The 56,165-nt window shown below is 70.8% G+C and carries 55 protein-coding genes (2 of these 55 only partly in view); 38 read left to right on the plus strand and 17 right to left on the minus strand.

The window, feature by feature from the left end; genetic code table 11:
• The 7 genes from ACZ39I_RS04575 to ACZ39I_RS04605 all read left to right on the plus strand — a co-directional run.
• Positions 1-494, plus strand: the 3' portion of a protein-coding gene (locus ACZ39I_RS04575) for a cell division protein FtsQ/DivIB (protein ID WP_467242799.1). 301 nt of this gene lie to the left of the window's left edge; 494 of the gene's 795 nt are visible here — the last part of the coding sequence; the start codon falls outside the window, past its left edge; it ends in the stop codon at positions 492-494.
• A gap of 287 nt (positions 495-781) precedes the next feature.
• The gene (ftsZ, locus tag ACZ39I_RS04580; RefSeq protein WP_467242800.1) at positions 782-1,978 is read left to right on the plus strand and encodes a cell division protein FtsZ; all 1,197 of its coding nucleotides are present in this window, start codon (positions 782-784) and stop codon (positions 1,976-1,978) included.
• Positions 1,975-2,703: a peptidoglycan editing factor PgeF gene (gene pgeF, locus ACZ39I_RS04585; protein WP_467242801.1), complete on the plus strand. Its 729-nt coding sequence runs from the start codon at positions 1,975-1,977 to the stop codon at positions 2,701-2,703. The genes ftsZ and pgeF overlap by 4 nt, the downstream gene beginning before the upstream one ends.
• 6 nt (positions 2,704-2,709) lie before the next feature.
• Positions 2,710-3,429 carry a YggS family pyridoxal phosphate-dependent enzyme gene (locus ACZ39I_RS04590; protein ID WP_467242802.1) on the plus strand — a complete coding sequence of 240 codons (720 nt, stop codon included), beginning with the start codon at positions 2,710-2,712 and terminating at the stop codon, positions 3,427-3,429.
• Positions 3,430-3,557: 128 nt separating this feature from the next.
• Complete coding sequence (locus ACZ39I_RS04595; RefSeq protein WP_280852025.1) at positions 3,558-4,199, plus strand: cell division protein SepF; 642 nt, start codon at positions 3,558-3,560, stop codon at positions 4,197-4,199.
• A gap of 50 nt (positions 4,200-4,249) precedes the next feature.
• Positions 4,250-4,540, plus strand: coding sequence for a YggT family protein (locus ACZ39I_RS04600; RefSeq protein ID WP_057618503.1), 291 nt, complete (start codon positions 4,250-4,252; stop codon positions 4,538-4,540).
• A 52-nt stretch (positions 4,541-4,592) separates the two neighbouring features.
• Positions 4,593-5,810, plus strand: a complete 1,218-nt coding sequence (locus ACZ39I_RS04605) for a DivIVA domain-containing protein (protein WP_467242803.1) — start codon at positions 4,593-4,595, stop codon at positions 5,808-5,810.
• A gap of 152 nt (positions 5,811-5,962) precedes the next feature.
• Here ACZ39I_RS04605 and ileS read toward each other — a convergent pair whose 3' ends face one another.
• Positions 5,963-9,100, minus strand: a complete 3,138-nt coding sequence (ileS, locus tag ACZ39I_RS04610) for an isoleucine--tRNA ligase (protein WP_467242804.1) — start codon at positions 9,098-9,100, stop codon at positions 5,963-5,965.
• 591 nt (positions 9,101-9,691) lie between these two features.
• On the opposite strand from ileS, the gene ACZ39I_RS04615 reads away from it, so the two are divergent.
• The 6 genes from ACZ39I_RS04615 to ACZ39I_RS04640 all read left to right on the plus strand — a co-directional run bounded on the left by ACZ39I_RS04615 (position 9,692) and on the right by ACZ39I_RS04640 (position 16,421).
• Positions 9,692-11,869 (plus strand): TraR/DksA family transcriptional regulator, encoded by a 2,178-nt coding sequence (locus ACZ39I_RS04615; protein ID WP_467242805.1) that lies wholly within the window; start codon positions 9,692-9,694, stop codon positions 11,867-11,869.
• Positions 11,870-11,930: 61 nt separating this feature from the next.
• Complete coding sequence (gene lspA / locus ACZ39I_RS04620; RefSeq protein WP_403657289.1) at positions 11,931-12,506, plus strand: signal peptidase II; 576 nt, start codon at positions 11,931-11,933, stop codon at positions 12,504-12,506.
• 43 nt (positions 12,507-12,549) lie between these two features.
• Positions 12,550-13,494 carry an RluA family pseudouridine synthase gene (locus tag ACZ39I_RS04625; protein ID WP_352382863.1) on the plus strand — a complete coding sequence of 315 codons (945 nt, stop codon included), beginning with the start codon at positions 12,550-12,552 and terminating at the stop codon, positions 13,492-13,494.
• A complete protein-coding gene (locus tag ACZ39I_RS04630; protein WP_467242806.1) occupies positions 13,491-13,961 on the plus strand; it encodes a GNAT family N-acetyltransferase in 471 nt (156 codons plus the stop codon). The genes ACZ39I_RS04625 and ACZ39I_RS04630 overlap by 4 nt, the downstream gene beginning before the upstream one ends.
• 92 nt (positions 13,962-14,053) lie before the next feature.
• Complete coding sequence (locus ACZ39I_RS04635) at positions 14,054-15,628, plus strand: Na+/H+ antiporter (protein WP_467242807.1); 1,575 nt, start codon at positions 14,054-14,056, stop codon at positions 15,626-15,628.
• 52 nt (positions 15,629-15,680) lie between these two features.
• On the plus strand, positions 15,681-16,421 hold the full coding sequence (locus ACZ39I_RS04640; RefSeq protein WP_467242808.1) for an SDR family NAD(P)-dependent oxidoreductase: 741 nt from the start codon (positions 15,681-15,683) through the stop codon (positions 16,419-16,421).
• 38 nt (positions 16,422-16,459) lie between these two features.
• Here ACZ39I_RS04640 and ACZ39I_RS04645 read toward each other — a convergent pair whose 3' ends face one another.
• Positions 16,460-17,581 carry a mechanosensitive ion channel family protein gene (locus ACZ39I_RS04645; RefSeq protein ID WP_467242809.1) on the minus strand — a complete coding sequence of 374 codons (1,122 nt, stop codon included), beginning with the start codon at positions 17,579-17,581 and terminating at the stop codon, positions 16,460-16,462.
• A gap of 117 nt (positions 17,582-17,698) precedes the next feature.
• On the opposite strand from ACZ39I_RS04645, the gene ACZ39I_RS04650 reads away from it, so the two are divergent.
• A complete protein-coding gene (locus ACZ39I_RS04650; RefSeq protein WP_467242810.1) occupies positions 17,699-18,268 on the plus strand; it encodes a dienelactone hydrolase family protein in 570 nt (189 codons plus the stop codon).
• 7 nt (positions 18,269-18,275) lie between these two features.
• Here ACZ39I_RS04650 and ACZ39I_RS04655 read toward each other — a convergent pair whose 3' ends face one another.
• The 4 genes from ACZ39I_RS04655 to ACZ39I_RS04670 form a co-directional block, all read right to left on the minus strand.
• Complete coding sequence (locus ACZ39I_RS04655; protein ID WP_467242811.1) at positions 18,276-19,937, minus strand: alkaline phosphatase D family protein; 1,662 nt, start codon at positions 19,935-19,937, stop codon at positions 18,276-18,278.
• A gap of 81 nt (positions 19,938-20,018) precedes the next feature.
• On the minus strand, positions 20,019-20,831 hold the full coding sequence (locus ACZ39I_RS04660; protein ID WP_467242812.1) for a thioredoxin domain-containing protein: 813 nt from the start codon (positions 20,829-20,831) through the stop codon (positions 20,019-20,021).
• A gap of 87 nt (positions 20,832-20,918) precedes the next feature.
• Positions 20,919-21,611 carry a hypothetical protein gene (locus ACZ39I_RS04665; RefSeq protein WP_467242813.1) on the minus strand — a complete coding sequence of 231 codons (693 nt, stop codon included), beginning with the start codon at positions 21,609-21,611 and terminating at the stop codon, positions 20,919-20,921.
• A gap of 90 nt (positions 21,612-21,701) precedes the next feature.
• Positions 21,702-23,027: a DUF2252 domain-containing protein gene (locus tag ACZ39I_RS04670; protein ID WP_352382846.1), complete on the minus strand. Its 1,326-nt coding sequence runs from the start codon at positions 23,025-23,027 to the stop codon at positions 21,702-21,704.
• 203 nt (positions 23,028-23,230) lie between these two features.
• Here ACZ39I_RS04670 and dnaE point away from each other — a divergent pair, with 203 nt between their 5' ends.
• A complete protein-coding gene (dnaE, locus tag ACZ39I_RS04675; protein ID WP_467242814.1) occupies positions 23,231-26,770 on the plus strand; it encodes a DNA polymerase III subunit alpha in 3,540 nt (1,179 codons plus the stop codon).
• 91 nt (positions 26,771-26,861) lie between these two features.
• Here dnaE and ACZ39I_RS04680 read toward each other — a convergent pair whose 3' ends face one another.
• Complete coding sequence (locus ACZ39I_RS04680; protein WP_352382843.1) at positions 26,862-27,026, minus strand: hypothetical protein; 165 nt, start codon at positions 27,024-27,026, stop codon at positions 26,862-26,864.
• A gap of 221 nt (positions 27,027-27,247) precedes the next feature.
• Here ACZ39I_RS04680 and ACZ39I_RS04685 point away from each other — a divergent pair, with 221 nt between their 5' ends.
• The 4 genes from ACZ39I_RS04685 (at position 27,248) to ACZ39I_RS04700 (ending at position 31,150) form a co-directional block, all read left to right on the plus strand.
• Positions 27,248-28,459, plus strand: a complete 1,212-nt coding sequence (locus ACZ39I_RS04685; RefSeq protein WP_467242815.1) for an NYN domain-containing protein — start codon at positions 27,248-27,250, stop codon at positions 28,457-28,459.
• 106 nt (positions 28,460-28,565) lie between these two features.
• Entirely contained in the window at positions 28,566-29,540 is a 975-nt protein-coding gene (locus ACZ39I_RS04690; protein ID WP_467242816.1) for an ABC transporter ATP-binding protein, read from the plus strand.
• A 73-nt stretch (positions 29,541-29,613) separates the two neighbouring features.
• Complete coding sequence (locus ACZ39I_RS04695) at positions 29,614-30,438, plus strand: ABC transporter permease (protein WP_451473758.1); 825 nt, start codon at positions 29,614-29,616, stop codon at positions 30,436-30,438.
• Positions 30,439-30,472: 34 nt separating this feature from the next.
• Positions 30,473-31,150 carry an AAA family ATPase gene (locus ACZ39I_RS04700; RefSeq protein ID WP_467242817.1) on the plus strand — a complete coding sequence of 226 codons (678 nt, stop codon included), beginning with the start codon at positions 30,473-30,475 and terminating at the stop codon, positions 31,148-31,150.
• 180 nt (positions 31,151-31,330) lie between these two features.
• Here the strand turns inward: ACZ39I_RS04700 and ybaK are convergent, their stop codons facing one another.
• The 4 genes from ybaK to ACZ39I_RS04720 form a co-directional block, all read right to left on the minus strand.
• A complete protein-coding gene (gene ybaK, locus ACZ39I_RS04705; protein ID WP_467242818.1) occupies positions 31,331-31,831 on the minus strand; it encodes a Cys-tRNA(Pro) deacylase in 501 nt (166 codons plus the stop codon).
• 17 nt (positions 31,832-31,848) lie between these two features.
• Complete coding sequence (locus tag ACZ39I_RS04710; protein ID WP_467242819.1) at positions 31,849-32,589, minus strand: LON peptidase substrate-binding domain-containing protein; 741 nt, start codon at positions 32,587-32,589, stop codon at positions 31,849-31,851.
• 11 nt (positions 32,590-32,600) lie between these two features.
• Positions 32,601-33,611, minus strand: a complete 1,011-nt coding sequence (locus ACZ39I_RS04715) for a hypothetical protein (RefSeq protein WP_467242820.1) — start codon at positions 33,609-33,611, stop codon at positions 32,601-32,603.
• 163 nt (positions 33,612-33,774) lie between these two features.
• Entirely contained in the window at positions 33,775-35,349 is a 1,575-nt protein-coding gene (locus ACZ39I_RS04720; protein WP_467242821.1) for an oxidoreductase, read from the minus strand.
• 160 nt (positions 35,350-35,509) lie between these two features.
• Here ACZ39I_RS04720 and hisD point away from each other — a divergent pair, with 160 nt between their 5' ends.
• The 8 genes from hisD to hisF are packed head-to-tail and all read left to right on the plus strand — an operon-like array spanning position 35,510 to position 41,226.
• Complete coding sequence (gene hisD, locus ACZ39I_RS04725) at positions 35,510-36,835, plus strand: histidinol dehydrogenase (RefSeq protein ID WP_467242822.1); 1,326 nt, start codon at positions 35,510-35,512, stop codon at positions 36,833-36,835.
• Complete coding sequence (locus tag ACZ39I_RS04730; RefSeq protein WP_467242823.1) at positions 36,832-37,950, plus strand: histidinol-phosphate transaminase; 1,119 nt, start codon at positions 36,832-36,834, stop codon at positions 37,948-37,950. Before hisD ends, ACZ39I_RS04730 begins: the two co-directional genes overlap by 4 nt.
• A complete protein-coding gene (hisB, locus tag ACZ39I_RS04735; protein ID WP_393599138.1) occupies positions 37,947-38,549 on the plus strand; it encodes an imidazoleglycerol-phosphate dehydratase HisB in 603 nt (200 codons plus the stop codon). The genes ACZ39I_RS04730 and hisB overlap by 4 nt, the downstream gene beginning before the upstream one ends.
• Positions 38,546-38,710 carry a hypothetical protein gene (locus ACZ39I_RS04740; RefSeq protein ID WP_007381382.1) on the plus strand — a complete coding sequence of 55 codons (165 nt, stop codon included), beginning with the start codon at positions 38,546-38,548 and terminating at the stop codon, positions 38,708-38,710. Before hisB ends, ACZ39I_RS04740 begins: the two co-directional genes overlap by 4 nt.
• On the plus strand, positions 38,707-39,354 hold the full coding sequence (hisH, locus tag ACZ39I_RS04745) for an imidazole glycerol phosphate synthase subunit HisH (RefSeq protein WP_467242824.1): 648 nt from the start codon (positions 38,707-38,709) through the stop codon (positions 39,352-39,354). The genes ACZ39I_RS04740 and hisH overlap by 4 nt, the downstream gene beginning before the upstream one ends.
• The gene (gene priA / locus ACZ39I_RS04750; RefSeq protein ID WP_467242825.1) at positions 39,354-40,079 is read left to right on the plus strand and encodes a bifunctional 1-(5-phosphoribosyl)-5-((5-phosphoribosylamino)methylideneamino)imidazole-4-carboxamide isomerase/phosphoribosylanthranilate isomerase PriA; all 726 of its coding nucleotides are present in this window, start codon (positions 39,354-39,356) and stop codon (positions 40,077-40,079) included. Before hisH ends, priA begins: the two co-directional genes overlap by 1 nt.
• A complete protein-coding gene (locus tag ACZ39I_RS04755; protein ID WP_007381379.1) occupies positions 40,076-40,474 on the plus strand; it encodes a RidA family protein in 399 nt (132 codons plus the stop codon). Before priA ends, ACZ39I_RS04755 begins: the two co-directional genes overlap by 4 nt.
• Entirely contained in the window at positions 40,471-41,226 is a 756-nt protein-coding gene (gene hisF / locus ACZ39I_RS04760) for an imidazole glycerol phosphate synthase subunit HisF (protein WP_467242826.1), read from the plus strand. The genes ACZ39I_RS04755 and hisF overlap by 4 nt, the downstream gene beginning before the upstream one ends.
• 572 nt (positions 41,227-41,798) lie before the next feature.
• Here the strand turns inward: hisF and ACZ39I_RS04765 are convergent.
• The gene (locus tag ACZ39I_RS04765; RefSeq protein ID WP_467242827.1) at positions 41,799-42,434 is read right to left on the minus strand and encodes a TIGR03085 family metal-binding protein; all 636 of its coding nucleotides are present in this window, start codon (positions 42,432-42,434) and stop codon (positions 41,799-41,801) included.
• 82 nt (positions 42,435-42,516) lie between these two features.
• Between ACZ39I_RS04765 and hisI the strand changes: the two genes are divergently transcribed.
• The 11 genes from hisI to lgt all read left to right on the plus strand — a co-directional run bounded on the left by hisI (position 42,517) and on the right by lgt (position 51,290).
• The gene (gene hisI / locus ACZ39I_RS04770) at positions 42,517-42,912 is read left to right on the plus strand and encodes a phosphoribosyl-AMP cyclohydrolase (RefSeq protein ID WP_451473770.1); all 396 of its coding nucleotides are present in this window, start codon (positions 42,517-42,519) and stop codon (positions 42,910-42,912) included.
• An 11-nt stretch (positions 42,913-42,923) separates the two neighbouring features.
• A complete protein-coding gene (locus ACZ39I_RS04775) occupies positions 42,924-44,402 on the plus strand; it encodes an anthranilate synthase component I (RefSeq protein WP_467242828.1) in 1,479 nt (492 codons plus the stop codon).
• Between the two features lie 71 nt (positions 44,403-44,473).
• Positions 44,474-45,115, plus strand: coding sequence for a TIGR02234 family membrane protein (locus ACZ39I_RS04780; protein WP_467242829.1), 642 nt, complete (start codon positions 44,474-44,476; stop codon positions 45,113-45,115).
• Between the two features lie 105 nt (positions 45,116-45,220).
• Positions 45,221-45,478 (plus strand): HGxxPAAW family protein, encoded by a 258-nt coding sequence (locus ACZ39I_RS04785; RefSeq protein WP_451473773.1) that lies wholly within the window; start codon positions 45,221-45,223, stop codon positions 45,476-45,478.
• A gap of 83 nt (positions 45,479-45,561) precedes the next feature.
• The gene (locus ACZ39I_RS04790) at positions 45,562-45,990 is read left to right on the plus strand and encodes a DUF2752 domain-containing protein (protein WP_467242830.1); all 429 of its coding nucleotides are present in this window, start codon (positions 45,562-45,564) and stop codon (positions 45,988-45,990) included.
• Positions 45,991-46,128: 138 nt separating this feature from the next.
• Complete coding sequence (trpC, locus tag ACZ39I_RS04795) at positions 46,129-46,938, plus strand: indole-3-glycerol phosphate synthase TrpC (RefSeq protein WP_403657373.1); 810 nt, start codon at positions 46,129-46,131, stop codon at positions 46,936-46,938.
• 43 nt (positions 46,939-46,981) lie between these two features.
• Positions 46,982-47,146, plus strand: coding sequence for a tryptophan biosynthesis modulator TrpM (gene trpM / locus ACZ39I_RS04800; protein ID WP_467243320.1), 165 nt, complete (start codon positions 46,982-46,984; stop codon positions 47,144-47,146).
• Between the two features lie 115 nt (positions 47,147-47,261).
• A complete protein-coding gene (gene trpB, locus ACZ39I_RS04805) occupies positions 47,262-48,548 on the plus strand; it encodes a tryptophan synthase subunit beta (RefSeq protein ID WP_451473776.1) in 1,287 nt (428 codons plus the stop codon).
• Positions 48,545-49,369 (plus strand): tryptophan synthase subunit alpha, encoded by an 825-nt coding sequence (trpA, locus tag ACZ39I_RS04810; RefSeq protein ID WP_467242831.1) that lies wholly within the window; start codon positions 48,545-48,547, stop codon positions 49,367-49,369. Before trpB ends, trpA begins: the two co-directional genes overlap by 4 nt.
• A gap of 105 nt (positions 49,370-49,474) precedes the next feature.
• Positions 49,475-50,251 (plus strand): DsbA family protein, encoded by a 777-nt coding sequence (locus ACZ39I_RS04815; RefSeq protein WP_467242832.1) that lies wholly within the window; start codon positions 49,475-49,477, stop codon positions 50,249-50,251.
• 82 nt (positions 50,252-50,333) lie between these two features.
• A complete protein-coding gene (lgt, locus tag ACZ39I_RS04820; RefSeq protein WP_467242833.1) occupies positions 50,334-51,290 on the plus strand; it encodes a prolipoprotein diacylglyceryl transferase in 957 nt (318 codons plus the stop codon).
• Between the two features lie 57 nt (positions 51,291-51,347).
• Here lgt and ACZ39I_RS04825 read toward each other — a convergent pair whose 3' ends face one another.
• The 5 genes in view from ACZ39I_RS04825 to ACZ39I_RS04845 are tightly spaced (at most 8 nt apart) and all read right to left on the minus strand, a layout consistent with a single transcriptional unit that may run on beyond the window.
• Entirely contained in the window at positions 51,348-52,178 is an 831-nt protein-coding gene (locus ACZ39I_RS04825) for an HpcH/HpaI aldolase/citrate lyase family protein (protein ID WP_467242834.1), read from the minus strand.
• Entirely contained in the window at positions 52,175-53,365 is a 1,191-nt protein-coding gene (locus tag ACZ39I_RS04830; RefSeq protein ID WP_467242835.1) for a CaiB/BaiF CoA transferase family protein, read from the minus strand. Before ACZ39I_RS04830 ends, ACZ39I_RS04825 begins: the two co-directional genes overlap by 4 nt.
• Before the next feature lie 8 nt (positions 53,366-53,373).
• The gene (locus ACZ39I_RS04835; protein ID WP_467242836.1) at positions 53,374-54,732 is read right to left on the minus strand and encodes an ADP-ribosylglycohydrolase family protein; all 1,359 of its coding nucleotides are present in this window, start codon (positions 54,730-54,732) and stop codon (positions 53,374-53,376) included.
• Entirely contained in the window at positions 54,720-55,886 is a 1,167-nt protein-coding gene (locus ACZ39I_RS04840; RefSeq protein WP_467242837.1) for an ADP-ribosylglycohydrolase family protein, read from the minus strand. Before ACZ39I_RS04840 ends, ACZ39I_RS04835 begins: the two co-directional genes overlap by 13 nt.
• Before the next feature lie 7 nt (positions 55,887-55,893).
• On the minus strand, positions 55,894-56,165 hold the end of the coding sequence (locus ACZ39I_RS04845; protein ID WP_467242838.1) for an ADP-ribosylglycohydrolase family protein. Its footprint extends 1,186 nt past the window's final position; the window shows 272 of its 1,458 coding nt (coding positions 1,187-1,458); its start codon lies beyond the right edge, outside the window; the stop codon is at positions 55,894-55,896.

Genomic DNA, 56,165 nt, shown 5'->3' on the forward strand with positions numbered 1-56,165 from the left:
GGAAATTGCCCCGAATTGACTCAGTTGATGTGGCTCGCTCCTGGCCCCATGGAATCGGGCTGAAAGTGACTGAGCGTACTCCGGTTCTGCTTGTCCAAAAGGGCGGAAACTTTGTCGAAGTGGACGATGAAGGTGTCCGATTCGCCACGGTTTCCGTAGCCCCGAAAGGCGTCCCCGCACTGGAATTGGCGCTCTCCCGGCCGGACTCCCGCGCCGCGAGCCTGCGTCGCTTCGGGGAGGGCCGACTGGTGCGGGAAGCGGTGCGCGTGGCGGGTGACATTCCGGTCGACGTCGCGCGCGTGACCCGTTCCGTCAAGGTGCGTTCGTATGACGACATCTCGCTGGAGTTGAGGGGCGGTCGTACCGTCGCCTGGGGAAGCGGCGAGAAGGGTGCCGCGAAGGCCCGTACGCTCAGCGCTCTCATGAAGGCCGCCCCGGATGCCCGGCACTTCGACGTCAGCGTTCCCACGGCCCCTGCGTCATCGGGGAGTTGACGCACATCAGCGCAGGCCAGCACCCTGGTTGGGCACTGCTACGGCTGATCACATAGGGTGAAAAGAAAAACGGGAGGTTCGGCGTGTTCGTTGAACGTGCGCCACTTGTCGACTTAGTGTCCTGTTCAGAAGACTCCAGGGAACAGACACACTGGTAACCCTAAACTTCAGCGTTAGGGTTCGGGTCGGCGCTACGGACCGTCCCATTCGGCATCAGTCGACGGATCGCGAGGCAGCAGTGCTTCGTCGGTTCGGCGACACGTAACTCGAGGCGAGAGGCCTTCGACGTGGCAGCACCGCAGAACTACCTCGCAGTCATCAAAGTCATCGGTGTCGGCGGCGGTGGTGTCAATGCCATCAACCGGATGATCGAGGTCGGTCTCAAGGGCGTCGAGTTCATCGCCATCAACACCGACGCGCAGGCGCTGTTGATGAGCGACGCCGACGTCAAACTCGACGTCGGCCGCGAACTCACCCGCGGACTCGGCGCCGGAGCCAACCCGGCCGTGGGCCGCAAGGCCGCCGAGGACCACCGCGAGGAGATCGAGGAGGTCCTCAAGGGGGCCGACATGGTCTTCGTGACCGCCGGTGAAGGCGGCGGCACCGGCACCGGCGGCGCGCCCGTCGTGGCCAACATCGCCCGCACTCTGGGCGCCCTCACCATCGGCGTGGTCACCCGCCCCTTCACCTTCGAGGGCCGACGCCGCGCCAACCAGGCCGAGGACGGCATCGCGGAACTCCGCGAAGAGGTCGACACCCTCATCGTCATCCCCAACGACCGGCTGCTGTCCATCTCGGACCGCCAGGTCTCGGTCCTCGACGCCTTCAAGTCGGCCGACCAGGTCCTGCTCTCCGGTGTCCAGGGCATCACCGACCTCATCACCACGCCCGGTCTGATCAACCTCGACTTCGCCGACGTCAAGTCGGTCATGTCCGAGGCCGGTTCGGCGCTCATGGGCATCGGCTCGGCCCGCGGCGACGACCGCGCGGTGGCCGCCGCCGAGATGGCGATCTCCTCGCCGCTGCTCGAAGCGTCCATCGACGGCGCCCGGGGCGTGCTGCTCTCCATCTCCGGCGGCAGCGACCTCGGCCTGTTCGAGATCAACGAAGCGGCTCAGCTGGTCAGCGAGGCCGCCCACCCCGAGGCCAACATCATCTTCGGTGCGGTCATCGACGACGCCCTCGGCGACGAGGTCCGTGTCACCGTGATCGCCGCCGGCTTCGACGGGGGCCAGCCGCCCGCCCGGCGCGAGACGGTCATGGGTTCCTCCTCGGCCCCGTCCCGCCGCGAGGAGCCCACTCCGGTACGGCAGACCGAGAGCCGTCCGTCCTTCGGCTCGCTCGGCAGCGTCACGCCGAAGGAGGACCCGGAGCCCGCGCCCGAGCCGGCCGCCGACCTCCCGGTCCCCCCGCCCGTCCCGCCGTCCCGGAGCTACTCGGACAGCGCGGCCGAGGAGCTGGACGTGCCGGACTTCCTGAAGTGATAGGACAGCGCGAGAGCGTGAGCGGCGCGCACTTCGCCTTCACCGACCGGTGGGGCGGGGTGAGCGCCGCTCCGTATGAGGAGCTCAACCTCGGCGGGGCGGTCGGCGACGACCCCGAAGCCGTGGGGACCAACCGCGAACTGGCCGCCAAGTCGCTCGGTCTCGACCCGGCCCGGGTGGTCTGGATGAACCAGGTGCACGGGGCGGACGTCGTGGTGGTCTCGGAGCCGTGGGGCGAGAAGCCGGTGCCACGGGTCGACGCGGTCGTCACCGCCGAACGCGGTCTCGCCCTCGCCGTCCTCACCGCCGACTGCACCCCGGTGCTGCTCGCCGACCCGGTCGCCGGGATCGCCGCGGCGGCCCACGCCGGCCGGCCCGGCATGATCGCCGGAGTCGTCCCGGCCGCGCTACGCGCGATGACCGAACTCGGCGCCGACCCCGCCCGGATCGTCGCCCGCACCGGACCCGCCGTCTGCGGCAGGTGCTACGAAGTGCCCGAGGAGATGCGCGCCGACGTCGCCGCCGTCGAACCCGCGGCGCACTCCGAAACGAGTTGGGGCACTCCCGCGGTCGACGTGACCGCCGGAGTGCACGCGCAGCTCGACCGGCTCGGGGTGCGCGACCGGCAGCAGTCGCCGGTGTGCACGCTGGAGTCGGGCGACCACTTCTCGTATCGTCGCGATCGCACCACGGGGCGACTCGCGGGATATGTCTGGCTGGACTGATGGGGCATGACGGACCGTAAGGACGAACTCGCCGCGAACCTGGCGAAGGTGGAGGCGCGCATCGCCGCCGCGTGTGCGGCTGCCGGGCGCAGGCGGGAAGAGGTGACCCTCATCGTGGTCACCAAGACCTACCCCGCGAGCGATGTGCGGATCCTCGCCGAGCTAGGTGTGCGCCACGTCGCCGAGAACAAGGACCAGGACGCGGCGCCCAAGGCCGCCGAATGCTCGGATCTGCCCCTTACTTGGCACTTTGTTGGTCAGTTGCAGACCAACAAAGTGCGATCTGTGGTGGGTTACGCGGATCTCGTGCAGTCCGTCGATCGTTCGAAGTTGGTGACGGCTCTCTCCCGGGAGGCCGTGAAGGCCGAGCGCGAGGTGGGCTGCCTGATCCAGGTCGCCCTCGACGCCGGTTCGAGCGAGCGAGGGGAGCGGGGTGGTGTGGCGCCGGGCGGAATCGAGGAGTTGTCCGGTCTCGTGGCCGGGGCTCCGGGGTTGCGGCTCGACGGGTTGATGACCGTCGCCCCGCTCACCGGGGAGTACGCGGGACGCGAACAGGCGGCGTTCGAGCGGTTGATGGATTTGTCGACCGACCTGCGCAGAGCCCATCCGGCTGCCAACATGGTCTCCGCAGGGATGAGTGCGGACCTCGAACAGGCCGTGGCAGCAGGAGCGACACATGTGCGCGTCGGCACCGCGGTACTCGGAGTCCGCCCCAGGCTCGGGTAACGTCGCCAGGAAGTCGGACCACAGCAGAAAATATGGTCATTACCGCCAAAGGCGGTCATAACGACCTCGTGGATCGCGGGCACTTGGCAGTCGTCAGCCGATCCACCACAGAGCGGAGGACTCAGAGAATGGCCGGCGCGATGCGCAAGATGGCGGTCTACCTCGGCCTCGTGGAGGACGATGGGTACGACGGCCGCGGTTTCGACCCCGACGACGACTTCGAACCGGAACTCGATCCGGAGCCCGAGCGGGACCGCCGACGGCATGAGCCGTCTCACCAGTCACATCAGGCGCTTCAACCTGAAAGGGACGAATCGGTCAGAGTTGTGCAGTCCTCGGCGCCGCGCGACCCGGTGCCCCGATCCTCTTCGCTCGCCGCGGAATCGGTGCGTCCGGCGCGCATCGCGCCCGTGGCATCCATCACACAAGAGCGCGCAAGCCTGGAGAAGAACGCACCGGTGATCATGCCCAAGGTCGTGTCCGAACGAGAGCCTTACCGGATCACCACACTTCACCCCCGGACCTACAACGAGGCCCGTACCATCGGGGAACACTTCCGTGAGGGCACCCCGGTGATCATGAATCTGACTGAGATGGATGACACAGACGCCAAGCGACTTGTCGACTTTGCGGCCGGTTTGGTGTTTGGTCTTCACGGCAGCATCGAGCGGGTGACGCAGAAGGTGTTCCTGTTGTCGCCTGCTAACGTCGATGTCACGGCGGAGGACAAGGCCCGCATCGCAGAGGGCGGGTTCTTCAACCAGAGCTGAGAAGCAACAACCGGAACGAAGTACGAACAGGGGAGAGGGAAAGACAGACCATGAGCGTGTTCGCGCAGGTGATCTACATCGCGCTGATGGTGTTCCTCATCGTGCTCATCTTCCGATTGGTCATGGACTACGTCTTCCAGTTCGCCCGCTCGTGGCAACCCGGCAAGGCGATGGTGGTCGTTCTGGAGGCCACCTACACTGTCACCGATCCACCGTTGAAGCTTCTGCGGCGGTTCATCCCGCCGCTGCGTCTCGGGGGCGTGGCGCTCGACCTGTCCTTCTTCGTGCTGATGATCATCGTCTACATCCTCATCTCCATCACGGGAAACCTGGCGAGGTGACTGTGGACGATACGGTCTTGCCGACTGCCGATGACTACGTTGAGGTGAAGAGATGCCGTTGACCCCCGAGGACGTGCGGAACAAGCAGTTCACGACCGTCCGCCTCCGAGAAGGCTATGACGAGGACGAGGTCGATGCCTTCCTCGACGAGGTCGAAGCCGAACTGACCCGCCTGCTGCGCGAGAACGAGGACCTGCGCGCCAAGCTGGCCGCGGCGACGCGTGCTGCTGCCCAGAACCAGCAGAACATGCGCAAGCCTCCGGAGCAGCAGGACCAGCAGCAAGGCGGCATGCCCGGACAGGGAATGCCGCAGCAGGGTATGCGTGGGCCCGGTCCCGGTGCCCCCGTACCGGCCGGCATATCCGGTCCGCCGCAGCAGCAGATGGGCGGCCCCATGGGTGGCCCGCCCCAGCTGCCGAGCGGTGCGCCGCAGCTGCCCGCCGGCCAGGGCGGCCCGCAGGGTCAGGGCCAGATGGGCCAGGGTCCGATGGGTCAGGGCCAGATGGGCCAGGGTCCGATGGGCCAGGGCCAGATGGGCCAGGGCCAGTTGGGTCAAGGCCAGATGGGCCAGGGCCAGATGGGCCAGGGCACCATGGGCGGTCAGCCGCCCATGCAGCAGCAGATGGGCGGCCCCATGGGCGGTCCGATGGGCGGCCCCGGTCAGGGCCCCGGTGGCGACAGCGCCGCCCGTGTCCTCTCGCTGGCCCAGCAGACCGCCGACCAGGCGATCGCCGAGGCGCGTTCCGAGGCCAACAAGATCGTGGGCGAGGCGCGTTCGCGTGCCGAGGGTCTCGAGCGTGACGCCCGTGCCAAGGCGGACGCCCTGGAGCGGGACGCGCAGGAGAAGCACCGCGTCGCGATGGGCTCCCTGGAGTCCGCCCGCGCCACGCTGGAGCGCAAGGTCGAGGACCTGCGCGGCTTCGAGCGCGAGTACCGCACGCGTCTGAAGTCGTACCTCGAGTCGCAGCTGCGCCAGCTGGAGACCCAGGCCGACGACTCGCTGGCTCCGCCGCGTACCCCGGCCGCCGCGTCGCTGCCGCCGTCCCCGGCGCCTTCCATGGCTCCGGCCGGTGCGAGCGCGCCGTCGTACGGTGGCAACCAGGGCATGGGCGGCGGTCCTTCGCCGGCCGGCCCGTCGTACGGCGGCCAGCAGCAGATGTCGCCCGCGATGACCCAGCCGATGGCGCCCGTGCGGCCGCAGGGTCCCGGTCCGATGGGACAGGCTCCCTCGCCCATGCGTGGCTTCCTCATCGACGAGGACGACAACTGACGGCCTCTAGTACGCCTTAGGCGTCGGCAGCGTTCAGGGCGGGGCCCCGGATTTCGATCCGGGGCCCCGCCCTTTTACGCGGGTTGACCACGTTGTGTTGGCACGAAGAAGGCCCGGTCCCCTGGTGGGGGCCGGGCCTTCTATTCTCGGTCCTACGCCTTGCGCAGGCGGAACGTCAGCGACAGGCCCTCGTCGGTGAACGGGGTGCCGTAGGTGTCGTCCGCCTCGCCCTGGGCGAAGTCCGTGGCCAGGACCTCGTCGGCGATCAGGGGCGTGTGCTCGGACAGGGCCGCGATCACGGCCGGGTCCGTGGCCGTCCAGCGCAGCGCGATGCGGTCGGCCACGTCGAGGCCGCTGTTCTTGCGGGCCTCCTGGATCAGGCGGATCGCGTCACGGGCGAGGCCCGCCTGGCGGAGTTCCTCCGTGATCTCCAGGTCCAGGGCCACCGTCGCCCCGGAGTCGGACGCCACCGACCAGCCCTCGCGCGGGGTCTCCGTGATGATCACCTCGTCGGGGGCGAGCGTGATCGTCTCGCCGTCGACCTCCACCGAGGCCGTGCCCTCGCGCAGGGCCAGGGAGAGCGCGGCCGCGTCGGCGTTCGCGACGGCCTTGGCCACGTCCTGGACGCGCTTGCCGAAACGCTTGCCCAGGGCGCGGAAGTTGGCCTTCGCCGTGGTGTCGACCAGGCTGCCGCCGACGTCGCTGAGAGAGGCGAGCGCGCTCACGTTCAGCTCGTCCGTGATCTGCGCGTGCAGTTCGCGGTCCAGTGAGTCGAAGCCGGTCGCGGCGATGAGCGCCCGGGACAGCGGCTGACGGGTCTTCACGCCCGACTCCGCGCGCGTGGCACGGCCCAGCTCGACAAGCCGGCGCACCAGGACCATCTGCTTCGACAGCTCCGGGTCGATGGCGGAGAGGTCCGCCTCCGGCCAGGAGGCCAGGTGCACCGACTCCGGGGCGCCCGGGGAGACCGGCACGACCAGGTCCTGCCAGACCCGCTCGGTGATGAACGGGGTCAGCGGGGCCATCAGCTGGGTGACCGTCTCGACGACCTCGTGCAGCGTGCGCAGCGCGGCCTTGTCGCCCTGCCAGAAGCGGCGCCGGGACCGGCGTACGTACCAGTTGGACAGGTCGTCGACGAACGCCGACAGGAGCTTGCCGGCGCGCTGGGTGTCGTACGACTCCAGGGACTGGGTCACCTGGTCGGTCAGCGCGTGCAGTTCGGACAGCAGCCAGCGGTCCAGGACCGGGCGGTCGGCCGGGGCCGGGTCCGCCTCGCTGGGCGCCCAGCCGGACGTGCGGGCGTACAGGGCCTGGAAGGCGACCGTGTTCCAGTAGGTGAGGAGGGTCTTCCGCACCACCTCCTGGATCGTGCCGTGGCCGACACGGCGGGCCGCCCACGGGGAGCCGCCGGCCGCCATGAACCAGCGCACCGCGTCCGCGCCGTGCCGGTCCATCAGCGGGATCGGCTCCAGGGTGTTGCCCAGGTGCTTGGACATCTTGCGGCCGTCCTCGGCGAGGATGTGGCCGAGGCAGACGACGTTCTCGTACGACGACTTGTCGAAGACCAGGGTGCCGACGGCCATCAGCGTGTAGAACCAGCCGCGCGTCTGGTCGATGGCCTCGGAGATGAACTGCGCCGGGTAGCGGGACTCGAACAGTTCCTTGTTCTTGTACGGGTAGCCCCACTGCGCGAACGGCATCGAACCCGAGTCGTACCAGGCGTCGATGACCTCCGGCACGCGCGTGGCCGTCTTCTGGCAGCCGTCGTGGCGGCAGGCGAAGGTGACCTCGTCGATGTACGGGCGGTGCGGGTCCAGGCCCGACTGGTCCGTGCCGGTCAGCTCGGTGAGCTCCGCGCGGGAGCCGACGACGGTGAGGTGGTCGTCCTCGCAGCGCCAGATCGGCAGCGGGGTGCCCCAGTAACGGTTGCGGGACAGGGCCCAGTCGATGTTGTTCTGGAGCCAGTCGCCGAAGCGGCCGTGCTTCACCGTCTCCGGGAACCAGTTGGTGTTCTCGTTCTCCTGGAGGAGGCGGTCCTTGACGGCGGTGGTGCGGATGTACCAGGACGGCTGCGCGTAGTAGAGGAGCGCGGTGTGGCAGCGCCAGCAGTGCGGGTAGCTGTGCTCGTACGGGATGTGCTTGACGAGGAGGCCGCGCTGCTGAAGGTCCTCGGTGAGCTTTTCGTCCGCCTTCTTGAAGAAGACGCCGCCGACCAGGGGGACGTCCTCCTCGAACGTGCCGTCCCGGCGGATCGGGTTCACGACGGGCAGGCCGTAGGCGCGGCAGACCTTGAGGTCGTCCTCACCGAAGGCGGGGGACTGGTGGACCAGACCCGTACCGTCCTCGGTCGTGACGTACTCGGCGTTGACCACGTAGTGGGCCGGCTCCGGGAACTCCACGAGCTCGAACGGACGTTGATAGGTCCAGCGCTCCATCTCGGCACCGGTGAAGGACTGGCCGGTGGTCTCCCAGCCCTCGCCGAGCGCCTTGGCGAGCAGCGGCTCGGCGACGACGAGCTGCTCCTCGCCGTCGGTCGCGACGACGTAGGTGACCTCCGGGTGCGCGGCGACCGCCGTGTTGGAGACCAGCGTCCAGGGGGTCGTCGTCCAGACCAGGAGCGCGGCCTGGCCGGCGAGCGGACCGGAGGTGAGCGGGAAACGGACGTACACGGAAGGGTCGACGATCGTCTCGTAGCCCTGCGCCAGCTCGTGGTCCGACAGGCCCGTCTCGTCGCGGGGGCACCAGGGGGCCACGCGGTAGTCCTGGACCAGCAGGCCCTTGTTGAAGATCTCCTTCAGCGACCACCAGACGGACTCGATGTACTCCGGGTCCATCGTGCGGTACGGGTCCTGGAGGTCGGTCCAGTAGCCCATGCGGGTCGTGAGCGCCTCGAAGGCGTCGGTGTGGCGGGTCACGGACTCGCGGCACTTGGCGTTGAACTCGGCGATGCCGTACGCCTCGATGTCCTTCTTGCCGGTGAAGCCGAGCTCCTTCTCGACCGCCAGCTCCACCGGGAGGCCGTGACAGTCCCAGCCGGCCTTGCGTGCCACGTGGTAGCCGCGCATGGTGCGGAAGCGGGGGAAGACGTCCTTGAAGACGCGCGCCTCGATGTGGTGGGCGCCCGGCATGCCGTTGGCGGTGGGCGGGCCCTCGTAGAACACCCACTCGGGGCGGCCCTCGGACTGCTCCAGGGTCTTGGCGAAGATCTTCTGCTCGCGCCAGAAGTCGAGCACTGCGTGCTCGAGCGCGGGCAGGTCGACCTGGGCGGGCACCTGGCGGTACTGCGTCATCAGTCTTCCTCCGGCGGATGTGCTGCCTTCCGTCCGGAGGGACGAGAGTCCGTGCGCCGGTTTCGACGCGCTCCCGCGGTACCACCCTCCTTGGCCCGCCGACACCTGGTGTGCGTCGGTGAGCCCCCTCATTGGGGTCGCGATGCCGGGTCTACTGGCCCTGGCAGGAACTGCTGGGCTTTCTTCCGGCGGCTCCGGGGTGATCTTCGCGTCGCGCTCGCCCCCGGGCTTCCACCGTCCCCGGGTCGCTCTGGGCTGCGTACGCCGCTACTCGTCCCCATCCACGCTTTTCGCTGCGCCCAGTGTACGGCGCCCCGGGGACAGCGGCCGACCGCTTTTCCCGGGCCGGGCGCGGAGGTCGCCGTAGGGCGTGGGGTGACCCGAATGGAGCGGCACGGCTGTTCGGAATCCGGGACGGACGGTCCGGCGGATTACCCGGCGGGGAGCTGGGCACAACGCATGCATGCTTCCCGCCCCGCGGGCGTGGGGCAGGCGAATCGGGCGGCGTGCCCCGTTGCCGCGGGACTCGAGTCGATTTATCGTCCCAGCACGATTCGCGAGCAAGATCACAATATGTGAAGGGGCCGCGGCATGGTGGCGAAAAAGACCGCCGTACAGCAGTCGGCGTCGGGCCGGTCCACCCATGCGCGTGCCTCCGGCGGCGGGGCCAAGGACGCGGGCGGGAAGAAGAGCGTGCGCGGGGTGCCGTCCGGCAAGGGAGCGGCGGCGAAGGCCGTGAAGGCGGTCGGAGCGGCGGCGAAGAAAGTCGCTGAGAAGGCCGCCGTCAAGAGCACGCGCGCGGGTGCGGACAAGGCCGTGGCCGTGGCGAAGAAGACGCCGCCCCGGAAGGCGAGCGGCACCAGGAAGGCCACGGCTGCCTCCGGCGGGCGGGGGGCCGCGCAGGAGGAGGCGTCGGCCGGGAGACCGGCGACCGAGCCGCCCGTCGGCGGGACGACGGAGACCACCAGGGGCGTCGGCAAGGCTTCGGTCACGAAGAAGGCTGCGGTCAGGAAGAAGACCGAGGTGACGAAGAAGGCCGCGGCTACGAAGAAGGCTGCGGCTACGAAGAGGGCTGCGGCTACGAAAAAGCCTGCGGCCGCGAAGAAGGCGGTCGGCAAGAAGGCTGGGGTCGCGGAGAGGGCGGTCGGTCGAAAGGCTGCGGTCACCGGAGAGGGGGTCGGCAAGGAGGCGGTCGGTCGCACGGCTGCGGTCGCGGAGAAGGCGGTCGGCGAGGAAGCTGTCGACAAGAACGCCGCGGTTGCCGAGGGGGCGGTCGCGGAGAAGTCCGTGGCCGCCAAGAAGGCCTCGGCCACGAAGAAGAAGGCGGTCGCGAAGAAGAGCACGGCTGCGACGAAGGGCACGGTGAAAGGCACGGGCGCGGCGAAGGCCGCCGCCGAGAACAGGGCCGCGGGCAAGAGCGCGGGTGTCACGAAGGGCGCGGCTGTGACCAAGGCCGGCTCCGAGCGCTCGGCAGCGACGAAGGGCACGGTCAAAAGCACGGCCGCGGCCAAGAACACGGCCGTGACGACGGGCACGGTCAAGGGCACGGGTGCGGGTGCGGCGAAGACCGTCGCTGAGAACAGGGCCGCGGCGAAGAGCGCGGGCGACAAGAAGAGCGCGGCTGCGACCGGCTCCGAGAGCGCGGGCGTGACGAAGGGCGCGGCTGTGACCGAGGTCGCCTCCGAGAGCGCGGCCGCGGCGAAGGGCACGGTGAAAAGCGCGGATGCGGCCAAGAGCGCGAGCGTGACGAAGGCTGCGGCCAAGGACACGGCCGCGGATGTTACGGAAGGCGCGGCTGCGACCAAGGCCGGCTCCGAGAACACTTCTGCGGCGAAGGGCACGGTGAAAAGCGCGGGTGCGGCCAAGAGCGCGGGCGGGGCGAAGGGTACGGCCGCGGGCAAGAGTGCGGGTGTCATGGAAGGCGCGGCTGTGACCGAGGTCGGTTCCGAGAGCGCGGGCGGGGCGAAGGGCACCGTGAAGAGCGCGGCTGCGACCGGCTCCGAGAGCGCTGGCATGACGAAGAGCGAGGTCAAAAGCACGGCCGCCGGCAAGAGCGCGGGCGTGATGAAGAGCGCGTCCGAGGACACGGCTGTGGGTGAGGCCGTGGGGAAGAAGACCGTCGGGAAGGACGCCGCGGTCGAGGAGGGGGTCGCTACGGAGGCCGGTGTCCCGCAGGGGGACGCCGGGCAGGGCACCTCCGGGAAGAAGACCCCCACGAAGAGGGCGGCCGGGAAGAGCACGGCCCACAAGGCGGGCGCGGCGAAGGCCGCGAAGCAGACGGGAGCCACGACAGTGGTTGCGAAGAAGACCCCTGGCACGGCCACAGCGGCGAAGACAGCCCTACCCAACGCGCGTGTCGCCGCGGTGGAGCCCGGCGAACTGGCGGTGCGCCCCGGTGAGGATCCGTGGACGCCCCAAGAGGTCGAGGAGGCCCGCGCGGAGCTGACGGCCGAGGCTCACCGGCTGCGCACCGAGATCTCCACGTCCGAGGAGTCCCTCGTGGGGCTCATGCGGGACTCCGGGGACGGCGCCGGCGACGACCAGGCCGACACCGGGACGAAGAACATCACGCGCGAGAGCGAGATGGCCCTCGCGGCCAACGCGCGCGAGATGCTCCTCCAGACCGAGCGCGCCCTGGCGCGTCTCGACGCCGGCACCTACGGCCTGTGCGAGAACTGCGGCAATCCCATCGGCAAGGCACGCATGCAGGCCTTCCCACGAGCAACCCTGTGCGTGGAGTGCAAGCAGAAGCAGGAACGCCGGTACTGAGGGTCCTTGGAGGCGTGTCGTACCCTCGTCCTCAGTCAGGTATCTAGGTCGAGGGACTCACGTGGCAGAGGCGGAGCGCATCATCGGTACGCCGGACACCCCGGAGGCGGCGGGGGCCGAGCCGGAGCAGCACCAGACGGCGCGGCCCGGGGGCAGGCGCCGTATCGCCGTGCTGTTCACGGTGGCCGCCTTCGCGTACGCCCTCGACCTGGTCAGCAAGATGATCGTGGTCGCCAGGCTGGAGCACCACGAGCCGGTCGAGATCATCGGTGACTGGCTGAAGTTCGAGGCGATCCGCAACGCGGGCGCGGCCTTCGGCTTCGGCGAGGCGTTCACCGTGATCTTCACGGTGATCGCGGCGGCCGTGATCGTGGTCATCGCCCGGCTCGCCCGCAAGCTCTACAGCCTGCCCTGGGCGATCGCGCTCGGGCTGCTGCTCGGCGGCGCGCTCGGCAACCTCACCGACCGCCTCTTCCGCTCGCCCGGCGTCTTCGAGGGCGCGGTCGTCGACTTCATCGCGCCCAAGCACTTCGCGGTCTTCAACCTCGCCGACTCGGCGATCGTGTGCGGCGGCATCCTGATCGTGCTGCTGTCCTTCAAGGGCCTCGACCCGGACGGAACCGTCCACAAGGACTGAGCGCGCGGTCGGGGCTGTCTCACCCGTCCGGCATACTCGACGGGTGAGCACCATTCCCGAGATCCGCACCCTGCCCGTGCCCGACGGCCTGGAGGGCGAGCGCGTCGACGCCGCCATCTCCCGCATGTTCGGCTTCTCCCGTACCAAGGCGGCCGAGCTCGCCGCCTCGGGGAAGGTCACGGTCGACGGGTCGGTGGTCGGGAAGTCCGAGCGGGTGCACGGCGGGGCCTGGATGGAGGTCGAGATGCCGCAGGCGCCCGCGCCCGTGCAGCTCGTCGCCGAGCCGGTCGAGGGCATGGAGATCGTCCATGACGACGACGACATCGTCGTGATTGTCAAGCCGGTCGGGGTGGCCGCGCACCCGTCGCCGGGCTGGACCGGGACGACCGTGATCGGTGGGCTCGCCGCCGCCGGATACCGCATCTCGACCTCCGGTGCCGCCGAGCGCCAGGGGATCGTGCACCGGCTCGACGTGGGCACCTCGGGGCTGATGGTCGTGGCCAAGTCGGAGCGGGCGTACACCTCCCTGAAGCGGCAGTTCAAGGAGCGCACGGTCGACAAGCGGTACCACACGCTCGTCCAGGGCCACCCGGACCCGACCAGCGGCACCATCGACGCGCCCATCGGCCGCCACCCTCAGCACGACTACAAGTGGGCCGTCACCGCCGAGGGCAAGCCGTCCGTCACGCACTACGACCTCATCGAGGCGTTCCGCGCGGCCTCCCTGCTGGATGTGAAGCTGGAGACCGGGCGCACCCACCAGATCCGCGTCCACATGGCGGCCCACCGCCACCCCTGCGTCGGCGACCTGACGTACGGCGCCGACCCGACGCTCGCCAAGCGGCTGCGGCTGACCCGGCAGTGGCTGCACGCGGTGCGGCTCGGCTTCGAGCACCCCGGGGACGGCGAGTGGGTGGAGTTCGCCAGCGAGTATCCGGAGGACCTCCAGCAGGCCCTGGACCTGGTGCGCGAGGAGACCTACGGGTGAGCTTGCACGCGTACGCGGTGCGGGTCGCCGAGGACCCCGCGGACCGTGAGGCCTGCTTCGCGGTGCGCAAGGAGGTCTTCGTCGGAGAGCAGGGCGTGCCCGAGGACATCGAGTACGACGCCTACGACGCCGTAGCGGTGCATGTGCTGGCCGTGCGCGTGGACTGTGTACCGCTGGGGACCGGGCGGCTGCTGTTCGGCGAGGCGGCGGCCGGGAAGACCGGCGGTGACGCGTCGGTGGGGTCGCTGGGGCGGCTCGCCGTGACCCGGGAGGCGCGCGGGCTCGGGGTGGGGGCCGCGCTCGTACGGGCCGTCGAGGAGGCGGCACGCGCGCGTGGGCTGATGGCTGTGGACCTGCACGCCCAGACGCATGCGCTGGGGTTCTACGAGCGGCTCGGGTACGTGGCGTACGGGCCGGAGTTCCCGGACGCGGGGATACCGCACCGGGCCATGCGGCGCGTTCTCTGACGCTCGGCGGGAGCGGCGGTCGGGAGGGTTCGGGCGTTTTGCGGGCAGACTGAAGTGAACGTTGGTTCGTCGATCTGCCCGGAGCTCTGACCGTGGATCAGTTGGCCCTGTTGTTCGTGTTGTTGCTGGGGGCTCTGATCAGTGTCCCGGTGGGGGACCGGTTCGGGTTGCCGGCGCCGGTGCTGATGACCCTGCTCGGCATAGTGCTCGCGGTGCTGGACTTCGTACCGAATGTCGAGATCCCGCCCGAGCTGATCCTGCCCATCCTGTTGCCGCCCCTGCTCTACGCGGCGGTGCGGCGCACGTCCTGGCGCCAGTTCGCGGCCAACAAGCGGCCGATCTTCCTGCTCGCCGTCGCGCTCGTGTTCGTGACGACCCTGTGCGTCGCCGTTGTCGCCCACGCGATCGTGCCGGGGCTGCCGATCGCCGCCGCCGTCGCGCTCGGCGCGCTGGTCGCCCCGCCCGACCCGGTCGCCGCGACCGCCGTCGCCGGCCAACTCGGGCTGCCCCGCAGGCTGGTGTCCATCCTGGAGGGCGAGGGACTCTTCAACGACGTGACGGCGATCGTGCTCTACCACGTGGCCGTCGCCGCCGCTGTGAGCGGGTCGTTCAAGCCCGGCGAGGCCGTCTTCGAGCTGGTGCTCTCCGCCGTGGTCGCAGTCGCGGGGGGGCTGGTGCTGGGCTGGGGCGCCAACAAGCTGATGGATCTGCTGGGTGACGCCACCCTCCAGATCGGGCTGACGGTGCTGGTGCCGTACGCCTCCTATGTGCTCGCCGAGGAGCTCCACGGCTCCGGTGTGCTCGCCGTGCTGACCACCGCCCTGTTCCTCGCCGAGTACGGCTCCGACGCCGACGACGTGATGACCCGGCTGGCCGGGCACACCTTCTGGGACATCGTCGACACGCTCGTCACCGGTGTGGCCTTCGGGCTGATCGGGCTTGAACTGCACAACGCGATCCGGACCGCGTCCGGGCGCTGGGGCGAGATGCTCGGCTGGGCCGCGGCGATCGTGGCCGTGGTCGTCCTCGTACGGCTGGCGTGGCTGATGCCGGCCACCTGGCTCACCAAGCGGATGCACGCGAAGCGCGACTACGACGAGGAGATCCCGACCAGTTGGCGGGAGACCGTCATCATGTGGTGGTCCGGGATGCGGGGCGTGGCGTCGGTGGCGTTGGCGCTGGCCATTCCGCTGGAGACCGACTCGGGGGCGGGCTTTCCCGACCGGGACGAGATCGTCTTCATCGCGTTCGGGGTGATCATGGCCACGCTGGTGCTCCAGGGGCTGACCCTGCCGTGGCTGGTGAAGCGGCTGGGGGTGCGGGCCGACACCGAGCGGGAGAAGGAGTTCGAGAAGGCCCTCGCCGTCCGGGCGGCCAAGGCGGCCAAGCGGCGGCTGCGGGAGATCGAGACCGTGGAGGAGCTGCCGGAGGACGTGTCCGAGCAGATGATGCGGCGGGCGTTCGAGATCGGCGTGCGGATCCATCCCGAGATGGGGGACGAGGAGCGACGCGAGGCCCGGCGGCGACTCAAGCGGATGCGACGGATCCAGGGCGAGCTGCTGAGCGCGGCCCGGCACGAGGTGCTGGCGGCGCGGAGTGAACCGGGGGCCGACCCCGAGGTCGTGGACCGGGTGCTGCGGCACCTGGACGTCCGCAGTCTGCGGTGAGTCCGCCGAAACCGGGGTGACCTCCCCAAGTACGCCTTTGTAGGCTGCGGTTATGGCTCGCAACGTAGTGATCAGCGGTGGCGGTACGGGAATCGGACGCGCGGCGGCACAGGTGTTCGCCGCGGAAGGGGACCGGGTGCTGCTGCTCGGGCGGCGCGCCGAGGTGCTGGAGAAGGCCGGGGTGCCCGGGGCGCTGACGTACGCCGCCGATCTCGGTGACGTCGACCAGGTCCGCGGGGTCGTCGCTTTCGTGGAGCGAGAACTGGGGACCGTGGACGTGCTGATCCACAGTGCCGGGGGCACCGGGCAGCTGGAACCGCCCGCTGCCGGCTCCGATCCTCTCGACGCCGTCGCGCACAACTGGACCGTGAACTTCCAGCTCAATCTGCTGACCGCCGCGCTGCTCACCGAGGGACTGCGGGACCGGCTCGCCTCACCGGGCGGGCGGGTACTGTTCGTCAGCTCCATCGCCGCCTACCGGGGGTCCGGCAGTGGGGCGTACGGGGCGGCGAAGGCGGGGCTGCATCCCTACGCCCATGATCTGGCGCGGGAGTTGGGGCCGCGGGGGATCACCGCGAATGTGGTCGCGCCGGGGTATGTCGAGGACACGGAGTTCTTCGGCGCCGCGATGGACCCCGCGCGGCGGGAGCGGCTCATCCATGACACGTCGACGGGGCGGGCGGGGACGCCCGGGGATGTCGCGGCCACCCTGCACTGGCTGGCCTCCCCGGGCGCCGGACACGTCACGTCGCAGATCGTGCAGGTCAACGGTGGGGCCGAGCGCGGCAGGTGACGGGAGGCCGGAGCCCCCTGGCGGTCGCCGCGACGGACCTACCCCCGGCCGGTGCCGATGCGCGGGGCTTCCGCGCCGTCGGAGTTGCTGCTCTCCGGCCGGTGACTGTTCCTCGACCGGAATCCCGGGGCCAGGGTCGCGTCCGCCGTGTTGACTCGGGGCAGGGCGTACGGGTGGTTGTCGGTGAGCCAGCTGAGCATCTGTTCGCGGACCGTCACCCGTACCGTCCAGATGTCGTCGGCGTCCTTGGCGGTCACCAGGGCACGCACCTGCATGGTGTTCGGGGTGGTGTCGGTGACGGCGAGGCCGTAGTCGCGGCCGTCCCAGGCGGGGCACTGGCGCAGGATGTCCCGCAGCCGCTCGCGCATCAGCTCCACCGGAGCCGTGTGATCGACGTGCCAGTAGACGATGCCGGTCATCTGCGGGGTGCCGCGCGACCAGTTCTCGAACGGCTTCGAGGTGAAGTACGACACCGGCATGGTGATCCGGCGCTCGTCCCAGGTCCGTACCGTCAGGAAGGTCAGGGTGATCTCCTCGATGGTGCCCCACTCGCCGTCCACCACCACGGTGTCGCCTATGCGCACCATGTCGCCGAAGGCGATCTGCAGCCCCGCGAACATGTTGCTGAGTGTGGACTGGGCGGCCACACCGGCGACGATGCCGAGGATTCCGGCCGAGGCCAGCAGCGAGGCACCGGCCGCGCGCATCGCCGGGAACGTCAGCAGCATCGCGGCCACCGCCATCACGCCGACGACCGCGGCGACCACCCGTGTGATCAGCGTCACCTGGGTGCGCACCCGGCGGACCCGGGCGGCGTCGTGGTGGGCGCGCGCGTAGCGGGTGTACGTCGTCTCCACGATGGCGGCGGCGATCCGGATCACCAGCCAGGCGGTCGCCCCGATGAGGATCAGCGTCAGCATCTGCCCGATGGAGGCGCTGTGCCGCTGCGCCAGCCGCGCCTCGTCGTAGGCCCCTCTCAGCATGGCCGCGCACAGCACGAGCATGTAGGGGATGCGGCCACGGCGCAGCAGACCCCACAGCGGGGTCTCGCTGTGGCGGTCATCGGCCTTGCGCAGCAGACGGTCGGTGGCCCATCCGATCAGCAGGGTGAGCAGCACCGAGCCGCCGACCACGATCAGTGGGCGGAGTACGTTCTCCATGACCCCGAACCTAACCGGCCCGGGTCGGGCATGAACATGTGACTTCTGCCGCGAACTGGGTACGGCCGCCGCCATGTGTGGAACGGCACTGTCGGAGCGGGCTGGCACCATGGCCTCATGAACATCATGCTCTTTCACTCGACCTACGGCCTCGGGCCCGCCGTCCGTCAGGCCGCCGACCGGCTGCGGGAGGCCGGGCACGAGGTGTGGACGCCGGACCTCTTCGAGGGGCGTACGTTCGAGACGGTCGAGGAGGGCATGGCCTTCAACGAGGAGATCGGCAAGGACGAGTTGCTCAAGCGGGCCGTCCTGGCCGCCGCCCCCTACTCCGAGCGCGGCCTCGTCTACGCCGGCTTCTCGCTCGGCGCCTCGGTCGCGCAGACCCTCGCCCTCGGCGACGAGAAGGCCCGCGGACTGCTGCTCCTGCACGGCACGTCGGACATCGCACCGAACGTCACCGCGGACGAGCTGCCGGTCCAGCTGCACGTGGCCGAGCCCGACCCCTTCGAGACCGACGACTGGCTGAGCGCCTGGTATCTCCAGATGAGCCGCACCGGCGCCGACGTCGAGATCTACCGGTACGCCGGGGCCGGTCACCTCTACACCGACCCCGGCCTGCCGGACTTTGACGAGGAGGCCGCCGAGGCCACCTGGCGGGTGGCCCTCGGCTTCCTCGACAGCCTCTAGAGCGGCTCTATACCGGCGTGTACGTCCGCTCGACCTTCTGCGTGCCGGTCCGCGTGCGGTACGAACGCGCCCACTTGGAGGTCGCGTTCTGCTTCGTCTTGTCGGACAGCACGTAGTAGTCCATCTGCGCCCGGTCGGCGGTGATGTCCAGGACGCCGTAACCGTGGCGGTCGGTGTCGACCCAGTGGACGTGCCGGTTGGCGGCCTGGATGACCGGTGCCGCGAGCGCGGTGACCGTGCCCTCGGGGACCTTCAGGAGGTCGTCGAGGTTGTCGGAGGTCACCGAGGTGACGACGAACTCCGTGGCGGCCGAGGCCGACAGCGGGTAGGTACCGGCGTCCACCGGCACGTCGTTGGCCCACGCCATGTGGATGTCGCCGGTCAGGAAGACGGTGTTGCGGATCGCGTTCGAGCGCAGGTGGGCGAGGAGTTCGCGGCGGTCGTCCGTGTAGCCGTCCCACTGGTCGGGGTTGAGGGCGAGGCCCTCCTTCGGCAGGCCCAGCAGCTCCGCGAGCGGCCTCAGCAGGTCGGCGGAGAGCGAGCCGATCGCGAACGGCGAGATCATCACGGAGTTGCCGACCAGCCGCCAGGTCGTGTCGGAGGACTTCAGCCCCGCCTTGAGCCAGTCCAGCTGGGCGCGGCCGGTGATCGTGCGGTCCGGGTCGTCGACCGAGCCGTTGCCCACGGCGACCTGCTGCGAGCGGAAGGACCGCAGGTCGAGCAGCGAGAGGTCGGCGAGCTTGCCGAAGCGCAGCCGGCGGTAGGTGGTGCCCGCGATCGCCGGGCGGACCGGCATCCACTCGAAGTAGGCCCGCTTGGCGGCGGACTGACGGGCCGACCAGGCGCCCTCCGCGCCTTCGGTGTGGTTCTCGGCACCGCCCGACCAGGCGTCGTTGGCGAACTCGTGGTCGTCCCAGATCGCGACGACCGGAGCGACCGCGTGCAGGGCCTGGAGGTCCGGGTCCGTCTTGTACTTGCCGTGCCTGATCCGGTAGTCGGCGAGGGTGAGTATCTCGTGGGTCGGCGCGTGCTGCCGTACGACGGTGTCGCGCGTGCCGTAGTCGCCGGTGCCGTACTCGTAGATGTAGTCGCCCAGGTGCAGCCAGGCGTCCAGGTCGCCGCGGGCCGCGAGGTGGCGGTACGACGAGAAGTAGCCGGCCTCCCAGTTGGCGCAGGAGACCACGCCGAAGCGGAGGTTGGTGACGGCCGCGTCCGCCGCCGGCGCGGTGCGGGTGCGCGCCGCCGGGGAGTCGGTGCCGCCGGCCGAGAAGCGGAACCAGTAGTCGGTCGCGGGCGCGAGACCGCGCACGTCCGCCTTGACGGTGTGGTCGGAGGCGGCGGTCGCGGTCACGGAACCCTTGGCGACGACGGTCGTGAAGGCCTTGTCGCGGGCGACGACCCAGCCGACCTCGGTGTCCGGGCCGAGCCCGGAACCGGGGACGGCCTCGGCGGTCGGGGTCACCCGGGTCCACAGCAGGATGCCGTCCGGGAGCGGGTCGCCGGAGGCCACGCCGTGCAGGAACGCGGGGGTCTCGTCGGCGGCCCGGGCCGGCAGGGCGGCGGCGAGCGGTCCGGCCAGGACGGCGCCGGCCGCCGCGGCCTTGACGACCGTACGGCGGCGCGGGGACAGGGAGTTGGGGTGCTCGGATGCTCTGTATCGACTGGTCACGGCCGATCAGGTTACTGATCGGTATGAACGGGAGCGGGCGAACTCGCAAAAGTTCGCCCGCTTTTTGCCCGAAGGTCGGGATCAGCCCTTCAGGGCCGCCTCCAGCGCCGTGTTGAAGTCGGCGACCGTCATCGGCGCGCTCTTGCCGTCGGAACCGGTCAGCGTCTTGCCGTCCATCTTCAGGGTCGGGGTGCCAGTCACGCCGTCCTTGTTGAACTTGTCGGACATGACCAGGGCCCACTTGTCGTAGGTGCCGTTCTTCACGGCGTTCTGGAAGGGCTTGTTGTCCTTCAGCTCCGGGACGGTCTGCGCGATCTTGATGAGGTAGGCGTCGTCCTTGAACTTGTCGGTGTCCTCGGCGGGGTGCCACTTCGTGGTGTACATCGCGGTCTTGTACTTCAGGAACGCCTCGGGGCTGACGTTCAGCGCCGCGCCGAGGGCGCTGAGGCCGTTCTTGGAGCCCTCGCCGCCGAGGTTGCCGTCGAGGAAGGTGGCGCCGACGTACTGGAGCTTGAACTTGCCGTCCTCGACGTCCTTGTCGACGGTCGAGCCGACGGTCTGCTCGAACTGGGCGCAGACGGGGCAGCGCGGGTCCTCGTACATGACCAGGGTCTTCTTGGCGGTGCTCTTGCCGATGACGACCGTCGTGCCGTTGGTGCCCGTGCTGTTGGCCGGCTTGACGAGCTTGTCGTTCTTGGCCTCTTCCCAGTAACTGGGCTTGTTGCTCTGGACGACCGCGTAGCCGATGCCGCCGGCTATCGCCAGGACGCCGACGACGGAGCAGGCCACGATGACCTGCCGCTTGACCTTGTCGCGCTTGGCCTGGCGCTCGCGCTCCTGCCGCAGCCGCTCACGGGCGGCGTTCTTCGAGGCCTGGCTGTTCCGCTTGCTCATGGTGGTGTTCTCCATCAAGGGGACGCGCACACGTGGTGTGCGGGGATACGTAGGTCGGGACTGGTGGTGCTCAGGTGCTGTCCTGGCTCAGGCGACAGCGGTCGAGCACGGCGGTCCACGCCGTCCCAGGGAGTGCACGAGGAACTCGTCGAGCACGACGGCCCTGCGGCGGCCGGGGTGCACCGGACGGGCCGGTTCCGGCGCCGACCGCATGGTCAGCGCGGCGGCCGCGACGAGCAGCGGCCTGAAGGTCGTGGCGGCCACGGCCCGCAGCAGCTGGGCCAGCGCCCGCTCGCCGCGGCGCAGCCAGGCGGCCGCGAGCAGGCCGACGCAGACATGGGCGCCCAGCAGCAGCCAGGCGGTCCGCGGGTCGGCGTGGGCGAGCAGTCCGCCGAGCCGGCCGGGGTCGGTGCCCGTCATCCGGGCCAGCGGCGAGCCGACGCTGGTGCCGTCACCGCAGAACACGTCCCAGCCGACCGAGCGCAGCGGGCCGGCCACCGGGCCGCCCGCGGCGCCGTAGCAGACGTGCTGTCCGGTGGTGAAGACGGTGTCGGCGGCGAGCTCCAGCGGGATCAGCACGGCGGCGATCCGTCCGAAGCCGCGCTCCCGGCCGGCCACCGCGAAGGTGAGCGCGAACACGGCGACGGCGACCACCGCCACCGTGTTGAGCGGCAGGGGAGCCCGGGACAGCAGCACGTGCGACGCGGTGCTGAGCGTCACGACGAGTGCCGTGAACAGCGCCGCGCGGAGCGCTCGTAGCTGGGTCCCGGATATGTCCATAGCGTGGAGAGTGTGTCACGCGGGCCGGTAAGGGACCCCTAAAGGATTCCTGTGAGCGGCCCTATCGTTATGAGCGGTTGCAGGGGTCGGTCACAGACCCGGGATCCGGCCGTTGCGGAACAGGTCCACGAAGGTCTGGTGGTCGGCACGGGCGCGTGCGCCGTAGCTGTGCGCGAAGTCGACCAGGAGCCCCGCGAAACCGTCCTCGTCGGCCGCGATCGCCGCGTCGATGGCCCGCTCGGTGGAGAAGGGCACCAGGGACTCGCCCGAGGTGTCGTCCGCCGCCGCGTGCATGGTGGCCGTCGCCCGGCCGAGGTCGGCGACGACCCCCGCGATCTCCTCCGGGTCGTCGATGTCACCCCAGTCCAGGTCCACGGCGTACGGCGAGATCTCGGCGACCAGCTGACCCGCGCCGCCCAGCTCGGTCCAGCCCAGCCACGGGTCGGCGTGCTGCTGGAGGGCGCGCTGGGAGATGACCGTGCGGTGGCCCTCGTGCTGGAAGTAGTCGCGGATCGCCGGGTCGGTGATGTGACGGGAGACGGCCGGGGTCTGGGCCTGCTTGATGTAGATCACGACATCGTTCTCCAGGGCGTCGGTGTGCCCCTCGAGCAGGATGTTGTACGACGGCAGCCCGGCCGAGCCGATGCCGATGCCGCGGCGGCCGACGACGTCCTTGACGCGGTAGGAGTCCGGGCGGTCCAGGGAGGCCTCCGGGAGGGTCTCCAGATAGCCGTCGAAGGCCGCGAGCACCTTGTAGCGGGTGGCCGCGTCCAGCTCGATGGAGCCGCCGCCCGGCGCGAAGCGGCGCTCGAAGTCGCGGATCTCCGTCATCGACTCCAGGAGGCCGAAGCGGGTCAGGGAGCGGGCGTCGCGCAGCGCGTCCAGGAGGGGGCCCTGGGCGGTGTCCAGGGTGAAGGGCGGCACCTCGTCGCTCTTGGCGCCGGTGGCCAGGGCGTGGATCCGCTCCCGGTACGCGCCCGCGTACACCTCCACCAGCTCGGTGATCTGCTCGTCGCCGAGCGCCTTGGCGTACCCGATCAGCGCGACGGAGGCGGCGAAGCGCTTGAGGTCCCAGGTGAAGGGGCCGACGTAGGCCTCGTCGAAGTCGTTGACGTTGAAGATCAGCCGGCCGTTGGCGTCCAGGTAGGTGCCGAAGTTCTCCGCGTGCAGATCGCCGTGGATCCACACGCGCGAGGTGCGCTCGTCCAGGTACGGGCCGCCCCGCTTCTCGGCGTCGAGGTCGTGGTAGAAGAGGCACGCCGTACCCCGGTAGAACGCGAACGCGGACGCCGCCATCTTCCGGAACTTCACGCGGAACGCTGCCGGATCGGCGGCCAGGAGCTCGCCGAAGGCGGTGTCGAAGACAGCGAGAATCTCCTCGCCGCGGTGCTCGTCGTTGAGCTGCGGAACCGACATCGCGGGGTGCCTCCTGGTACATCTGTACGACAGCGTTTCTGTCGTCTCTCCAACGGGCGGGCGCGGGTGAAAGTGCCCGCGACCCTCGTTGTGAAGGTACGCGGGGCGGCCCCCTGAGTGTCAGTGCCGAGGCATAGACTTCGGCGCTGACCCCCACACTGTCCGTCCGCCTGTCGTCGAGTGTTTTCCATGGAGGCCATGCCGTGTCAAAGCCGCCGTTCACGCACCTGCACGTCCACACCCAGTACTCCCTGCTGGACGGTGCCGCGCGGCTCAAGGACATGTTCGACGCGTGCAACGAGATGGGCATGACCCATATCGCCATGTCCGACCACGGCAACCTGCACGGGGCGTACGACTTCTTCCACTCGGCGAAGAAGGCCGGGGTCACCCCGATCATCGGGATCGAGGCGTATGTCGCGCCCGAGTCCCGGCGCAACAAGCGCAAGATCCAGTGGGGCCAGCCGCACCAGAAGCGGGACGACGTCTCGGGTTCGGGTGGTTACACCCACAAGACGATCTGGGCGGCGAACAGGACGGGCCTGCACAACCTCTTCAAGCTCTCCTCGGACGCGTACGCCGAGGGCTGGCTGCAGAAGTGGCCCCGCATGGACAAGGAGACCATCTCCCAGTGGTCCGAGGGGCTCATCGCCTCCACCGGCTGCCCCTCCGGCGAGCTCCAGACCCGGCTGCGCCTCGGCCAGTTCGACGAGGCGCTGAAGTCCGCCGCCGAGTACCAGGACATCTTCGGCAAGGACCGCTACTTCCTGGAGCTGATGGACCACGGCATCGAGATCGAGCACCGGGTCCGCGACGGCCTCCTGGAGATCGGCAAGAAGCTCGGCATCCCCCCGCTGGTCACCAACGACTCGCACTACACGTACGCGCACGAGGCGACCGCCCACGACGCCCTGCTGTGCATCCAGACCGGCAAGAACCTCTCCGACCCGGACCGCTTCAAGTTCGACGGCACCGGCTACTACCTGAAGTCCACGGACGAGATGTACGCCATCGACTCCTCGGACGCCTGGCAGGAAGGCTGCCGCAACACCCTCCTGGTGGCCGAACAGGTCGACACCGAGGGCATGTTCGAGGCCAAGAACCTCATGCCGAAGTTCGACATCCCCGACGGCTACACCGAGGTCACCTGGTTCAAGGAGGAGGTCCGCCGCGGCATGGAGCGCCGCTTCCCGGGCGGCATCCCCGAGGACCGCCAGCGGCAGGCCGAGTACGAGATGGACGTCATCATCCAGATGGGGTTCCCGGGCTACTTCCTCGTGGTCGCCGACTTCATCATGTGGGCCAAGAACAACGGCATCGCGGTCGGCCCCGGCCGAGGCTCCGCGGCCGGTTCGATCGTCGCCTACGCCATGGGCATCACCGACCTCGACCCGATCCCGCACGGCCTGATCTTCGAGCGGTTCCTCAACCCCGAGCGCGTCTCCATGCCCGATGTCGACATCGACTTCGACGAGCGCAGGCGCGTCGAGGTGATCCGCTACGTGACCGAGAAGTACGGCGCCGACAAGGTCGCCATGATCGGCACCTACGGCAAGATCAAGGCCAAGAACGCCATCAAGGACTCCGCGCGCGTGCTGGGCTACCCGTACGCGATGGGCGACCGGCTCACCAAGGCGATGCCCGCCGACGTCCTCGGCAAGGGCATCGACCTGAACGGCATCACCGACCCCTCCCACCCGCGCTACAGCGAGGCCGGCGAGATCAGGTCGATGTACGAGAACGAACCGGACGTGAAGAAGGTCATCGACACCGCCAAGGGCGTCGAGGGCCTGGTCCGGCAGATGGGTGTGCACGCGGCCGGCGTGATCATGTCCAGCGAGCCCATCGTCGACCACGCCCCGATCTGGGTGCGCCACACCGACGGCGTGACCATCACGCAGTGGGACTACCCGCAGTGCGAGTCGCTCGGCCTGCTGAAGATGGACTTCCTGGGCCTGCGCAACCTCACGATCATGGACGACGCCATCAAGATGGTGAAGGCCAACAAGGGCATCGACCTGGAGATGCTCGCCCTGCCGCTGGACGACCCCAAGACCTTCGAACTGCTCTGCCGCGGTGACACCCTCGGTGTCTTCCAGTTCGACGGCGGCCCGATGCGCTCGCTGCTCCGCCAGATGCAGCCCGACAACTTCGAGGACATCTCCGCCGTCTCGGCCCTCTACCGGCCGGGCCCGATGGGCATGAACTCCCACATCAACTACGCCGAGCGCAAGAACGGCCGCCAGGAGATCACGCCGATCCACAAGGAGCTGGAGGAGCCGCTCCAGGAGGTCCTCGCGGTCACCTACGGCCTGATCGTCTACCAGGAGCAGGTGCAGAAGGCCGCCCAGATCATCGCCGGCTACTCGCTCGGCGAGGCCGACATCCTGCGCCGCGTGATGGGCAAGAAGAAGCCCGACGAACTGGCGAAGAACTTCACCATCTTCCAGGCCGGCGCCAAGAAGAACGGCTACAGCGACGAGGCGATCCAGGCCCTGTGGGACGTCCTGGTCCCCTTCGCCGGCTACGCGTTCAACAAGGCGCACTCCGCCGCGTACGGACTGGTCTCCTACTGGACCGCGTACCTCAAGGCCAACTACCCGGCCGAGTACATGGCCGCGCTGCTCACCTCGGTGAAGGACGACAAGGACAAGTCGGCGGTCTACCTCAACGAGTGCCGTCGCATGCGCATCAAGGTGCTCCCGCCGAACGTCAACGAGTCGGAGCACAACTTCGCCGCCCAGGGCGACGACGTCATCCTCTTCGGGCTCGAAGCCGTGCGCAACGTCGGCACCAACGTGGTCGAGTCGATCATCCGCAGCCGCAAGGCCAAGGGGAAGTACGCCTCCTTCCCCGACTACCTCGACAAGGTCGAGGCGGTCGCCTGCAACAAGCGCACCACGGAGTCGCTGATCAAGGCGGGCGCGTTCGACACCATGGGGCACACCCGCAAGGGCCTCACCGCGCACTTCGACTCGATGATCGACAACGTGGTCGCCGTCAAGCGCAAGGAGGCGGAGGGCCAGTTCGACCTCTTCGGCGGGATGGGCGAGGAGGACAACAGCGAGCCCGGCTTCGGACTGGACGTGGAGTTCACCACCGAGGAGTGGGACAAGACCTATCTGCTCGCCCAGGAGCGGGAGATGCTCGGTCTGTACGTCTCCGACCACCCGCTCTTCGGCCTGGAGCACGTGCTGTCCGACAAGGCCGACGCGGGCATCGCCCAGCTCACCGGCGGTGAGCACGCCGACGGCGCGGTGGTCACCATCGGCGGCATCATCTCGGGCCTGCAGCGCAAGATGACCAAGCAGGGCAACGCCTGGGCGATCGCCACCGTCGAGGACCTCGCCGGTTCGATCGAGTGCATGTTCTTCCCGGCGACCTACCAGCTGGTGTCGACGCAACTCGTCGAGGACGCCGTGGTGTTCGTCAAGGGCCGCCTCGACAAGCGCGAGGACGTGCCCCGGCTGGTCGCGATGGAGCTCCAGGTCCCCGACCTGTCCAACGCGGGCACCAACGCGCCCGTGATCCTCACCATCCCGGCGTTGAAGGTGACGCCGCCGATGGTCAGCCGGCTCGGGGAGATCCTCAGCCATCACAAGGGGGAGAGCGAGGTCCGCATCAGGCTCCAGGGACCGAGCAGGACGACGGTCCTCCGGCTGGACCGGCACCGGGTGAAGCCGGACCCGGCGCTCTTCGGTGACCTCAAGGTGCTGCTCGGACCGTCCTGCCTGGCGGGCTGAGCGACCGGCGGCACGGATCTGCGAAGGGGCGCACTCCTGACGGGGTGCGCCCCTTTGTATGCGCGGGTCTCAACAACCCTTTATGCACATGTCAGTTGTGGCCGAAGCTTTTCTGCCGCCCCTTGCGGGCGACGTCGCCGGGTGTCACCTGCGGAGCGTGCTGCTCGGTCTGCGGCTCCATCGAGGAGGGCTGGGGCTCCTGCCCGGCACGCTCGGTCTGCGACGGCTTACGGTTCTGCTTCTTGTTCTTGGCCATGGTGGTGCCTCCTGTGGGGATCTAGGGGCCAGGGCCGGGACCAGATTCACATAGGCTGACAGCGGGCGCATTTCGGATAATTACCGTGTGTGACAGGGAATGTCGCCGAGCAATGTCCCGAAACGCCACGCCGAAGATCGAGTTCGGGCCGTTAACCCTCTCGTGGTCGGGCAGACTCGAAGGAAGCCCGAAGCAAACCTCCCGGAAAGAGGGTGGATCGCGTGGACCGCTGCATCGTCCTGGTGGACGCCGGGTATCTGCTGGGGGCCGCCGCCAGTCTCCTTGCCGGGGAGCCCTCCCGTTCCCGTATCACCGTCGACCACGCCGCCCTCGTCCAGGGATTGCGCGACCGGGCCGAGTCCGACACCGAACGGCCCCTGCTGCGCATCTACTGGTTCGACGGCGCCCCCGACCGCGTCCCGCAGCCCGAGCACCGCAGACTGCGGGTGATGCCCCGGGTCACCGTCCGGCTCGGCGCCCTGACCCGCAGCGACGGACGCTGGGCCCAGAAGGGCGTGGACGCCGCCATGCACGCCGAGCTCACCGAACTGGCCCGCAACCGCGCCTGCTCCGACGTCGTGCTCGTCACCGGCGACGGGGATCTGCTGCCGGGCATGATGGCCGCCAAGGAGCACGGGGTCGCCGTCCACCTGTGGGCCGTGCAGGCCGCCGACGGGGACTACAACCAGTCCGAGGACCTGGTCGCCGAGGCGGACGAGCGGCGGGTGCTGGACCGCGCGTGGATCACCAAGGCCGTCCGCGCGAAGGAGCTCGGCGGGGTCTGCGCGCCGCCGCCCGTGCCGCGGCCCGAGATCGCCGCGATCCTCTCGGCACCGCTGCCCGAGTCCGCGCCCGCCGCCGAGCGGACCGCGCAGGAGGCCGAGCACGCCCCGGCGGCCGCCTCGGAGAACGGCACGCAGGAGCGGGTGCCGGCGCCGAAGGGAGTGCCCACGCCCAAGGACCTCGCCGCACTGCGGGCCCCCGGTGCGCAGGCCGCCCCGCCCCCCGCGAGCGCGACCCTGCGGTGGTCCTCCGACAAGGGCTGGGTCGACCGGCCCAGTGGTGCCACCGAGCCGCCCGAGGTCGCCTCCATGCCGACGCTCGCCCAGCTGACCACCGCCGAGCAGCGGTGGGCCGACCGGGAGGAGGACATCACCACCGTCGGCGGGGACCCCTTCGAGGTGGGGCAGGTCTTCGCGCGGCGCTGGATGGAGCGGCTGGGGGACCAGGCGCATCTGCAGCGGCTGGCCGGGATGTACCCGCGGGTGCCGCACCGGATCGACGGGGAACTGCTCAGGTACGCGGCCCGGTTCGGGCTGCTCGCGCACAAGGACGACCAGATCGACGAGCACGACCGTTATGCGATCCGGGCCGGGTTCTGGCGGGAGATCGACGTGCGGACGGCGGCGGAGCACGCCCCCGCCGGGGAGTGAGAGGGCACATACCCCGCCCCAGGGGCGAGCAGAGCTCCCCGACCCCGTAGGCTCGTACCTTGTGAGTACGCGCGCTGCACCGGCACTTCGACACCGTGGGGACGTCGTGTGTGCGGTGCGCGGGCTGACCAAGACCTACCCCGCGGTGCGCGGGCGGCGCGGGGCTCCCGCCACGCCCGAGGTGCGGGCCACCGACGACGTGCGGCTGGACATCCGGCGCGGTGAGATCTTCGGGCTGCTCGGGCCGAACGGCGCCGGCAAGACCACGCTCGTACGGCAGCTCACCGGGCTGATGCGGCCCGACCGCGGCAGTGTCGAGATCCTCGGACACGACATCGTGCGCCACCCGGACCGGGCCTCGCGGATCCTCGCCTACCTCGGCCAGGAGTCCACCGCCCTCGACGACCTCACCGTCTCCCTCGCCGCCGAGACCACCGGCCGGCTGCGCGGCCTGGAGGCCAGGAAGGCGCGGGCCGAGCGCGACGCCGTACTCGACGAGCTGGGGCTCACGCCGATCGCCGGGCGGCCGCTGAGGAAGCTGTCCGGCGGGCAGCGGCGGCTCGCGTGCCTGGCGTCGGCGCTCGTGGGGGAGCGGCCGCTGCTCGTGCTCGACGAACCGACCACCGCGATGGACCCCGTGGCGCGGCGCGCGGTGTGGTCCGCCGTGGACCGGCGGCGGGCCGAACGCGGTACGACCGTGCTGCTCGTCACCCACAACGTCATAGAGGCGGAGACGGTCCTGGACCGGGTCGCCGTCCTCGACCGGGGCCGGGTGATCGCCTGCGACACGCCGTCCGGCCTCAAGGAACAGGTGGCGGGCGAGGTCCGCGTCGACCTCGTGTGGCGCGAGACGGCCCCGCTGCACGTCCCCGAGGTCGCCGCGCTCCAGGACCGGGCCGTGGCCGCCGGGCGCCGCTGGACGCTGCGGCTCGCCCCCGAGGAGGCCCGCACGGTCGTCGCCACCGTCACCGGCGGGGCCGCGTTCGCCGCGCTGGACGACTTCACGCTCGCCACACCCAGCCTGGAGGACGTGTACCTCGCGCTGGGCGGGGCCGCGCAGCAGGGACTGGTGAAGGCGTGAGCACGTTGAGCACCCGGGCGGCCGTGTCCGTACGTCACAGGGCGACCGCCGGAGCGAAGAGGAGCAGAGCCACGTGAGTGTCGTACCCGCCGGGGCTCTGCCGGGCGGTGCCCTGGCCGTCGAGGAGACGGACCGGGACGCGGCCGCCGAGCTCGGGCCGCGCGCGCGGCTGTGGCCGTCGCTGGCGGCCGTCTACCGGGCGCAGCTGTCCCGCGCGCGGGTCGCGCGCATCCCGCTGCTGTTCGTCGCCACCTTCCAGTCGATCGGGATCATGGTCCTGATGCGGGGGGTCGTGGACGGCGGGGACGAGGCGCAGTCCGTGGTCGCCGGGGCGTCCGTGCTGGTCGTGGCCTTCGTCGCGCTCAACCTGCTCGCGCAGTACTTCGGGCAGCTGCGGGCGAGCGGCGGACTCGACCACTACGCCACCCTGCCGGTGCCGCCGGCCGCCGTGGTGTTGGGCGCCGCGGGGGCGTACGCCTCCTTCACCGTGCCCGGGACCGTGGTGACCGCGGTCTTCGGGTGCGTGCTGTTCGGGCTGCCGCTGGCGCACCTGTGGGTGCTCGTGGCGGTGATTCCGCTCGCGGGAGCCGCTCTGGCGGGGCTCGGCGCGGCCCTCGGGCTGCTCGCGCCCCGGCCGGAACTGGCCACCCTGCTGGGACAGCTCGGAATGTCGGCCGCGCTGCTGCTGGGGGTGCTGCCCGCCGACCGGATGCCCGAGGCGGTGCGGTTCGCCCGGGATCTGCTGCCCTCGACCTACGGCGTCGAGGCCTTCGCCCGGACCTTCGGGCCGCATCCCGACTGGGCCTTCGTGCTCGGTGACCTCGCCGTGTGCGGGTGCGTGGGAGTGGTCTCGCTGGCCGTCGCCACCTGGGCCTATCGCCGGGCGGCCGTCCGGTGACGCGCCGCACAGGCGGGCCTGGCACGATGTCAGGGTGACCGCTCCGTTGACGCCTCCTCCGCCGCCGCACGAACCGTCCCCGCACGATGCGTGGCAGACCCCTGATGCCGGCTACGCGGCCCCTGCCGAAGTCCGGTACGGGCAGGGCGGGCCCGGGATGAAGACCGAGCTGCTGGAGGGCTTGGTGATCATGGTCGCCGTGACGCTCGCCGGGGCGCTGCTCGGGGTCCTGTGGTGGTGGCTGGCGCCGCATGTACCGCTGGTCGGGGATGTGGACGGACAGGGGAACTGGGTCGTCTATCTCAAGGACACCGAGGGCGAGCAGGCGGCGGGCGTGGACGGGACGCTCACTCTGCTGGCCCTGGCCTTCGGTTTCGTCAGCGCGCTCGTGGTGTTCCTGTGGCGGCGCCGGGGCGGGGTACCGCTGGTGGTGGGGCTGGCCGTCGGGGGACTGCTGGGATCCTTCCTGGCGTGGCGGGTGGGGATGTGGCTCGGACCCTCGTCCGATGTGATCGCCCACGCGAAGGCCGTGGGCAAGGGAGTCACCTTCTCCGCGCCGCTGAAGCTGGGGGCCAAGGGGGCGTTGCTCGCCTGGTCGTTGGCCGGCCTCGTCGTGCACCTGGGGCTCACGGCGTTGTTCGGGCCCCGGGATCCCGAGCCGGTGTACGGGGCGGCGGCTCCGGGGGACGGGTACGGGGCACCCGCGCCGTAGGTCCGGGGCACCCGTGCCGTAGGGATGTCCTCCGAAGCCTTTTGGTGAACGTGCCTGCGAACGGCCCCTAGGCCGGGCGCCTGCCGTGGTTCGAGCGGCCCTTCTTCATGCGCCTGCGCTTGCGTGTTCTCTTCGACATGCCCCTTCTGCTTAGTCCAGGAAGGGGCACTCGTCGAGGGGTCACGCGCGGGCGATGGGCGCCAGGACCGCGTCCGTGAGGCGGGCCAGGTCCTTCGGCGCGAGTTCCACCTCCAGGCCCCGGCGGCCGGCCGAGACGCAGATCGTGTCGTGGGCGACGGCGGAGGCGTCGAGGACCGTGGGGAGCCTTTTGCGCTGGCCGAGGGGGGAGATACCGCCCCGGACATAGCCCGTGGTGCGTTCGGCGAGCGTCGGGTCCGCCATCGCCGCCCGTTTGCCGCCCGCGGCCGTGGCCAGGGCCTTCAGGTCCAGAGAGCCCGCCACCGGGACCACCGCCACTGTCAGCGTGCCGTCCACGTCCGCGACCAGTGTCTTGAAGACGCGGTCCGGGGAGACTCCCATCGCCTCGGCCGCCTCCTCTCCGTAGGAGGGGTGGGAGGGGTCGTGGTCGTAGGCGTGCACTGTGAAGGGCACGTCCGCTGTGGTCAGGGCCACGGTCGCGGGGGTGCCGCCCGGCTGCTGCTTCTTCGACTTCTTCGCCATCGTGACGGGTTCCGGCCTCAGTTCAGACTCGTCGGGCCGCGCGTCAGTTCCGACGCCGGCAACGACGGAAGATTACGGATGATCGCCGTCTCCGCGCGCAGGAGTTTCAGTTCGTCGCGGAGCCGGGACGCGGTGTCGGGTGCCTGGAGCAGGCGCTGCTTGGTGGGGGTGTCCAGCATCATCGCGGCGGCCACCAGGTACGAGACCACGGACGGTTCGTCCGGGAGTTCCGTGCCGGACGACAGGGAGCGTTCCCTGGCCCCCGCCAGGCGCTTCTGGTACTGGAGGAAGGCCCGCAGGACCCCTTCCGCCAGCGGCCCCGACTCGTCGCCCGCCTCCTCCGCCAGCTCCTCCAGCTCGGCCGTCAGATACGGGCCCGACGCGTCGACGGACACCAGGCGAACCCGGGTCGTGCCCGTCGCCAGGACCTCGAACGTGCCGTCCGCCCGCTCCCGTACGGTCGCCGCGTCCGCCACGCAGCCCACCGCGTGGAACGCCTTGAGCGGATCGTCACCGAAGCCGGCCGCGGGACCGCCGTCGGGCACGGCCGTCCGGTCCGGCAGGCCGGGGGCGCTGGGCGCCACCTCGTGGCCGTCGCGGATCGCCACGACGGCGAACCGGCGCGGTTCCTCCTCGGGGGTCTTCAGCAGTTCGCGCATCATGGCGCGATAGCGCTCCTCGAAGACGTTCAGAGGAAGCACGAGCCCCGGGAACAGTACGGAGTTCAGGGGGAAGAGCGGGAGCCGCACGGTGGTCACGGCGCCAAAGCCTAATGGCCCCCGGAGCGCACACGTCCCCGGTGCCCACTCCGTGGATGGATCAAGGCGTGCCGCCGGACCTCCTCACGGACCTCCAGGAAGCGGCCCAGCGGGTCCTCGGACTCCCGGCTCCACGGGAACGAGGTCGCGTACGGGCCCAGCATGCGCAGCTGGTCCAGGGCGTCCGTCCAGCGGCCGAGGCGGACCAGGACGAACACCAGCTTGTTGCGGATCTCGGCCGGCCAGAGGTCGGCCGCCGCGAACGTGGCGGACAGCTCGATCGCCCGGTCGGCCGCCGCGTCCAGCCGCTCGCGCGGCACCGCGTCGCCGCCGGGCCCGGTCAGCCAGGCGAGGGCCGCCCGCGCGGGCAGCGCCTGGATGAGGGAGCCGGCCGGGGCGTCCTGTGCGGCCCGCTCGGCGAAGTCGAAGCACTCGCGGTAGGAGCCGCGCCAGGAGGCCGCCAGATAGCGCAGGGCGGCGACATGGCAGCCGTAGTGGAGCGGGGCGCGCCTGAGGGCGGCCTCCCACAGCTCACCGAAGTAGGTGGGCCCGGCCTGCGAGCCGCGTGCGTGGTCCAGCGCGATCCGCCACGGCACCGGGTCGCGGTCCTCGCCGCGAGCCGCGGCCGTGATCAGCGGGCTCACCTCGCGCAGCAGCTCGGCGCGGGCCGGTGAGTCCCACGCGCGGTCCACCGCGAGCTGGGCGCCCAGGAGCAGCTGGTCCGGGTCGTGCGGGGCTTCCGCGCGCCAGGCGTCGTACCACTCGGGGCGCGAGCGGGCGAAGGCGGAGAGCCGCCGGACGTACCGGTCGCGCAGCTCCCAGGCGGCGTCCTCACGGGTCGCGGAGAGCAGTTCGGCCGCGCGCCCGTACCCGCCTTGTCCGGCGGCGACCAGGGCGGGGCCGAGCCGGTCGTCGGGTACGTCGAGCAGAACCTCGTTGTCGGCGGGCAGCCCGCCGGTGAGGTACGCGGGCAGCCGTGACGCGCGGATGAAGGGGGGCAGCAGAGCCATGGTGTCGACCATTGAAGGTCGGCAGGACGAGGCTGCGCCAGTGCGCACGTGCAACTCGTGGAAAGTTGTACGCCGCAAGGTCAAGGGAGGTTAAAAAGGTGACCGTTCAACAACTCTCTGACCAGCGGTCTCACCGGTCCTTCCCGGCGCCCTGCCGATATCTTCACAGGGCCCGTCAGCTCCGCCGCAGCAGCCTCGAGGCCCCCGCCGCCACGGTGGTCGCCAGGATCCAGCCGGCAAGGACCATCGCCGCCGCCAGCCACTGCCAGCCGCCGCGCAACTGCCAGAAACCCACCTGTCCCAGATCGATCACCGGAAGCAGCAGGTCGAGGGCGAACAGCGCGGGATTCCAGGCCGGATGGTCGCCCTTGAGCGGCGGATGGCTCGCGTGTGCGAACGCCAAGGAGCTCGCGGCCCACAGCACCGCCATCCATACGGCGGCCCGCCCCGGCCGGTACCCGTAGGCGACCGTCCAGTCCTGCGCGTATCCCCACAGCTTGGCGGCCGGCGGCAGGCTCTCGCGGCGCCGGCGCTGCTTCGCGAGCAGCACCTCGCGTGCCTCCTCGTCCTCGCCGCCGGCCCGCAGCACGGCGGCGAGCCTCTCGTACGGCTCCGGGTTGTACTCGGCGGTCGCCGCCGCCACCCACTCCAGCCGCTCGGCCAGCGGGAAGGGGCCGTGCGGCACGAGGTTCTCGTAGACGAAGCCGCCCATGTGCAGATTGCCGGGTCCCGGCCAGGCGCTCGCCCGGTCCACGAGGTTGCCCACGCGCGCGCCCGACAGCACCACCTTGCCGCGCTGCGGCTTCTCACCGAGGAAGCGCAGCTCGGGCGCCTGGATACGGCGCAGCGACAGCTCCTGCTCGTCGGTGAAGGTGAAGCGGGCCCGCTCCAGGTCCACGGCGTCCCCGAACCGCCCGTCGTCCAGCCGCACCCCGCCCTGGCACTCGAAGCGCTGGATCCGCGTCCCGCGCGCGGGAGTCGCCCCGCTCAGCATGGCGGCGCCGACGCCCGCAGGGGTCAGGTACAGCGTGCGCTCGACGGTCAGCTGGGGGGCGTTCAGCGCGAGCCGGGTGTACGGATTGTTCAGCCGGGCGCCGCGCAGGCTCAGCGAGACGCCGATCGTCGCGCTGCGCAGGCTCAGCTCACCGTGCGACTCCAGCAGCTCGGCCTGCAGGTCCTGGCCCACGGTCATGCCGTCGGCGGCGATCGAACGGCCGCTGCGGTCGCGGTAGACGATCGCCTGGTTCATCAGCAGGTCGGTGCCGATGTGCGCGTCGGTCAGCCGTACGCCGTTGTGGAAGCGGCAGCGCGGCAGATGCAGATCGCCCTCCGTGTGCACCCGGGCGGCCTCCAGGCGCGGCACCGAGCAGTCCACGAACCGTGCGGTGGTGAAGCGGGCCTCCGGCAGCAGGATCTCCCGCTCGAAGCGGCAGCCCTTCATCTCCACGTACGGCACCACGGTGCCGCCCGCGAGATCCAGGGTGCCGCTGATCTGCACGCCGGTGAGCTTCAGGGACGAGACCCGGCCCGCGAGCGCGGGCGGACCGTCCAGGAGCAGCCAGCACACGATCCGCGCGCGTACCGTCCGGTCGGGGCCCCAGGGGTGCCCGCCGTGCGGATCGTCGACGACGGTGTCGCCGCTGCTCAGGTCGTACACGGTGCCGTTGCGGAAGGCCTGCCACATGCCGGCCTCGGCGGCGGTCAGATCGTCCGGCAGGTCCCCGCTCCGGATGCCGGCCCCCTCGGTCACGTCTCTTTCATCCCCCTCATCTACTCACGGGTTTCGTACAACCGTTCATGCCCGTTGAGTGACGTACGGAACACTAGACGTGAGGCGGATCTTCCGGGTTGCGTATCAGCCATTGGAATGCGCGAACGGGCTCTGACGAGGGTCTGAGAGAATTGGGAACGTGATCTCCCGAATCGATCTGCGCGGCGACGCCCTCCCCGAGGGCCCCGCCCTGCGCGACCTGCTGCCCCGAGCCGACTTCGACGTCTCGGCCGCCCTGGAGAAGGTGCGTCCGATCTGCGAGGCCGTGCATCATCGGGGCGACGCGGCGCTGATCGACTTCGCCGAGAAGTTCGACGGCGTGCGGCTGGAGTCGGTACGGGTGCCGGCCGCCGCTCTGGACAAGGCGCTCGAAGAGCTCGACCCGGCCGTGCGCGCGGCCCTGGAGGAGTCCATCCGCCGCGCCCGTCTCGTCCACCGCGCGCAGCGCCGTACGACCCACACGACCCAGGTCGTGCCCGGCGGTTCCGTCACCGAGAAGTGGGTGCCGGTCGACCGGGTCGGGCTGTACGCGCCCGGTGGGCGGGCCGTGTATCCGTCGACCGTGGTCATGAACGTGGTGCCCGCGCAGGAGGCGGGCGTCGAGTCGATTGCTCTCGCCTCGCCCGCCCAGGCCGATTTCGGCGGTCTGCCGCACCCGACGATCCTGGCCGCCTGCGCGCTGCTCGGCGTCGACGAGGTCTACGCGGCCGGCGGCGCGACCGCCGTCGCGATGTTCGCGTACGGCACCGAGTCCTGCGCCCCCGCGCCGATGGTCATGGGTCCCGGCAACATCTGGGTCGCCGCCGCCAAGCGCTACTTCGCGGGCAAGATCGGCATCGACACCGAGGCCGGCCCGACCGAGATCGCGATCCTGGCGGACGACACGGCCGACCCGGTGCACGTGGCCGCCGACCTGATCAGCCAGGCCGAGCACGACCCGCTCGCCGCGTCCGTGCTCGTCACGGATTCCGTGGCCCTGGCGGACGCGGTCGAGAAGGAGCTGGAGCCGCAGGTCGCGGCCAGCAAGCACGTCGAGGAGCGGATCCGTCCGGCCCTCACGGGGCGCCAGTCCGCGATCGTCCTCGTCGACGGCATCGACGAGGGCCTCAGGGTCGTCGACGCGTACGGCGCCGAGCACCTGGAGATCCAGACGGCCGACGCCGCCGCGGTGGCCGACCGGGTCCGCAACGCGGGCGCGGTCTTCATCGGGCCCTGGGCGCCGGTGTCCCTCGGTGACTACGCCGCCGGGTCCAACCACGTGCTCCCGACCGGCGGGTGCGCCTGCCACTCCTCCGGACTGTCCGTGCAGTCCTTCCTGAGGGGCATCCACATCGTCGACTACACGAAGGAAGCGCTGGCCGAGGTCGCGCACCATGTGGTGACGCTGGCGGAGGCGGAGGATCTGCCCGCGCACGGCGCGGCGATCAAGGCGAGGTTCGGGTGGAAGGTACCGGCGGGCAAGTGAACTTCGGAATCGACGATCTCCCCGTACGGGACGAGCTGCGCGGCAAGTCCCCCTACGGCGCGCCCCAGTTGGACGTCCCCGTACGGCTGAACACCAACGAGAACCCCTACCCGCTCCCCGACGAGCTGGTCGAGCGCATCGCCGAGCGCGTCCGCGAGGCCGCCCGCGATCTCAACCGCTACCCGGACCGCGACGCGGTCGAGCTGCGCACCCAGCTCGCCAAGTACCTGACGGACACCTCCAAGCACGAGGTGGGCCTCGCCAACGTCTGGGCGGCGAACGGCTCCAACGAGGTCATCCAGCAACTGCTCCAGACCTTCGGCGGACCGGGCCGTACCGCGATCGGCTTCGAGCCGTCGTACTCGATGCACGGCCTGATCGCGCGCGGCACCGGCACGGGCTGGATCTCGGGTCCCCGCAACGAGGACTTCACCATCGACGTCGAGGCGGCCGTGCGGGCGATCGCCGAGCGGAAGCCGGACGTCGTCTTCATCACCACCCCCAACAACCCCACCGGCAACGCGGTCCCGCCCGAGACGGTCCTCGCGCTGTACGAGGCCGCGCAGGCGGCGAAGCCTTCCATGGTCGTGGTCGACGAGGCGTACATCGAGTTCAGCCACGGCGACTCGCTGCTGCCGCTCATCGAGGGACGGCCTCAGCTCGTCGTCTCGCGGACGATGTCCAAGGCGTTCGGGGCGGCGGGCCTGCGTCTCGGCTACCTCGCCGCGCACCCGGCGGTCGTGGACGCCGTCCAGCTCGTACGGCTGCCCTACCACCTGTCGGCCGTCACGCAGGCGACCGCGCTGGCCGCCCTGGAGCACACCGACACGCTGCTCAAGTACGTCGAGCAGCTGAAGGCCGAGCGGGACCGGCTGGTGAGCGAGCTGCGCACGATCGGCTTCCAGGTCGTGGAGTCGGACGCGAACTTCGTGCAGTTCGGGCTCTTCGACGGCCCGGGCGGCTCGCACGCGGCCTGGCAGAAGATCCTCGACCAGGGCGTCCTGGTCCGGGACAACGGCATTCCGGGGTGGCTGCGGGTGTCCGCCGGAACCCCCGACGAGAACGACGCGTTCCTCGACGCGGTCCGTGAACTGAAGAAGGAGCAGAGCGCATGACTCGCGATGGGCGCGTTGGCAGGGTCGAACGAGTGACCAAGGAGACCTCGGTCCTGGTCGAGATCGATCTCGACGGGTCCGGCAAGGTCGAGGTGTCGACGGGCGTCGGCTTCTACGACCACATGCTCGACCAGCTCGGCCGGCACGGTCTGTTCGACCTCACGGTCAAGACCGAGGGCGATCTGCACATCGACTCGCACCACACCATCGAGGACACCGCCCTCGCGCTCGGCGCCGCCTTCAAGCAGGCACTCGGCGACAAGGTGGGCATCTACCGCTTCGGCAACTGCACCGTCCCCCTGGACGAGTCCCTGGCCCAGGTCACGGTGGATCTGAGCGGCCGTCCGTACCTCGTGCACACCGAGCCCGAGAACATGGCGCCGATGATCGGCGAGTACGACACCACCATGACCCGGCACATCCTGGAGTCCTTCGTGGCCCAGGCGCAGATCGCCCTGCACGTGCACGTGCCCTACGGGCGCAACGCCCACCACATCGTGGAGTGCCAGTTCAAGGCGCTGGCCCGGGCCCTGCGCTACGCCTCCGAGCGTGACCCGCGCGCGGCGGGCATCCTCCCCTCCACGAAGGGCGCGCTGTGACCGGCCTCTCGACCCTCCTGATCGTCGTCGGCCTCTTCCTGGCCGGCGGGATCTACTCCTTCGTCAAGCAGCAGATGCCCAAGGGCCTGATCGTGCTTCTCTCCATCGCCGCGGGGATGTGTCTCGTCGCCGGTGTCATGAGGCTGGAGGTGTGGAATTGAGTGCTCCGTCTTCGAAGAAGGTCGTCGTCTTCGACTACGGCTTCGGCAATGTGAGGTCCGCCGAGCGCGCCCTCGCGCGCGCGGGCGCCGAGGTCGAGATAACACGCGACTACGACAAGGCCATGAACGCCGACGGCCTGCTGGTGCCCGGCGTCGGCGCCTTCGCCGCCTGCATGAATGGCCTGCGCGAGGCCCGCGGCGACTGGATCATCGACCGCCGGCTGTCCGGCGGGCGCCCCGTCATGGGCATCTGCGTCGGCATGCAGATCCTCTTCGCACGCGGCATCGAGCACGGGGTGGAGTCCGAGGGCCTCGACGAGTGGCCCGGCTCGGTCGAGCCGCTCAAGGCCGACATCGTGCCCCACATGGGCTGGAACACCGTCGACGCGCCGGCCGGCTCCCGCCTGTTCGCCGGCCTGGACGCCGACGCCCGCTTCTACTTCGTACACTCCTACGCCGTCCAGGACTGGTCGCTGGAGACGCACAACAAGGCGATGACCGCGCCCAAGGTCACCTGGTCGACCCACGGCGAGCCCTTCGTGGCCGCCGTGGAGAACGGCGCCCTGTGGGCCACCCAGTTCCACCCCGAGAAGTCCGGCGACGCCGGTGCGCAGCTGCTGAACAACTGGATCGGAACCCTCTGATGCCCAAGCTCGAACTCCTCCCCGCCGTGGACGTCCGCGACGGCCAGGCGGTCCGCCTCGTGCACGGCGAGTCCGGGACCGAGACCTCGTACGGCTCCCCCCTGGAGGCCGCCCTGTCCTGGCAGCGGGCGGGCGCCGAGTGGCTGCACCTGGTCGACCTGGACGCGGCGTTCGGCACCGGCGACAACCGGGAGCTGGTCCGGCAGGTCACCGAGGCGATGGACATCAAGGTGGAGCTGTCCGGCGGCATCCGCGACGACGCCTCGCTGGCCGCCGCCCTCGCCACCGGCTGCACCCGGGTCAATCTCGGCACCGCCGCCCTGGAGAGCCCGGAGTGGGTCGCCAAGGTCATCGCCGAGCACGGCGACAGGATCGCGGTGGGCCTGGACGTGCGCGGTACGACCCTCAAGGGCCGCGGCTGGACCAGTGAGGGGGGCGACCTGTACGAGGCGCTGGAGCGGCTCGACAAGGAGGGCTGCGCGCGGTACGTCGTCACCGACATCGCCAAGGACGGCACGCTCCAGGGCCCGAACCTGGAGCTGCTGCGCAATGTGTGCGCGGCGACCGACCGCCCGGTGGTGGCCTCCGGCGGGGTGTCCTCCCTGGACGACCTGCGGGCCATCGCCGAGCTGGTCCCGCTCGGTGTCGAGGGCTCCATCGTCGGGAAGGCGCTGTACGCGAAGGCGTTCACCCTGGAAGAGGCTTTGGAGGCGGTGGCTCAGTGAGCGATCTGCGACGCGTCACGACCGGTGCGCCCTGGGAGGACACCTTCGGGTACTCCCGAGCGGTGGAGCTGCCCAACGGCCTGGTGCTGGTCTCCGGCTGCACCTCGGTGGTGGACGGTGAGATCGTCGCGGGCGACCCGTACGAACAGACCGTCAACTCCTTCAACGTCGCGTTCGCGGCACTGAAGGAGCTGGGGCTCGGCCGGGACGACGTGGTGCGTACGCGCCTGTACATCACCCACGCCCGCGACGTCGAGGAGGTCGGACGCGCTCACAAGGAGCTCTTCGACGCCGTCCGGCCCGCCGCATCCATGATCATCGTCTCCGGCTTCGTGGACCCCAGTCTGGTCGTCGAGGTCGAGGTGGAGGCGTTCCGAGGAGATACCGCAGCATGACCCTCGCCGTACGAGTCATCCCCTGCCTGGACGTGGACAACGGCCGGGTCGTCAAGGGCGTCAACTTCCAGAACCTGCGGGACGCGGGCGACCCCGTCGAGATGGCCAAGGTGTACGACGCCGAGGGCGCCGACGAGCTGACCTTCCTGGACATCACCGCCTCCTCCGGCAACCGCGAGACGACCTACGACGTGGTGCGCCGCACCGCCGAGCAGGTCTTCATCCCGCTGACGGTCGGCGGCGGTGTCCGCACGGCCGAGGACGTGGACAAGCTGCTGCGGGCCGGGGCGGACAAGGTGGGCGTGAACACCGCGGCCATCGCCCGTCCCGACCTGATCCGCGAGATCGCCGAGCGGTTCGGCCGGCAGGTGCTGGTGCTGTCGGTGGACGCGCGGCGTACCCCTGAGGGCTCCTTCGAGGTCACCACCCACGGGGGCCGTCGCGGCACCGGCATCGACGCCGTCGAGTGGGCGCACCGGGCCGCCGAACTGGGCGCCGGTGAGATCCTGCTCAACTCGATGGACGCGGACGGCACCAAGGACGGCTACGACCTGGAGATGATCGAGGCCGTCCGCAAGCACGTGACCGTCCCGCTGATCGCCTCCGGCGGTGCGGGCAAGCTCGACCACTTCCCGCCGGCCGTCGCGGCGGGCGCGGACGCGGTGCTGGCGGCCTCGGTGTTCCACTTCGGCGATCTGCGGATCGGCGAGGTGAAGGAGACGCTGCGGGGGGCGGGGCATCCGGTCCGCTGAACGACCGGCCCCGGCGCGACCCCGCCACGCACAAACCCCGGCGCCATGCACAAACCCCCGTAGAGCTGCACCCGCAGGGTGGGGGGAGAGGGCCTTGAGCGGGCCGGGGTCAGTCGGCCGAGCAGCCCTCGTCGCAGAGTGTGAGCATCCGCGCCGGGCCCCGGGTGTGGTCGAGGGGGCCAGGGAGGGCGACGCCGACGCCGAGGAGGGCGACTTCCGGGACGCGCCGAGCGGGCGGTCGCGCATCTGCCGGCCACCTGGCTCTGCCACGAGCAGCGCGCCGACATGTACCGCCGCCACCTCGACGAACGGCCGACCTGGAGCCGCCGGGGTCGCGCCGCTGGTCGGACTGCTCGCCGGGCCCAACGGCGCCCTGTGCGGCGTGCTGCGCAGACCTCGCCTGCCCGAGCCGTATGACCACCAGGTCGTCGTCGCCCTCGGCGTGCCCACCTGGAGCCGCCGGCGTCGCCCTGCCGATCGGACTGCTCGCCGGGCTCAGTGGCGCCCTGTGCGGCGCGCGCCGCAGGCCCAGGCCGACCTCGTCCGCCTGGGCCGTGTGACCACCGGGTCCGTCAGATCCCGAGCTCCTTCGCCTCGTGCAGCTTGGCGATCGCCTCCTTGTCGCCGTCCAGCTCCACCTTGGCCGCGCTCTGCCGGCCGTACAGGAACAGCAGGAGCTCCGACGGCTCGCCGGTCACCGTCACGACCGGTGTGCCCCGGTGCGCGACCACCGTCTGGCCGTCCGGTCGGCGCAGCACCAGGCCGGTGGGCACGCCGCGCCCCATCAGCCGGGCGGTGCGCTCCAGACGGGACCACAGGGCGTCCTGGAAGACGGAGTCCAGCTCGCGCGGTGTCCAGTCGGGGCGGGCCCGGCGCACGTCCTCGGTGTGGACGTAGAACTCCACCGTGTTCGACAGCTCCTCCACCTGCTTGAGCTGGAACGGCGAGAAGCGCGGCGGGCCGGTACGGATGAGCTGGATCAGTTCCTCGTAGGGCTTCTCCGAGAACTCGGTCATCACCCGGTCCAGGCGGGACGCGAGCTGCTTGATCAGCAGACCGCCGGCGGCGTCGGGCCGGCGCTCGCGCACCACCACGTGGGCGGCGAGGTCGCGGGTGAGCCAGCCGTCGCAGAGGGTGGGGGCCTCCGGGCCCTCGGCCTCCAACAGATCGGCGAGCAGAAGTCGTTCACGCTTGGCGAAAGTCGACATGCAGTCAGCCTACGACCGCCGGCCGGGTCCGCACAGTGGACACCGCGCCGGGTTTGTCGGTGGCGCGCGGCACAATGGCCGCATGACCAGCACGCCCCAGCCCAGCAGCCTCGACCCGGAGATCGCCGCGCGACTCAAGCGCAGCGCCGACGGGCTCGTCCCCGCCATCGCCCAGCAGTACGACACCGGTGAGGTGCTCATGCTCGGCTGGATGGACGACGAGGCGCTGCACCGCACGCTGACCACCGGCCGCTGCACCTACTGGTCGCGCAGCCGCCGGGAGTACTGGGTCAAGGGCGACACCTCCGGCCACTTCCAGTGGGTCAAGTCCGTCGCCCTGGACTGCGACGCCGACACCGTGCTGGTCAAGGTGGATCAGGTCGGCGCCGCCTGCCACACCGGCGCGCGGACCTGCTTCGACGCGGACGTGCTCCTCAAGGACGGCGCTGATTCCGGTGCCGCCGCCTCGGATCAGTAAGGTCAGCCGCCATGGACCTCGAGACCTTCCGCAAGCTGGCCACCGACCGCCGTGTCATCCCCGTCACGCGCAAGCTCCTGGCCGACGGCGACACCCCGGTCGCCCTCTACCGCAAGCTCGCCGCCGAGCGTCCCGGCACCTTCCTGCTGGAGTCCGCGGAGAACGGCCGCTCCTGGTCCCGTTACTCCTTCGTGGGCGTGCGCTCGGCCGCGACCCTGACGGCACGCGACGGCCAGGCGCACTGGCTCGGCACCGCACCGGTCGGCGTCCCCGTCGACGGCGACCCGCTCGCCGCCCTGCGCGCCACCGTCGAGACCCTGCACACCCCGCACCAGGAGGGCCTGCCGCCCTTCACCGGCGGCATGGTCGGCTACCTCGGCTACGACATCGTCCGCCGCCTGGAGAAGATCGGCCCCGGTGAGCGCGACGACCTGAAGCTCCCCGAGCTGACCATGCTCCTGACCAGCGACCTCGCCGTCATGGACCACTGGGAGGGCTCGGTCCTGCTGATCGCGAACGCGATCAACCACAACGACCTCGACACCGGCGTCGACGAGGCCCACGCGGACGCGGTGGCCCGCCTGGACGCCATGGAGGCCGACCTGTCGAGGGCGGTCGCCCAGCCCGCCGCCGTCCTGCCGCCCTCCGAGCTGCCCGAGTACACCGCGCTCTGGGGCGGCCCCGACTTCCAGGAGGCCGTCGAGGACATCAAGGAGCGCATCCGGGCCGGCGAGGCCTTCCAGGTCGTCCCCTCCCAGCGCTTCGAGACGCCGTGCACGGCAAGCGCGTTGGACGTCTACCGGGTCCTGAGGGCCACCAACCCCTCCCCGTACATGTACCTGTTCCGCTTCGACGGCTTCGACGTCGTGGGCTCGTCCCCCGAGGCCCTGGTGAAGGTCGAGGACGGGCAGGCCATGGTCCACCCCATCGCCGGCACCCGGTGGCGCGGGGCGACCCCGCAGGAGGACCAGGCCCTCGCCGACGAACTGCTCGCCGACCCGAAGGAGCGCGCCGAGCACCTGATGCTGGTGGACCTCGGCCGCAACGACCTGGGGCGCGTCTGCGAGCCCGGCTCGGTCGAGGTCGTCGACTTCATGTCCGTCGAGCGGTACTCCCACGTGATGCACATCGTGTCGACCGTCACCGGCAAGGTCGCGCAGGGTCGCACCGCCTTCGACGTCCTCACCGCCTGCTTCCCCGCGGGCACCCTCTCCGGCGCCCCCAAGCCCCGCGCGATGCAGATCATCGACGAACTGGAGCCGTCCCGGCGCGGGTTGTACGGCGGCTGCGTCGGCTACCTCGACTTCGCGGGCGACTCCGACACCGCGATCGCCATCCGCACGGCCCTCCTCCGCGACGGCACGGCCTACGTCCAGGCAGGCGCCGGCATCGTCGCCGACTCCGATCCGGTCGCCGAGGACACGGAGTGCCGCAACAAGGCGGCGGCGGTCCTGCGGGCGGTCCACACGGCGAACCGGCTCGGCAAGTAGCAGTCTTCACCGAGGAATGGGGCGCTTCTCACGGAACCCCGGGTCACCGTTCGCCCGGGGTTCGGGTGATAGTGGGGTACGTGACTGCTGTACCGCACCCCCGTTCCGAAGCCGCCGGACCCGCCAGGGCCGGACGTCTGAGTCTCGCCGTCGCTCTGCTGTGCGGCGCGCTCGGCGCCGCCGTGGCGCTGCTGGCGACCCGACAGCAGTGGTCGGAGGGCACCGCGACCGTGGCAGGCGGCGCCTTTCCCCTGACCGCCAAGGGCAGTGACGTCACCGGCGTCCCCGCCGCCCTGGCCATAGTGGGCCTCGCCGCGCTCGTCGCCGTCTTCGCCGTCCGCAAGGCCGGGCGCTTCCTGGTCGCCGCGCTGCTCACGCTCTCCGGCGCGGGGATCGTCGCCGCCGCACTGGTCGGGGCGAACGATTCGTCCGCGCTGGACGAGCAGGCCGCCCAGGCCTCCGGCGACACCTCGGCGACGGTCGCCTCCCTCTCGCACACCCCCTGGCCGTACGTCGCCGTGGTCGGGGGCGCGCTGATCCTTCTCGCCGGGCTGCTCGCCCTGCGGTACGGGCGGCTGTGGCCCGCGATGTCCGGGCGCTACGAGCGGGACGGGGCGCCCCGGGTACGCCGTAAGGCCGCTGTGGTGGATCCCGACCGGCCCGAGGACATCTGGAAGGCGCTCGACCGAGGAGAAGACCCGACGGGGGCCTAGCGGTCGCCCGTGAAGCGCGACCCCGGATCACTTCGTGCCCTCGCGTGCGGGACAATGACTTCGAGCGTCCGGCTCAGACACGTACTTCAGCACTAGGAGCAAGCAATGGCGGGCAGCAGCCACGGTCACACCCCGGCCGCCTGGACCGGTGTCACTATCGCCTTCATCGGGTTCTGCGTCGCGGGCGCCTTCATGGTGATGGCCCAGCCGGCGGGCTTCTGGGCCGGTATGGCGATCGTGGTCGTCGGCGGTGTCGTCGGCTGGATCATGAGCGCGATGGGGATGGGCATGCCCAAGGACGCCCACAAGCCGCTCGCCACCTCGCAGCAGCCCGAGATCGAGACGGCCGAGGCCAAGAGCTGACGCACTCAGAACTTCGTGGAGGGGCGGCCCGGCGAGAGCGCCGGGGCCGCCCCTCACGCGTGCGTGGGACCCCGCAGGGCACAATGCGAGGCGTGAACGCCGACACCCAGCGCGCCCCCCGGCTCACCGGGCTCGCCGTCCCGGGCGCAGTCCTCGCGGCCGTCGCCGGGGCCTTCGCGTACGTGGGGACCGTGGACCCCAACCAGCCCGGGCACTACCCCGTCTGCCCGCTCTACCGGATCACCGGCCTGTACTGCCCCGGCTGCGGCGGACTGCGCAGCGCGCACGCGTTCGTCCACGGCGACTTCCTGGCCGCGCTCCAGGACAATGCGCCGGCGGTGCTGGGCTATCTGGGCTTCGCCGTGCTGTGGACCGTCTGGGTGGTCCGTACCGCGCGCGGCCGGCCGCTGAAGCTCGGCCTCGGGCCGGTGCACCTGTGGACGGCGGGGACATTGCTGCTGGTCTTCACGGTTGTCCGGAACCTACCGTTCGGTGGCTGGCTTCATCCTTGATCAACTGATGAACGTCCAGGTAGTGGGACCGGCGTCAACCGGATGCGAGGGCTACGCCCTCCTGCGGATACCATCGCAGTGACCACCTGTTTTCATCGGTCGCTGGAACTGTCAACCGTCTGGAAGGGGGCCGCTCGCGTGAGTGTGCTCGACGAGATCATCGACGGAGTCCGTGCCGACCTCGCGGAACGGCAGGCGCGCGTCAGCCTCGACGAGCTCAAGGAGCGCGCGGCGAAGGCTCCCGCGGCCAAGGACGGCGTGGCCGCACTGCGCGGCGACGGCGTCAAGGTCATCTGCGAGGTCAAGCGCTCCAGCCCCTCCAAGGGCGCGCTGGCCGCGATCGCCGACCCGGCGGGCCTCGCCGCCGACTACGAGGCGGGCGGCGCCGCCGTCATCTCCGTCCTCACCGAACAGCGCCGCTTCGGCGGCTCGCTGGCCGACCTGGAGGCCGTCCGCGCGCGGGTGGACATCCCGATCCTGCGCAAGGACTTCATCGTCACGTCGTACCAGCTGTGGGAGGCCCGGGCCTACGGGGCCGACCTCGCGCTGCTCATCGTCGCGGCCCTGGAGCAGCCCGCCCTGGAGTCCCTGATCGAGCGCGCCGAGTCCATCGGCCTCACCCCGCTCGTCGAGGTCCACGACGAGGACGAGGTCGAGCGCGCGGTGGACGCCGGAGCGAAGATCATTGGCGTGAACGCGCGCAACCTCAAGACCCTCGAGGTCGACCGCGGCACGTTCGAGCGCATCGCCCCCGAGATCCCCGCCCATCTGGTCAAGGTCGCCGAGTCCGGCGTCCGCGGCCCGCACGACCTGATCGCCTACGCCAACGCCGGCGCCGACGCGGTCCTGGTGGGCGAGTCCCTGGTGACGGGCAAGGACCCGAAGACGGCGGTCTCCGACCTGGTCGCGGCGGGCGAACACCCGGCACTCCGACACGGCCGCGGCTGATCACCCGATAGGATCGGCCCCGATGACCCTCACGACGACAACCATGGACAGGTACGCCCGCCTCGCGCGCGGCTGCCGCCCCCGTGGCTGCCGTGCGCCCGCACGCCGGGTGCACGGCCGTCGGGTGCGCTACGTCATTGGGGATGAACCCGGCCAGGTGAATGGCATGCGATGGCAGCGCCCCGTCAGGGGCGCGGGGCTGCATTGATCAGCGGCTACCGCCGCGCGGGCGCGACCAGCCACAACGGTCCCGCAGTCGTCTGACCGTCTCCGCCCCCACGGCGCTTAGTGTCTTTTCAACGCACTCACCGTGAGGTATTGCCATGCCCAGCGAGTTCTTCATCCCCGACCCCGACGGTCAAATCCCCAGCGCCGAAGGCTACTTCGGCGCGTTCGGCGGCAAGTTCATCCCGGAGGCCCTCGTCGCCGCCGTGGACGAGGTCGCCGTCGAGTACGACAAGGCCAAGCACGACCCCGAGTTCGCCCGTGAGCTCGACGACCTGCTGGTCCACTACACCGGCCGTCCCAGTTCGCTCACCGAGGTCCCCCGTTTCGCCGCCGAAGCGGGTGGCGCCACGATCTTCCTGAAGCGGGAAGACCTCAACCACACCGGCTCCCACAAGATCAACAACGTCCTCGGTCAGGCCCTGCTCACCAAGCGCATGGGCAAGACCCGGGTGATCGCGGAGACCGGCGCCGGCCAGCACGGCGTCGCCACCGCCACCGCCTGCGCGCTCTTCGGTCTCGAGTGCACCATCTACATGGGCGAGATCGACACCCAGCGCCAGGCCCTCAACGTGGCCCGGATGCGCATGCTCGGCGCCGAGGTCATCGCCGTGAAGTCCGGCAGCCGCACGCTGAAGGACGCCATCAACGAGGCCTTCCGCGACTGGGTCGCCAACGTCGACCGCACGCACTACCTCTTCGGCACGGTAGCGGGACCGCACCCCTTCCCGGCCATGGTCCGCGACTTCCACCGGGTCATCGGCGTCGAGGCGCGCCGCCAGCTCCTGGAGCGGGCCGGCCGGCTGCCCGACGCGGCCATCGCCTGCGTCGGCGGCGGTTCGAACGCCATCGGCCTGTTCCACGCCTTCATCCCGGACACCGGCGTACGCCTCATCGGCTGCGAACCCGCCGGGCACGGTGTGGAGACCGGCGAGCACGCGGCCACCCTCACCGCGGGCGAGCCCGGCATCCTGCACGGCTCCCGCTCCTACGTCCTCCAGGACGAGGAGGGCCAGATCACCGAGCCGTACTCCATCTCGGCCGGCCTGGACTACCCGGGCATCGGCCCCGAGCACTCCTACCTCAAGGACTCCGGCCGCGGCGAGTACCGCGCGGTCACCGACGACGCGGCCATGCAGGCCCTGCGCCTGCTGTCGCGCACCGAGGGCATCATCCCGGCCATCGAGAGCGCCCACGCGCTGGCCGGCGCCCTGGAGGTCGGCAGGGAGCTCGGCAAGGACGGGCTGATCGTCGTCAACCTGTCCGGCCGCGGCGACAAGGACATGGACACGGCCGCACGCTACTTCGGCCTGTACGACACCGACGCCGCCGTCGCGGCGGACGAGGCCGGTACCGGCGCCGAGATCGAGGGGGACGCGAAGTGAGCGGGAACATTCAGCTGCTGTCGGACACCCTCGCCGGCGCCAAGGCCGAGGGCCGCGCCGCGCTCATCGCCTACCTCCCGGCCGGATTCCCGACCGTGGACGGCGGCATCGAGGCGATCAAGGCCGCCTTCGACGGCGGTGCCGATGTCGTCGAGGTGGGTCTGCCGCACAGCGACCCCGTCCTCGACGGCCCCGTCATCCAGACCGCCGACGACATCGCCCTGCGCGGCGGCGTCAAGATCGCGGACGTCATGCGGACGGTCAAGGAGACCTACGAGGCCACCGGGAAGCCGGTGCTCGTGATGACGTACTGGAACCCCATCGACCGCTACGGCGTCGAGCGCTTCACCGCCGAGCTCGCCGCGGCGGGCGGCGCGGGCTGCATCCTGCCCGACCTGCCGGTGCAGGAGTCGGCGCTGTGGAGGGAGCACGCGCACAAGCACGGGCTCGCCACGGTCTTCGTGGTCGCGCCCAGCAGCAAGGACGCGCGGCTCGCCGAGATCACCGCGGCCGGCAGCGGATTCGTGTACGCCGCCTCGCTGATGGGCGTGACGGGCACGCGTGAGTCGGTCGGGGCGCAGGCCCAGGACCTCGTCGAGCGCACCCGGGCCGCCGATGCCGGGGCCGGTCTGCCCGTCTGTGTCGGGCTCGGCGTCTCCAACGCCGCACAGGCCGCCGAAGTGGCCGGCTTCGCCGACGGCGTGATCGTCGGCTCGGCGTTCGTGAAGCGGATGCTGGACGCGCCGGACGACAAGGCCGGCGTCGAGGGCGTCCGCGAGCTCGCCGGCGAGCTGGCGAAGGGCGTGCGCCGACAGGCGTAGGTCCGGCCGTACGCCTGTCACGGCGTGACGGAAGACGCGGTCACTCGAACGGGTGGACCTGGGGCCGGGGAGGCGCGGTGCGCCTCCCCGGTTCGTTCTGCGGGTGTGAGCGAGAAGAACCGTGAGGGAAAGCGCACCGCCCGGGAGCGGCTGGCGGAGGAACGCGCGAAGCAGAAGACCGCGGACAGGCGGCGCCGGGTGCTGATCGTGGGCGCGAGTGTGGTGTGCGTCCTCGGTCTCGCGGCGGTGATCGGCGTCGTCGCGGCCAACGCCGGCAAGGACAAGGACAGCGACTCCGCGGGCCCGGTCGTGGCGCCCTCGGGCGCCGAGGGCCAGGACAGTCTCGCCATCCCGGTCGGCAAGGAGGGCGCCAGGTCGACGCTCGTCGTCTGGGAGGACTTCCGCTGCCCGGCCTGCAAGGCCTTCGAGACGGCGTACCGCCCGGTCGTCCACGAGCTCACCGCATCCGGGCAGCTCAAGGTCGAGTACCACCTGGCGACGATCATCGACGGCAACATGGGCGGCACCGGCTCCCGCAACGCGGCCAATGCCGCGGCCTGCGCCCAGGACGCCGGGAAGTTCCCGGGCTACCACGACGTGCTCTACGAGAACCAGCCCGACGAGACCGACGACGCCTTCGCCGAGAACAGCAAGCTCCTCGACCTGGCGGAGAAGACCGACGGGCTCGACACCCCCGCGTTCCGTGCGTGCGTGGAGAAGGGCACGCACAACAGCTGGGTCGAGAAGTCCGCGGCGGCCTTCCGCAACGGCGGCTTCAGCGGGACGCCGACGGTTTTGCTGAACGGCAAGAACATCTACCAGGACCGGACGATGACGCCTGCGAAGCTGAAGCAGCAGGTACAGGAAGCGGCCAAGGGGTAAGGATTTCAGGCCCGCCTGTTATGGACCCGTTGCCGGACCGCCTGCCGTGGGTCCGGCCGGGCAGGGTAGCGTCGACCCTGCCATGGAACTTGCCTACATTCCCAGCCCGTCGCGCGGGGTGATCCACCTCGGTCCCATCCCGCTGCGTGGCTATGCGTTCTGCATCATCATCGGCGTCTTCGTTGCCGTCTGGCTCGGCAACAAGCGCTGGATCGCCCGTGGTGGGCGAGCCGGCACGGTGGCCGACATCTCGGTCTGGGCCGTGCCGTTCGGACTGCTCGGCGGCCGCCTCTACCACGTGATCACGGACTACGAGCTGTACTTCAGCGAGGGCCGTGACTGGGTGGACGCCTTCAAGGTCTGGGAGGGCGGCCTCGGCATCTGGGGCGCGATCGCGCTCGGTGCGGTGGGCGCGTGGATCGGCTGCCGCCGCCGTGGCATCCCGCTGCCGGCCTACGCCGACGCCATCGCCCCCGGTATCGCCCTCGCACAGGCCATCGGCCGCTGGGGCAACTGGTTCAACCAGGAGCTGTACGGCAAGCCGACCGACCTGCCGTGGGCCCTGCACATCACGTCCTCCACGGACGGCCGGGTACCGGGCTACTACCACCCGACCTTCCTCTACGAGTCGCTGTGGTGCGTCGGCGTCGCCCTCCTCGTCATCTGGGCCGACCGCCGCTTCAAGCTGGGACACGGCCGGGCGTTCGCGCTGTACGTCGCCGCGTACTGCACGGGGCGCGGCTGGATCGAGTACATGCGCATCGACGACGCCCACCACATCCTGGGGGTCCGGCTCAACGTCTGGACCGCGATCGTCGTGTTCCTGTTCGCGGTGACGTACCTCGTGGTGTCGGCGAAGAAGCGGCCCGGACGCGAGGACGTCGTCGAGCCGGGCGCGGATGCCGCCGACGATGAGGCGCAAGAGGCCGATAAGTCCGGCACCGCCGAGAAGGCCGAGGGCGACTCCGACTCCGGCGAGTCCGAGGCCGCCGACTCCCGCGAGGCGGCCGACGAGGCCGAGTCCGCGAAGAAGACCTGACCGCCGGCTGTACGTCGACGAGGGCGCCCCGAGTGGTCGGGGCGCCCTCGTCGTATGTCAGGCGCGGCCGGCGAGGGAGAGGGTGCGGTGGGCCTGGGTCACCACCGCCGCGTCGATGAACGTGCCGTCCGGGAGGGCCTGCGCCCCCTGGTGGGCCTCCGCCGCCTTGAGGACCGTTTCCGCCTGCTCGATCTCCTCCGCCGTGGGCAGGTAGGCCCGCTCGATCACCGGGAGTTGGCGGGGATGGACGGCTGCCCGGCCCAGGAAGCCCAGGGTACGGCCGTGGGCGCAGGAGGCCCGCAGGCCCTCCAGGTCCCGGATGTCTGGGTGGACCGACTGGGACGGGGGAGGCAGGTCCGCCGCTCTCGCCGCCACGACCACTCGGGAGCGGGACCAGTCCAGGCCCCCGTCGTGTCGTACGCCCAGGTCGGCTCGCAGGTCCGCCTCGCCGAGGGCGATGCCTCGCAGGCTCGGGTGGGCGGTGGCGATGGCGTAGGCGTGCTCGATGCCCAGGGCCGATTCCAGAAGGGCGTACAGGGGTGGGGCGCCTCCTTCGGCCCGGGCCGTCGTCTGCGCGACGCGGGTGATCTGGGCGGGGGCGGTGACCTTGGGCAGGCGCAGGCCGCAGACGCCCGGGAGGGGGGCGATCGCCGCGAGGTCCGCTGCCGCGAGGGGGCTGTCCAGGGCGTTGACCCGGACGTGGACCGGGACCGGCTGGGGGTCGCCGAGACGTTCGGCGGTGGCCTCGCGGGCGTACCGCTTGCGGTCGGGGGCGACCGCGTCCTCCAGGTCGACGACCACGACGTCGGCGCCGGCCACGAGGGCCTTGGTGACGGTCTCGGGGCGGTCGCCGGGGACGTAGAGCCAGGTCAGAGGGTAGGGCCTCATAGCGCGCCCTCCGCGCGCAGCGCTGTCAACTCGGCCTTGGTCAGGCCCGCTTCCGTCAGGATCTCGTCCGTGTCCGCGCCGTGGGGGCGGCCCGCCCAGCGGATCGCGCCGGGGGTCGAGGAGAGCCGGAAGAGGACGTTCTGCATGCGCAGCGGGCCGAGTTCGGGGTCGTCGACCGTGGTGACGGTGTCGAGTGCCTGGTACTGCGGGTCGGCCATCACGTCCCGGACGTCCTGGATCGGGGCGACCGCGGCCTCCGCCTTCTCGAAGGCCGCGAGGACGTCCGCGCGGGTGCGTGTGGCGATCCAGTCGCCGACCGCCGCGTCGAGGACGTCGGCGTGGGCGGCCCGTTGGGCGCCGGTCGCGAACCACGGTTCGTCGATCAGCTCGGGGCGGCCCACCAGGTGCATCACGCGTTCCGCGATCGACTGGGCCGAGGTGGAGACGGCGACCCAGGTCCCGTCGGCCGTGCGGTAGGTGTTGCGCGGGGCGTTGTTGGCGGAGCGGTTGCCGGTGCGCTCCTGGACGTGACCGAGTTGGTCGTACCAGGTCGGCTGGGGGCCGAGGACCGTCAGGATCGGCTCGATGAGCGCCATGTCGACGACCTGGCCCTCGCCCGTGCGGTCCCGGGCCGCGAGCGCTGTCATCACCGCGTACGCCGTGGCCAGGCCCGCGATGGAGTCGGCCAGGCCGAAGGGCGGCAGCACCGGGGGTGCGTCCGGTTCGCCGGTGATCGCCGCGAAGCCGCTCATCGCCTCGGCGAGGGTGCCGAAGCCGGGGCGGTGGGCGTAGGGGCCGAACTGGCCGAAGCCGGTGACGCGGGTGAGGACCAGGCGGGGGTTGGCGGCGGAGAGCTCGGGCCAGCCGAGGTCCCACTTCTCCAGGGTGCCGGGGCGGAAGTTCTCGATGACCACGTCCGCGGCGGCGGCCAGCCGCAGGAAGGTGGTCCGCCCGCCCGGCTTGGACAGGTCCAGGGTGATCGTGCGCTTGTTGCGGCCCAGGACCTTCCACCACAGGCCGATGCCGTCCTTCGAGGGGCCGTGGCCGCGGGAGGGGTCCGGTTTCGTGGGGTGCTCGATCTTGACGACGTCCGCGCCGAAGTCGCCGAGCAGGGTGGCGGCGAGGGGGCCGGCGAAGAGGGTGGCCGCGTCGAGCACGCGCAGCCCCTTCAGGGGGGTCTCGGTCATGACGTGGGTCATGGGCGGGCAGCCTCCCGGTGGGTGAGGTGGGCCAGGGTGTCGAAGCCGCTGCCGTTGAAGTCGGCGACGGAGGTGGCCAGGCGGTTCTTGAGGGGGGTGGTCCAGCGGTCGGGGAGGTCTTCCGGGGCGCCGGTCAGGAGGGCGGCGATGCTGCCCGTCGTGGCGCCGTTGGAGTCGGTGTCCCACCCGCCGCTCACCGCTTTGCAGACGGAGGCGGTGAAGTCGCCGTCCGCGTGGGTGAGGGCGGCGCAGATCAGCGCGGTGTTGGGGACCGCGTGGACCCAGTGGTGGGTCGGGCCGTGGGTGGCGTGGAGTTCGTCCACGACCTTGTCGAAGTCGTCGTACCGGCCGGCCAGTTGGATGGCGTGCGTGATGGCCTTGGTGAGGCGGGAGTTCGGGGGGATCACGGTGAGGCCGGTGCGCAGGCAGGTGTGGATGTCGGGGGTCGCGGCCGCCCGGGCGATCACGGCGGCCGTGAACATCGCCGCGTAGACGCCGTTCGCCGTGTGGGTGAGGGTGGCGTCCCGGTGGGCCTGTTCGGCCGCGGCCGCCGGGTCGCCGGGGTTGGTCCAGCCGTGGACGTCCGCGCGGATCAGGGCACCGATCCATTCGCGGAAGGGGTTGCGGTGGCGGGCGGTCCTCGGGGGTTCCAGGCCCTGGAGGAGGTTGCGGTAGGCGATGCGTTCGGCGGTGAAGGTGCGGCCGGCGGGGAGTTCGTCGAGCCAGAGGTTCGCCACGTCCGTGGTGGTGAAGTGCCTGCCGTGGCGTTGCAGCAACAGAAGGTTCAGCAAGGGGTAGTTGAGGTCGTCGTCCTCGGGCATGCCGTCGATGTTCTCGGCGAGGGAGGTGGTGGCGGAGCGCCGGTTCCAGGGGTGGGCGGCGAGAAGTTCGGCGGGGACGCCCTTTGCCGTGAAGTAGCTGTTCAGGGGCCAGTTTCCGGTGGCCGCGGCGAGCCTGCGGATGGCTTCGAGGGGAAGCTTCTCCACGGGTTTGCCCAGGAGACAGCCCACGGCCCGGCCCAGCCAGGCCGCTTCCAGGCCGGCCCGGGTGAGGGGTGCCGTGGAGGCGTGCGCCGGCCACGTCCGGCAGCGGGCCTTGATCATTGCCAGGTCGGTGGGCTCGTCGTCCTCCAACGCGCTCGGGAGGTCCGCCAGTTCGTCCAGCAGGTCGTCCGCGAGCTGCCGCAGATACCTGGACGCGGGCTCCGTCGAGGCGCCCGCGCGCATCGGCGCCTCCTTGCCGCCCGCCCCTCGCCATCTCGCCGCGATCGCCGACGGCTCCCTGCCGTCCTGGGCCGCCTGGCGGAGTTCGTGGCCGATGAGGTCCTCCGGCTGGACCCAGGTCAGTCGGAGCATCTCGGGCCTCCGAGCTCCGCGAACGCCGCCTCGTGGGTCCTGCGGTGGGTGATGTCCCGCTCGAAGATCTCCCGGGTCACGGCGGTCAGCGTCGCCGCCGGTTCCCACAGGTCCAGGCGGCTCGCCTCCGAGACCGTCTTCGACCAGTCGTCCGGGACCGGGAAACCCAGGGCGCCGGACAGGGCACCGGCCATCGTGGCGATCGAGTCGCAGTCCCTGCCGTAGTTCACCGCGCCGAGAACGGCTTGCCGGTAGTCGCCCGCGGACACGAGCAACATGCCCAGGGCGACGGGGAGTTCCTCGATCGCGTGGAGGCGGGAGGGGCGGCGGGCGCCGAGCGAGGGGGCGCGGTAGTCGGGGCCGACCGTGTCGTAGGGCGCGACGGCGTCCCGCAGGGGTCGTAGGGCCGATTCGAAATCCGTGTGGTGGGCGGCCACTTCGCAGACCTTCTCGATCGCCGTCCGCGTGCCGTCCTTCGCCAGCCGCAGGCAGGCCGTCACGACCGAGTCCGGGGTCGCACCCGGCTCGCACGCCGCCGCCACCGCCGCCGCGAAGACTCCCGCCGCCTCCCGGCCGTACGACGACTGGTGGGCGCCCGCGATGTCCAGGGCCTCGGTGTACGCGGCCCGCGGGTTGGCCGCGTTGACCAGGCCGACCGGTGCCATGTACATCGCCGCGCCACAGTTGACGATGTTGCCCACGCCTGCTTCGCGGGGGTCGATGTGGCCGTAGTGGAGACGGGTGACCAGCCACTTCTCCGCGAGGAAGATGCGGTGCAGGGGGAGGGCCTCGGCCTCCAGTTCCGGGATCCAGCGCGGGTTCGTCATCAGGTCGGGGACCAGGTGCTCGGCGATCGCATAGGCGTCGAGGTGGTCTCTGACCCGGTCGTAGACGCGGATCAGCGCGTGGGTCATCAAGGTGTCGTCGGTGACGTGTCCGTCGCCCTTGTGGTACGGGGCGATGGGGCGGGCGGTGCGCCAGTCGTCGCCGTTCCAGGGGCCGACGATGCCGTGGACGCGGCCGGCGTGGCGTTCGAGGATCTGGTCGGGGGAGTAGCCCTCGACGGGACCGCCGAGGGCGTCGCCCACCGCCGCGCCCACGAGGGCCCCGGTGATGCGGTCCTCAAGGCTGGTTTCAGAGTTTTTGGGCGTCATGCCGGAATCATCCTCCCGGGAGGGGTGGTTGTGCGGCTACCAGGAGTTCGGCGAGTTCCACGAGGTCCGTGCCGGTGAGGCGGGGGAGGGCGCAGCCGGAGAGTGTCCGGCAGGTGTCGCGCCAGGAGGCGGGGATCGCGGCGGCGCCGCCCAGTGCGCCGGTCAGCGCGCCGGTCAGGGCGGGGGCCGAGTCGGCGACGCGGGACAGACAGGCCGCGGCGGGGACCGCCTCCGCGATACGGCCGTGGGCGGCGGTGGCCAGAGCGAGGGCCACGGGGA

This window comes from Streptomyces sp. NPDC024687 (assembly GCF_055559055.1).

Bases quoted from the DNA above. Each gene is read 5' to 3' on its own strand.
- ACZ39I_RS04590 (WP_467242802.1), top strand. From the start codon at position 2,710: ATGACGGACCGTAAGGACGAACTCGCCGCGAACCTGGCGAAGGTGGAG.
- ACZ39I_RS04595 (WP_280852025.1), top strand. From the start codon at position 3,558: ATGGCCGGCGCGATGCGCAAGATGGCGGTCTACCTCGGCCTCGTGGAG.
- ACZ39I_RS04600 (WP_057618503.1), top strand. From the start codon at position 4,250: ATGAGCGTGTTCGCGCAGGTGATCTACATCGCGCTGATGGTGTTCCTC.
- ACZ39I_RS04605 (WP_467242803.1), top strand. From the start codon at position 4,593: ATGCCGTTGACCCCCGAGGACGTGCGGAACAAGCAGTTCACGACCGTC.
- ileS (WP_467242804.1), bottom strand. From the start codon at position 9,100: ATGACGCAGTACCGCCAGGTGCCCGCCCAGGTCGACCTGCCCGCGCTC.
- ACZ39I_RS04615 (WP_467242805.1), top strand. From the start codon at position 9,692: ATGGTGGCGAAAAAGACCGCCGTACAGCAGTCGGCGTCGGGCCGGTCC.
- ACZ39I_RS04640 (WP_467242808.1), top strand. From the start codon at position 15,681: ATGGCTCGCAACGTAGTGATCAGCGGTGGCGGTACGGGAATCGGACGC.
- ACZ39I_RS04645 (WP_467242809.1), bottom strand. From the start codon at position 17,581: ATGGAGAACGTACTCCGCCCACTGATCGTGGTCGGCGGCTCGGTGCTG.
- ACZ39I_RS04650 (WP_467242810.1), top strand. From the start codon at position 17,699: ATGAACATCATGCTCTTTCACTCGACCTACGGCCTCGGGCCCGCCGTC.
- ACZ39I_RS04660 (WP_467242812.1), bottom strand. From the start codon at position 20,831: ATGAGCAAGCGGAACAGCCAGGCCTCGAAGAACGCCGCCCGTGAGCGG.
- ACZ39I_RS04665 (WP_467242813.1), bottom strand. From the start codon at position 21,611: ATGGACATATCCGGGACCCAGCTACGAGCGCTCCGCGCGGCGCTGTTC.
- ACZ39I_RS04670 (WP_352382846.1), bottom strand. From the start codon at position 23,027: ATGTCGGTTCCGCAGCTCAACGACGAGCACCGCGGCGAGGAGATTCTC.
- ACZ39I_RS04680 (WP_352382843.1), bottom strand. From the start codon at position 27,026: ATGGCCAAGAACAAGAAGCAGAACCGTAAGCCGTCGCAGACCGAGCGT.
- ybaK (WP_467242818.1), bottom strand. From the start codon at position 31,831: ATGGCGAAGAAGTCGAAGAAGCAGCAGCCGGGCGGCACCCCCGCGACC.
- ACZ39I_RS04715 (WP_467242820.1), bottom strand. From the start codon at position 33,611: ATGGTCGACACCATGGCTCTGCTGCCCCCCTTCATCCGCGCGTCACGG.
- hisB (WP_393599138.1), top strand. From the start codon at position 37,947: ATGACTCGCGATGGGCGCGTTGGCAGGGTCGAACGAGTGACCAAGGAG.
- priA (WP_467242825.1), top strand. From the start codon at position 39,354: ATGCCCAAGCTCGAACTCCTCCCCGCCGTGGACGTCCGCGACGGCCAG.
- hisF (WP_467242826.1), top strand. From the start codon at position 40,471: ATGACCCTCGCCGTACGAGTCATCCCCTGCCTGGACGTGGACAACGGC.
- ACZ39I_RS04765 (WP_467242827.1), bottom strand. From the start codon at position 42,434: ATGTCGACTTTCGCCAAGCGTGAACGACTTCTGCTCGCCGATCTGTTG.
- hisI (WP_451473770.1), top strand. From the start codon at position 42,517: ATGACCAGCACGCCCCAGCCCAGCAGCCTCGACCCGGAGATCGCCGCG.
- ACZ39I_RS04775 (WP_467242828.1), top strand. From the start codon at position 42,924: ATGGACCTCGAGACCTTCCGCAAGCTGGCCACCGACCGCCGTGTCATC.
- ACZ39I_RS04785 (WP_451473773.1), top strand. From the start codon at position 45,221: ATGGCGGGCAGCAGCCACGGTCACACCCCGGCCGCCTGGACCGGTGTC.
- ACZ39I_RS04790 (WP_467242830.1), top strand. From the start codon at position 45,562: ATGCGAGGCGTGAACGCCGACACCCAGCGCGCCCCCCGGCTCACCGGG.
- trpM (WP_467243320.1), top strand. From the start codon at position 46,982: ATGGACAGGTACGCCCGCCTCGCGCGCGGCTGCCGCCCCCGTGGCTGC.
- trpB (WP_451473776.1), top strand. From the start codon at position 47,262: ATGCCCAGCGAGTTCTTCATCCCCGACCCCGACGGTCAAATCCCCAGC.
- lgt (WP_467242833.1), top strand. From the start codon at position 50,334: ATGGAACTTGCCTACATTCCCAGCCCGTCGCGCGGGGTGATCCACCTC.
- ACZ39I_RS04825 (WP_467242834.1), bottom strand. From the start codon at position 52,178: ATGAGGCCCTACCCTCTGACCTGGCTCTACGTCCCCGGCGACCGCCCC.
- ACZ39I_RS04830 (WP_467242835.1), bottom strand. From the start codon at position 53,365: ATGACCGAGACCCCCCTGAAGGGGCTGCGCGTGCTCGACGCGGCCACC.
- ACZ39I_RS04835 (WP_467242836.1), bottom strand. From the start codon at position 54,732: ATGCTCCGACTGACCTGGGTCCAGCCGGAGGACCTCATCGGCCACGAA.
- ACZ39I_RS04840 (WP_467242837.1), bottom strand. From the start codon at position 55,886: ATGACGCCCAAAAACTCTGAAACCAGCCTTGAGGACCGCATCACCGGG.